This window comes from Alcanivorax sp. REN37 (genome assembly GCF_041102775.1).
GTDB lineage: Bacteria > Pseudomonadota > Gammaproteobacteria > Pseudomonadales > Alcanivoracaceae > Isoalcanivorax > Isoalcanivorax beigongshangi.
In genome coordinates this window covers 1,492,918-1,549,317 of sequence record NZ_JBGCUO010000001.1, presented here as the reverse complement: position 1 = coordinate 1,549,317, position 56,400 = coordinate 1,492,918, and the positions used below count along the sequence as shown (strand labels likewise).

Annotated in this window: 53 protein-coding genes (2 of these 53 cut by a window edge); 21 read left to right on the top strand and 32 right to left on the bottom strand. The window is 63.5% G+C overall.

What is annotated here, in order from left to right:
- Positions 1–2,087 carry the 5' portion of a response regulator gene (locus tag AB5I84_RS06955; protein WP_369455136.1) on the bottom strand. It extends 190 nt beyond the left edge of the window, so the window shows 2,087 of its 2,277 coding nt (coding positions 1–2,087); the start codon lies at positions 2,085–2,087; the stop codon falls past the left edge of the window.
- 107 nt (positions 2,088–2,194) lie between these two features.
- Between AB5I84_RS06955 and AB5I84_RS06950 the strand changes: the two genes are divergently transcribed.
- The 6 genes from AB5I84_RS06950 to AB5I84_RS06925 are packed head-to-tail and all read left to right on the top strand — an operon-like array spanning position 2,195 to position 10,149.
- Positions 2,195–2,617, top strand: coding sequence for a MerR family transcriptional regulator (locus AB5I84_RS06950; protein WP_369455135.1), 423 nt, complete (start codon positions 2,195–2,197; stop codon positions 2,615–2,617).
- A gap of 23 nt (positions 2,618–2,640) precedes the next feature.
- Positions 2,641–3,804: an isovaleryl-CoA dehydrogenase gene (locus AB5I84_RS06945; RefSeq protein WP_369455134.1), complete on the top strand. Its 1,164-nt coding sequence runs from the start codon at positions 2,641–2,643 to the stop codon at positions 3,802–3,804.
- A 29-nt stretch (positions 3,805–3,833) separates the two neighbouring features.
- Positions 3,834–5,441, top strand: coding sequence for a carboxyl transferase domain-containing protein (locus tag AB5I84_RS06940; RefSeq protein ID WP_369455133.1), 1,608 nt, complete (start codon positions 3,834–3,836; stop codon positions 5,439–5,441).
- Positions 5,442–5,452: 11 nt separating this feature from the next.
- Positions 5,453–6,253 (top strand): enoyl-CoA hydratase-related protein, encoded by an 801-nt coding sequence (locus tag AB5I84_RS06935; RefSeq protein WP_369455132.1) that lies wholly within the window; start codon positions 5,453–5,455, stop codon positions 6,251–6,253.
- The gene (locus tag AB5I84_RS06930) at positions 6,250–8,202 is read left to right on the top strand and encodes an acetyl/propionyl/methylcrotonyl-CoA carboxylase subunit alpha (protein ID WP_369455131.1); all 1,953 of its coding nucleotides are present in this window, start codon (positions 6,250–6,252) and stop codon (positions 8,200–8,202) included. The genes AB5I84_RS06935 and AB5I84_RS06930 overlap by 4 nt, the downstream gene beginning before the upstream one ends.
- A gap of 12 nt (positions 8,203–8,214) precedes the next feature.
- A complete protein-coding gene (locus AB5I84_RS06925; RefSeq protein ID WP_369455130.1) occupies positions 8,215–10,149 on the top strand; it encodes an acetoacetate--CoA ligase in 1,935 nt (644 codons plus the stop codon).
- Positions 10,150–10,715: 566 nt separating this feature from the next.
- Here AB5I84_RS06925 and AB5I84_RS06920 read toward each other — a convergent pair.
- The 4 genes from AB5I84_RS06920 to AB5I84_RS06905 form a co-directional block, all read right to left on the bottom strand.
- Positions 10,716–11,639, bottom strand: a complete 924-nt coding sequence (locus AB5I84_RS06920; RefSeq protein ID WP_369455129.1) for an SPFH domain-containing protein — start codon at positions 11,637–11,639, stop codon at positions 10,716–10,718.
- Between the two features lie 34 nt (positions 11,640–11,673).
- Positions 11,674–12,141, bottom strand: a complete 468-nt coding sequence (locus tag AB5I84_RS06915) for an NfeD family protein (RefSeq protein ID WP_369455128.1) — start codon at positions 12,139–12,141, stop codon at positions 11,674–11,676.
- 120 nt (positions 12,142–12,261) lie between these two features.
- A complete protein-coding gene (locus tag AB5I84_RS06910; protein ID WP_369455127.1) occupies positions 12,262–13,191 on the bottom strand; it encodes an electron transfer flavoprotein subunit alpha/FixB family protein in 930 nt (309 codons plus the stop codon).
- Positions 13,191–13,940 carry an electron transfer flavoprotein subunit beta/FixA family protein gene (locus tag AB5I84_RS06905; RefSeq protein ID WP_369455126.1) on the bottom strand — a complete coding sequence of 250 codons (750 nt, stop codon included), beginning with the start codon at positions 13,938–13,940 and terminating at the stop codon, positions 13,191–13,193. The genes AB5I84_RS06910 and AB5I84_RS06905 overlap by 1 nt, the downstream gene beginning before the upstream one ends.
- A gap of 425 nt (positions 13,941–14,365) precedes the next feature.
- Between AB5I84_RS06905 and AB5I84_RS06900 the strand changes: the two genes are divergently transcribed.
- Positions 14,366–16,018, top strand: coding sequence for an electron transfer flavoprotein-ubiquinone oxidoreductase (locus tag AB5I84_RS06900; RefSeq protein WP_369455125.1), 1,653 nt, complete (start codon positions 14,366–14,368; stop codon positions 16,016–16,018).
- Positions 16,019–16,086: 68 nt separating this feature from the next.
- Here the strand turns inward: AB5I84_RS06900 and AB5I84_RS06895 are convergent, their stop codons facing one another.
- Entirely contained in the window at positions 16,087–16,527 is a 441-nt protein-coding gene (locus tag AB5I84_RS06895) for a YtoQ family protein (protein WP_369455124.1), read from the bottom strand.
- A 74-nt stretch (positions 16,528–16,601) separates the two neighbouring features.
- Positions 16,602–17,420, bottom strand: a complete 819-nt coding sequence (murI, locus tag AB5I84_RS06890) for a glutamate racemase (RefSeq protein ID WP_369455123.1) — start codon at positions 17,418–17,420, stop codon at positions 16,602–16,604.
- A 160-nt stretch (positions 17,421–17,580) separates the two neighbouring features.
- On the opposite strand from murI, the gene AB5I84_RS06885 reads away from it, so the two are divergent.
- Both AB5I84_RS06885 and zapE read left to right on the top strand, forming a co-directional pair.
- On the top strand, positions 17,581–18,600 hold the full coding sequence (locus AB5I84_RS06885; protein ID WP_369455122.1) for a helix-turn-helix transcriptional regulator: 1,020 nt from the start codon (positions 17,581–17,583) through the stop codon (positions 18,598–18,600).
- On the top strand, positions 18,600–19,691 hold the full coding sequence (gene zapE / locus AB5I84_RS06880) for a cell division protein ZapE (RefSeq protein ID WP_369455121.1): 1,092 nt from the start codon (positions 18,600–18,602) through the stop codon (positions 19,689–19,691). Before AB5I84_RS06885 ends, zapE begins: the two co-directional genes overlap by 1 nt.
- Here zapE and AB5I84_RS06875 read toward each other — a convergent pair.
- The 3 genes from AB5I84_RS06875 to AB5I84_RS06865 are packed head-to-tail and all read right to left on the bottom strand — an operon-like array spanning position 19,679 to position 22,239.
- Positions 19,679–20,314 (bottom strand): transglutaminase domain-containing protein, encoded by a 636-nt coding sequence (locus tag AB5I84_RS06875; protein ID WP_369455120.1) that lies wholly within the window; start codon positions 20,312–20,314, stop codon positions 19,679–19,681. The two genes, zapE and AB5I84_RS06875, sit on opposite strands and share 13 nt — an antisense overlap.
- Positions 20,304–21,848, bottom strand: a complete 1,545-nt coding sequence (locus AB5I84_RS06870) for a GNAT family N-acetyltransferase (RefSeq protein ID WP_369455119.1) — start codon at positions 21,846–21,848, stop codon at positions 20,304–20,306. The genes AB5I84_RS06875 and AB5I84_RS06870 overlap by 11 nt, the downstream gene beginning before the upstream one ends.
- Before the next feature lie 16 nt (positions 21,849–21,864).
- Complete coding sequence (locus AB5I84_RS06865; RefSeq protein ID WP_369455118.1) at positions 21,865–22,239, bottom strand: hypothetical protein; 375 nt, start codon at positions 22,237–22,239, stop codon at positions 21,865–21,867.
- A gap of 29 nt (positions 22,240–22,268) precedes the next feature.
- Here AB5I84_RS06865 and cobB point away from each other — a divergent pair, with 29 nt between their 5' ends.
- Together cobB and AB5I84_RS06855 are read left to right on the top strand one after the other, a co-directional pair.
- Positions 22,269–22,991 (top strand): Sir2 family NAD+-dependent deacetylase, encoded by a 723-nt coding sequence (gene cobB, locus AB5I84_RS06860; protein ID WP_369455117.1) that lies wholly within the window; start codon positions 22,269–22,271, stop codon positions 22,989–22,991.
- 81 nt (positions 22,992–23,072) lie between these two features.
- A complete protein-coding gene (locus AB5I84_RS06855; protein WP_369455116.1) occupies positions 23,073–24,155 on the top strand; it encodes a 3-deoxy-7-phosphoheptulonate synthase in 1,083 nt (360 codons plus the stop codon).
- A gap of 34 nt (positions 24,156–24,189) precedes the next feature.
- Here the strand turns inward: AB5I84_RS06855 and AB5I84_RS06850 are convergent, their stop codons facing one another.
- Positions 24,190–25,578, bottom strand: coding sequence for an aminotransferase-like domain-containing protein (locus AB5I84_RS06850; protein ID WP_369455115.1), 1,389 nt, complete (start codon positions 25,576–25,578; stop codon positions 24,190–24,192).
- A 115-nt stretch (positions 25,579–25,693) separates the two neighbouring features.
- On the opposite strand from AB5I84_RS06850, the gene AB5I84_RS06845 reads away from it, so the two are divergent.
- The gene (locus tag AB5I84_RS06845; RefSeq protein ID WP_369455114.1) at positions 25,694–26,566 is read left to right on the top strand and encodes a DMT family transporter; all 873 of its coding nucleotides are present in this window, start codon (positions 25,694–25,696) and stop codon (positions 26,564–26,566) included.
- 144 nt (positions 26,567–26,710) lie between these two features.
- Here the strand turns inward: AB5I84_RS06845 and AB5I84_RS06840 are convergent, their stop codons facing one another.
- Both AB5I84_RS06840 and AB5I84_RS06835 read right to left on the bottom strand, forming a co-directional pair.
- Positions 26,711–27,271 carry a DUF1285 domain-containing protein gene (locus AB5I84_RS06840; protein WP_369455113.1) on the bottom strand — a complete coding sequence of 187 codons (561 nt, stop codon included), beginning with the start codon at positions 27,269–27,271 and terminating at the stop codon, positions 26,711–26,713.
- Complete coding sequence (locus tag AB5I84_RS06835) at positions 27,264–27,905, bottom strand: TetR/AcrR family transcriptional regulator (RefSeq protein WP_369455112.1); 642 nt, start codon at positions 27,903–27,905, stop codon at positions 27,264–27,266. Before AB5I84_RS06835 ends, AB5I84_RS06840 begins: the two co-directional genes overlap by 8 nt.
- A 149-nt stretch (positions 27,906–28,054) precedes the next feature.
- Between AB5I84_RS06835 and AB5I84_RS06830 the strand changes: the two genes are divergently transcribed.
- Positions 28,055–29,167, top strand: a complete 1,113-nt coding sequence (locus AB5I84_RS06830; protein ID WP_369455111.1) for an aminotransferase class V-fold PLP-dependent enzyme — start codon at positions 28,055–28,057, stop codon at positions 29,165–29,167.
- Between the two features lie 5 nt (positions 29,168–29,172).
- A complete protein-coding gene (locus AB5I84_RS06825; protein WP_369455110.1) occupies positions 29,173–30,012 on the top strand; it encodes a hypothetical protein in 840 nt (279 codons plus the stop codon).
- On the opposite strand, the gene AB5I84_RS06820 is transcribed toward AB5I84_RS06825, so the two are convergent.
- The 14 genes from AB5I84_RS06820 to AB5I84_RS06755 all read right to left on the bottom strand — a co-directional run bounded on the left by AB5I84_RS06820 (position 29,997) and on the right by AB5I84_RS06755 (position 40,741).
- Positions 29,997–30,860, bottom strand: a complete 864-nt coding sequence (locus AB5I84_RS06820) for a TatD family hydrolase (protein ID WP_369455109.1) — start codon at positions 30,858–30,860, stop codon at positions 29,997–29,999. The two genes, AB5I84_RS06825 and AB5I84_RS06820, sit on opposite strands and share 16 nt — an antisense overlap.
- Before the next feature lie 17 nt (positions 30,861–30,877).
- On the bottom strand, positions 30,878–31,225 hold the full coding sequence (locus tag AB5I84_RS06815) for a PilZ domain-containing protein (RefSeq protein ID WP_369455108.1): 348 nt from the start codon (positions 31,223–31,225) through the stop codon (positions 30,878–30,880).
- 97 nt (positions 31,226–31,322) lie between these two features.
- On the bottom strand, positions 31,323–32,321 hold the full coding sequence (locus AB5I84_RS06810) for a DNA polymerase III subunit delta' (RefSeq protein ID WP_369455107.1): 999 nt from the start codon (positions 32,319–32,321) through the stop codon (positions 31,323–31,325).
- Entirely contained in the window at positions 32,318–32,953 is a 636-nt protein-coding gene (tmk, locus tag AB5I84_RS06805; protein WP_369455106.1) for a dTMP kinase, read from the bottom strand. Before tmk ends, AB5I84_RS06810 begins: the two co-directional genes overlap by 4 nt.
- Positions 32,950–34,020, bottom strand: coding sequence for an endolytic transglycosylase MltG (gene mltG / locus AB5I84_RS06800; protein WP_369455105.1), 1,071 nt, complete (start codon positions 34,018–34,020; stop codon positions 32,950–32,952). The genes tmk and mltG overlap by 4 nt, the downstream gene beginning before the upstream one ends.
- Positions 34,017–34,820: an aminodeoxychorismate lyase gene (pabC, locus tag AB5I84_RS06795; protein WP_369455104.1), complete on the bottom strand. Its 804-nt coding sequence runs from the start codon at positions 34,818–34,820 to the stop codon at positions 34,017–34,019. Before pabC ends, mltG begins: the two co-directional genes overlap by 4 nt.
- The gene (fabF, locus tag AB5I84_RS06790) at positions 34,821–36,059 is read right to left on the bottom strand and encodes a beta-ketoacyl-ACP synthase II (protein WP_369455103.1); all 1,239 of its coding nucleotides are present in this window, start codon (positions 36,057–36,059) and stop codon (positions 34,821–34,823) included. It abuts the gene before it with no gap.
- 175 nt (positions 36,060–36,234) lie between these two features.
- Entirely contained in the window at positions 36,235–36,471 is a 237-nt protein-coding gene (acpP, locus tag AB5I84_RS06785) for an acyl carrier protein (RefSeq protein ID WP_369455102.1), read from the bottom strand.
- A 170-nt stretch (positions 36,472–36,641) separates the two neighbouring features.
- Complete coding sequence (gene fabG / locus AB5I84_RS06780; protein WP_369455101.1) at positions 36,642–37,391, bottom strand: 3-oxoacyl-ACP reductase FabG; 750 nt, start codon at positions 37,389–37,391, stop codon at positions 36,642–36,644.
- Between the two features lie 21 nt (positions 37,392–37,412).
- Complete coding sequence (gene fabD / locus AB5I84_RS06775) at positions 37,413–38,342, bottom strand: ACP S-malonyltransferase (protein WP_369455100.1); 930 nt, start codon at positions 38,340–38,342, stop codon at positions 37,413–37,415.
- Positions 38,343–38,424: 82 nt separating this feature from the next.
- The gene (gene plsX, locus AB5I84_RS06770) at positions 38,425–39,444 is read right to left on the bottom strand and encodes a phosphate acyltransferase PlsX (protein WP_369455099.1); all 1,020 of its coding nucleotides are present in this window, start codon (positions 39,442–39,444) and stop codon (positions 38,425–38,427) included.
- A 9-nt stretch (positions 39,445–39,453) separates the two neighbouring features.
- On the bottom strand, positions 39,454–39,867 hold the full coding sequence (locus AB5I84_RS06765; protein WP_369455098.1) for a hypothetical protein: 414 nt from the start codon (positions 39,865–39,867) through the stop codon (positions 39,454–39,456).
- Positions 39,868–40,000: 133 nt separating this feature from the next.
- On the bottom strand, positions 40,001–40,189 hold the full coding sequence (gene rpmF / locus AB5I84_RS06760; protein WP_369455097.1) for a 50S ribosomal protein L32: 189 nt from the start codon (positions 40,187–40,189) through the stop codon (positions 40,001–40,003).
- An 18-nt stretch (positions 40,190–40,207) separates the two neighbouring features.
- Positions 40,208–40,741, bottom strand: coding sequence for a YceD family protein (locus AB5I84_RS06755; protein ID WP_369455096.1), 534 nt, complete (start codon positions 40,739–40,741; stop codon positions 40,208–40,210).
- A gap of 146 nt (positions 40,742–40,887) precedes the next feature.
- Here AB5I84_RS06755 and AB5I84_RS06750 point away from each other — a divergent pair, with 146 nt between their 5' ends.
- On the top strand, positions 40,888–41,481 hold the full coding sequence (locus AB5I84_RS06750; RefSeq protein ID WP_369455095.1) for a Maf family protein: 594 nt from the start codon (positions 40,888–40,890) through the stop codon (positions 41,479–41,481).
- A gap of 3 nt (positions 41,482–41,484) precedes the next feature.
- On the opposite strand, the gene AB5I84_RS06745 is transcribed toward AB5I84_RS06750, so the two are convergent.
- From AB5I84_RS06745 to AB5I84_RS06730, 4 genes are read right to left on the bottom strand one after another with little or no spacing between them, the layout of a single operon-like run.
- Positions 41,485–42,396 carry an N-acetylmuramoyl-L-alanine amidase gene (locus tag AB5I84_RS06745; protein ID WP_369455094.1) on the bottom strand — a complete coding sequence of 304 codons (912 nt, stop codon included), beginning with the start codon at positions 42,394–42,396 and terminating at the stop codon, positions 41,485–41,487.
- A gap of 2 nt (positions 42,397–42,398) precedes the next feature.
- Entirely contained in the window at positions 42,399–43,382 is a 984-nt protein-coding gene (locus tag AB5I84_RS06740) for a S49 family peptidase (RefSeq protein ID WP_369455093.1), read from the bottom strand.
- On the bottom strand, positions 43,366–44,058 hold the full coding sequence (locus AB5I84_RS06735) for an HAD family hydrolase (protein WP_369455092.1): 693 nt from the start codon (positions 44,056–44,058) through the stop codon (positions 43,366–43,368). The genes AB5I84_RS06740 and AB5I84_RS06735 overlap by 17 nt, the downstream gene beginning before the upstream one ends.
- Before the next feature lie 21 nt (positions 44,059–44,079).
- Positions 44,080–45,054 (bottom strand): RluA family pseudouridine synthase, encoded by a 975-nt coding sequence (locus tag AB5I84_RS06730; RefSeq protein ID WP_369455091.1) that lies wholly within the window; start codon positions 45,052–45,054, stop codon positions 44,080–44,082.
- Between the two features lie 687 nt (positions 45,055–45,741).
- On the opposite strand from AB5I84_RS06730, the gene rne reads away from it, so the two are divergent.
- The 6 genes from rne (at position 45,742) to AB5I84_RS06700 (ending at position 55,580) form a co-directional block, all read left to right on the top strand.
- A complete protein-coding gene (rne, locus tag AB5I84_RS06725) occupies positions 45,742–48,750 on the top strand; it encodes a ribonuclease E (protein WP_369455090.1) in 3,009 nt (1,002 codons plus the stop codon).
- Positions 48,751–48,995: 245 nt separating this feature from the next.
- On the top strand, positions 48,996–49,847 hold the full coding sequence (locus AB5I84_RS06720; RefSeq protein WP_369455089.1) for a metal-dependent hydrolase: 852 nt from the start codon (positions 48,996–48,998) through the stop codon (positions 49,845–49,847).
- A gap of 13 nt (positions 49,848–49,860) precedes the next feature.
- A complete protein-coding gene (locus tag AB5I84_RS06715) occupies positions 49,861–50,835 on the top strand; it encodes an alpha/beta fold hydrolase (protein ID WP_369455088.1) in 975 nt (324 codons plus the stop codon).
- 733 nt (positions 50,836–51,568) lie between these two features.
- Positions 51,569–53,770 carry a YgiQ family radical SAM protein gene (locus tag AB5I84_RS06710; RefSeq protein WP_369455087.1) on the top strand — a complete coding sequence of 734 codons (2,202 nt, stop codon included), beginning with the start codon at positions 51,569–51,571 and terminating at the stop codon, positions 53,768–53,770.
- 55 nt (positions 53,771–53,825) lie between these two features.
- Positions 53,826–54,704 carry a MerR family transcriptional regulator gene (locus tag AB5I84_RS06705; protein ID WP_369455086.1) on the top strand — a complete coding sequence of 293 codons (879 nt, stop codon included), beginning with the start codon at positions 53,826–53,828 and terminating at the stop codon, positions 54,702–54,704.
- Positions 54,705–55,193: 489 nt separating this feature from the next.
- A complete protein-coding gene (locus AB5I84_RS06700) occupies positions 55,194–55,580 on the top strand; it encodes a nuclear transport factor 2 family protein (RefSeq protein ID WP_369455085.1) in 387 nt (128 codons plus the stop codon).
- A gap of 82 nt (positions 55,581–55,662) precedes the next feature.
- On the opposite strand, the gene AB5I84_RS06695 is transcribed toward AB5I84_RS06700, so the two are convergent.
- Positions 55,663–56,400, bottom strand: the 3' portion of a protein-coding gene (locus AB5I84_RS06695) for a thioesterase family protein (RefSeq protein ID WP_369455084.1). It continues 33 nt past the right edge of the window; the window shows 738 of its 771 coding nt (coding positions 34–771); the start codon falls outside the window, past its right edge; its stop codon occupies positions 55,663–55,665.

Below are 56,400 nucleotides of genomic sequence, written 5' to 3'. Positions count from 1 at the left end.
GGCATCGACACCGGCGTGGCAGCTTGGCGCTGCGCCCATTGCTCGCGCTCCCAAGCGCGGATGCGGCGGGTCAGCTCAAAGCCGTCCATGCCCGGCAGCACGCAATCCATCAGCACCAAGTCGAAATGTTCGTCGGCCAGCAGCGCTAGAGCTGATTCAGCGTCCGGCGCGGCTTTGGCTTGGTAACCGAGATGGTCAAGGAACAATGACGCCACCTGCTGGTTGACGGCGTTGTCCTCGACGATCAGCAGCCGATAGCGGCGCCGCCGGGCACGGTCTTCGTCGGTTTCCTGATATTGGAAGTCATCCACCACCGGCGTATCGAGCCCATAAATGGCGGCCAAGGTGGTGCGGATGGCGGTACGGTACAGCGGCTTGGTGACCACCAGCATGTCGCTCTGCTGCACCAACTGCTGCAAGCCGGGATTGGCACGCTCATCGATGTCAGCCGCCAGCAGCAATCGGGATGCCGCCAGGTTTTCATCCGCCTGCACCGCGCGGCACAGATTCAGCGCACTCTCCCGGCGACCGTAGGTGTCGATGATGACCAAGCTGTAATCGCGATGCTCGCGATGGGCATCGCGCATACGCGACAACGCGTCCTCGTAGCCCTCCACCGCATCCACATGGGCGTCGAAGAAGCCAAGCTCCTCCTGCAGCACCGCCGCGGTGCCCGAAGCGCTGCCCACCACCAGTACCGGCTCATCGCGCAGCGCGCGGCGCAAATCGCCACGTTCGCCGAGGTCTGGCTGGGCGTCCAGCGGCACCTCGAACCAGAAACGACTGCCGGCACCGAGCTGGGACTCAACGCCAATGCGACCGTTCATACGCTCCACCAACCCTTTGCACACCAGCAGCCCAAACCCGCCCTTGCGCACTGCAAAGGGGTCGGCATCTGGGCCCAACAGTTCGTCCTCGAACAGGGTCGCCAAGGTGGACTCCGACATCCCCACGCCTTGGTCGCTGACGCTGCACAGCAGCGTGCCGCCGCGTTCGCTGCGCATGTCGAAACTGACATCCAGACGGATCTCACCGGACGTGGAAAACTTGATGGCATTGCTGAGCAGGTTGTTCAGCACCTGCATCAGCCGTTCGCGGTCACCGCGCACCCGGCGCGGCAGATCGCGGGCCAGGGCGCCGGTCAATTCCACATCGTGGTCTTGGGCGATGTTGCCGTAGGCATCCAGCGACTGTTCCAGCGCAGCGCGCAGGTCAAAGAAATCCGGATTCAGCACCAGCCGGCCGGTGAGGATGCGGCTGTAATCGAGCACATCGTCAATCAAGGACAGCAGCAGGCGACCCGATTGATCGGCCACCAGCTGGTACTCCTGCTGCTCGTCGGTGAGTTCGGTTTCGCGGATCAGCGTCAGCATGCCGAGCATGCTGTTCAGTGGCGTGCGCAGCTCATGGGCCAACCGGTGTACCACGCCCAACTGCACCGCGGCGCTCTGGCGCTGCGGGGCCGGCGCCTCCTCCTCATCACGCTGCGGACGGCGTTCGCGCGCCAGCGCGTGCCAGAAGGTGTCATGCAGCTGGCCGAACATGCGGTACAGGAAAATCAGGAACACACCGAGCAAACCTGCCAGCAGCAGCGCCTGCGGCTCACGCAGCCACATCAGCGCGGCGATACCGGGCACCAGCATGATCAGCAGGTACAGTTGGCGCACCGCCAAACCAGACATCCAGGCGCTGGACAGCGCGGTGCTGACGCCGACGTTGTAGAGCGCCACCGCGAAGAAATTGAAGCTGACACCGTAGTGGATGGTGACCACGCACAGCAGCGTGCCCCATACCGCCGCGTGCGCCAGCAGACCGAGACCGAACAGTTTGCGCCAGCGCGCCGGGCCAGACGCATGCAAGCTGTCAAAGCGGGCGGCGATCAGCAGCCGGTAGGCGGTCACCACCAACAGCAGTACGCCCAACGCCAGTGTCATGCCTTCAAAATCGGCATACAAATGGCCGGAATACGCCACCAATGCATACACCAGCACGGCGGCCAACTGGCCGACCAGGGAAGCACGCGCGGCGCCCAGATCAATTCGCCGAAGAACTTTGCGGTCCTTGCTGACCGCGGCAGGACGGCCCATGCCACATCTCCCTGTTTGCGAGGCGGCAAATTATCACTGTTCGACGGCAACGACGCCACCGCACTACCACTTTACGTTAACGTAAACTTCTACTAGCATCCGCTTCCATGAGCACATCACTGCAATCCGACAAACGCACGGCGGGTAAGACTTACAGCATCGGTGAATTGGCCCGCGAGCTGGACGTCACCACCCGCACCATCCGGTTCTACGAGGACATGGGGCTGCTGATGCCGCAGCGCCGCGGCCAGACGCGCATCTACAGCCCCGCCGACCGGGTCAAGCTGAAGCTGATCCTGCGCGGCAAGCGGCTCGGCTTCTCGCTTAACGAAAGCCGCGAATTGATCGAGCTGTACAACCCGAGCACCGACAACAACGTCAAGCAGCTGCAAGCACTGCTGGACAAAATCGACGAAAAACGCGCGCAGCTGCGTCAGCAACTGCACGACATTGAAGTAATGCAACTGGAGCTGGATGAAGCCGAGCGCCGCTGTAAAGCGAGCATGAAAGACATCCGCGCCGCTGAATAACAACGACACCCACGGAGACCTCCATGACGTTCCCGAGCCTCAAATTCGATTTCGATGACACTTTGACTGCGCTGCAGGACATGGTGCGCCAGTTCGCCGCCAAGGAAATCGCCCCGCTGGCAGCCGATATCGATCGCGACAACCAGTTTCCGATGCACCTGTGGCCGCGTCTCGGCGAACTGGGCCTGCTCGGCATCACCGTGAGCGAGGAATACGGCGGCTCTAACCTGGGCTACTTGGCTCACACCTTGGTGATGGAAGAAATCTCCCGTGCCTCGGCCTCGGTCGGCCTGTCTTACGGCGCTCACTCCAACCTGTGCGTCAACCAGATTTCCCTCAACGGTACTGCTGAGCAGAAAGCCAAATACCTGCCCAAGCTGGTCAGCGGCGAGCACGTCGGCGCGTTGGCGATGAGTGAGCCGGGAGCCGGTTCCGACGTGGTCAGCATGACCTTGCGTGCCGACAAGCGCGGCGACCACTATGTGCTCAACGGCAACAAGATGTGGATCACCAACGGCCCCGACGCCAGCACCTATGTGATCTACGCCAAGACCGCTCCCGATGCCGGCCCGCGCGGCATTACCGCATTCATTGTTGAGCGCGACTTCCCTGGTTTTTCCCGTGCCCAGAAGCTCGACAAGCTCGGCATGCGCGGCTCCAACACCTGTGAATTGGTGTTCGAGGACTGCGCGGTGCCGGAAGCCAACATCCTCGGCCGCCTCAATGAAGGCGTGAAAGTGCTGATGAGCGGCCTCGATTACGAGCGCACCGTGCTGGCTGGCGGCTGCACCGGCCTGATGCAGGCGGCCATGGATGTGGTGGTGCCCTATGTGCACGAGCGCAAGCAATTTGGCCAAGCGATCGGCGAATTCCAGCTAATGCAAGGCAAGCTGGCCGACATGTACGTGACCATGAACGCCAGCCGCGCCTACCTCTACGCGGTGGCGCGTGCCTGCGATCGCGGCGAAACCAGCCGCAAAGACGCCGCCGGCGCCATCCTGTTCTGCGCCGAAAACGCCACCCAGCTGGCGCTGGACGCGATCCAGTGCTTGGGCGGCAACGGCTACATCAACGAATACCCCACCGGCCGTCTGCTGCGTGACGCCAAGCTCTACGAGATCGGCGCCGGCACCAGCGAGATCCGCCGCATGCTGATCGGCCGCGAACTGTTCAAAGAAACCGCCTGAGGCGCCCGCCCATCACCCGGTGAATGACCATGACCAAGATTGTTTCTTCGGTGTCGGTGAACGGGCCTGAGTTTCAGGCCAACCGCACCCATAACCTGGCGCTGCGCGACGACCTGCTGGCGCGGCTCGCCACTATCGCTGACGGCGGCGGTGCTGCCGCCCAAGAACGCCTGCGCCAACGCGGCAAACTGCCGGTGCGCGAGCGTATCGAGCGGCTGCTGGACAGCGGCAGTCCGTTCCTGGAAGTGGGCGCTTTTGCCGCCCACGAGGTGTACGACGAAGCGGTGCCGGCTGCCGGCGTGGTGGCCGGCATCGGGCGCGTGCAAGGCATCGAGTGCATGATCGTCGCCAACGATCCCACCGTAAAAGGCGGCAGCTACTACCCGCTGACGGTGAAAAAACACCTGCGTGCACAAACCATCGCCGCCGAGAACCGCCTGCCCTGCATCTATTTGGTGGACTCCGGCGGCGCCAACCTGCCGCGCCAAGACGAAGTGTTCCCCGATCGTGAGCACTTCGGTCGCATCTTCTTCAACCAAGCCAACATGTCCGCCCGTGGCATCCCGCAAATCGCGGTGGTGATGGGCAGCTGCACCGCCGGCGGCGCCTATGTGCCGGCGATGGCCGACGAAACCATCATGGTGAAGAACCAGGGCACCATTTTTCTCGCTGGCCCGCCGCTGGTGAAAGCGGCCACCGGTGAGGACGTGACCGCTGAAGAACTCGGTGGCGCCGCGCTGCACTGCGAGCAATCCGGCGTGGCGGACCACATGGCCGACGACGAGCTGCATGCGCTGTCGCTGGCACGCCAAGCCGTGGCGCGGCTGAACCGCATCAAGCGCGTGGAGCAAGACCTGCGTGAGCCGGTCGCACCGGCCTACGACGTCAACGAACTCTACGGCCTGATACCGGCCAACCCGCGTCAGCCGATGCCGGCGCGCGAATTGATCGCGCGTATCGTCGACAACTCCGAACTGGACGAATTCAAGGCCCGTTACGGCACCACGCTGGTGACCGGCTTTGCCCGGATCCATGGCATGCCAGTGGGCATCATTGCCAACGACGGCGTGCTGTTCTCGGAAGCGGCGCAAAAAGGCGCCCACTTCGTGGAACTGTGCTGCCAGCGCAACATCCCGCTGGTGTTCCTGCAGAACATCACCGGCTTCATGGTCGGCAAGAAATACGAAGCCGAAGGCATTGCCAAGCACGGCGCCAAAATGGTGACCGCGGTGTCCTGCGCCCAGGTGCCGAAATTCACCGTGGTGGTGGGCGGCAGCTTCGGCGCCGGCAACTACGGCATGTGCGGCCGCGCCTACGATCCGCGCTTCATGTTCATGTGGCCCAACGCCCGCATCGGTGTGATGGGTGGCGAGCAGGCGGCCAGTGTGCTGACCCAAATCAAAGCGGCCTCGCTGGAAAAACAGGGCAAGCAATGGGATGCCGACGAATCCGCTGCTTTCCAGCAAGACATGGTCGGCCTCTACGAGCGCATGGCGCACCCCTATTACGCCAGCGCACGGCTGTGGGACGACGGCATCATCGATCCGGCCAGCACCCGTGATGTGCTCGGCCTGGCGCTGTCGGCCAGCCTCAACGCCCCGATCGAACCGACGCGCTTCGGCGTGTTCCGCATGTGAAGGAGAACACCATGAGTGTTGCAGTCTCCATTAAGGGCGCCATTACCCGCATCACGCTGGACCGCCCGGACAAGCTCAATGCGTTCGACGAAACCGTGATCGCTGATCTGATCCAAGCGCTGCAGGACAGTGCCGATCACCCCACTCGGGTGATCGTCATTGCCGGCGCCGGCAAGCATTTCTGCGCCGGCGGCGACCTCGGCTGGATGCGGCGCATGGCCGACAAAAACTGGGACGAAAACCGTGCCGACGCACGCCAGCTGGCGGCGCTGATGGCAGCGGTAGACCAAGCCCCGAAACCAGTCATCGCCCGCGTGCAGGGCGCCGCCTACGGCGGTGCCACCGGCTTGGTATGTGCCGCCGACATCGCCGTGGCCGCCGACAACGCACGGCTGTGCCTCAGCGAAGTGCGCATCGGCCTGCTGCCGGCCGCCATTGGTCCCTATGTGGTACGCGCCATCGGCGCTCGCCAAGCGCGCCGCTACTTCATGACCGCCGAGGAAATCAACGCCCCGCGCGCACTGGCGCTGGGCATGGTTCACGAAGTCGTCCCGGAAGCAGAGCTGGATGCCTGCATCGACCGCATCATCGCCGCCCTGCTCACCGGCGCCCCGGGTGCCCAAAACAAAGTGCGGGAGGCGGTGGCACGCATGGACGCACCGATCGACGACGATCTGATCGAATACACCGCCGAGCTGATTGCCGGCCTGCGCATGGGTGAGGAAGGCAAGGAAGGCCTCAACGCCTTCCTCGAAAAACGCCTGCCCGCCTGGCGCACCGATAACCACAACAACCAAGGAGCACGGACATGATCCGTCGAGTGCTGATTGCCAACCGTGGCGAAATTGCCTGCCGGGTGATGCGCACCTGCCGGGCGCTGGCGATTGAAACCGTCGCCGTCTACTCCGAAGCCGATGCCGACCTGCCCCACGTGCGGCTGGCCGATCAAGCGGTCTGCGTCGGCCCGGCGCCGGCACGCGAAAGCTATCTGGACATCGAGCGCATCCTGGCCGCGGCGCGTGCTACCGGCGCCGATGCGGTCCATCCCGGTTACGGCTTCCTGTCCGAGAACGCTGCCTTCGCCGAAGCCTGCGAAGCGGCCGGGCTGGTCTTCATCGGCCCCACCGGCCATGCCATCCGGGTGATGGGCGACAAGGCCGCCGCACGCCAGCTGATGGCCGAGAGCGGCGTGCCGGTGCTGCCCGGTTTCGACCGCGAAGGCGCCAGCGACGATGAGCTGCGCGCCGCCGCCGAAAACGTCGGCTACCCGCTGTTGATCAAGGCGGTGGCCGGCGGTGGCGGCAAAGGCATGCGTATCGTTGAAAAAGCAGCGGCGTTTGACGAAGCGCTTGCCGCCGCGCGCCGCGAAGCACGCGCCGCGTTCAATGATGACCGCGTGCTACTGGAGCGCTACCTGGCCCGTGCCCGCCACGTGGAAGTGCAGGTGTTCGCTGACACCCTCGGCAACACCGTGCACCTGTTCGAGCGCGACTGCTCAGTGCAGCGTCGCCACCAGAAAATCATTGAAGAAGCGCCGGCTCCCGGTGTCAGCGACGCACTGCGCGCCGCGCTCGGCGCCGCCGCGGTGAAAGCCGCCGAGGCGATCAACTACCGCGGCGCCGGCACAGTGGAATTTCTGCTCGCCGAAGACCAGCAGTTCTACTTCATGGAAATGAACACCCGACTGCAGGTAGAGCACCCGGTCACCGAACTGATCACCGGCGAAGACCTAGTGGCCTGGCAGCTCACCGTGGCGCAGGGACAGCCGTTGCCGAAGCGTCAGGAGCAACTGCAGTTGAGCGGCCACGCCATGGAAATCCGTTTCTATGCCGAAGACCCTGACAACCAGTTCCTGCCCTCTTCCGGTCTGCTCAGCCATGTGCGCTGGCCGCAACGCCCCGGCGTGCGCGTCGACACCGGCTTTGAAGCCGGCAACCGGGTCAGTGATTTCTACGACCCGATGCTGGCCAAGGTGATTGCGGTCGGTGCTGACCGCAACCAAGCGCGACTGCAATTGGCGCAGGCGCTGCGGGAAACCGAAGTCGCCGGCATTCAGCACAACCTTGGTTTCCTGGCACGGGTACTGGAGCATCCGACGTTCGCGGCCGGCGAGCTGTCCACCCGCTTCCTCGACGACCACGCCATCACCACCGGCCTCGACCCGGCCCAGCACCACTTGCGCCTGCTGGCGGCCGCCTGTCACGCACTGGCGGCGCCGTCCGACAGCGCCGATCCGTGGGCACGCTTGCAGGGCTGGCGCCCGCAGGGTCATCGCCAGGACCTGGTGGTGTTGGTGGACCAGGAACAGGAATACAGCGTCCGTTTGCGCCAAGACGACAACGGTCTGGCGCTGTCGGTAGACGGCGGCGACTGGCTGCTGGCCCGCGCCGACACCGACCGTGGCGCCTTCCAATTGGGTGACCAGAGCGGTCAGTTCAGCGCCGCCCGTGACGGGGAGCAGTTGTATCTGTTCGACCAAGGCTTCGTGCTGCGCTGGTTGGTCAACCCGGTGCGCACCGGTGAACAGGGCCAGGCTGGCCGTGGTTTTGCCGCGCCGATGAACGGCACCTTGGTGGCCAATCACGTGGCCCCGGGCAGCCATGTCAAAGCCGGCGATGCGGTGGTGACCATGGAAGCCATGAAGATGGAGCACACGCTGCGCGCACCGACTGACGGCCAGGTGCTGGAGCTGCCCTTCAGCGCCGGCGATGCTGTGTCTGAAGGCGCCCTGCTGGCCACCTTCGTTGCTGACGGCGAATAACGGAGCCACGCCATGACCGAACTCCTGTGGACCCCGGCGGCAGAGGCTGCCGCCAATACCCTGCTCGGCCGCTTCTGGGACGAAGCGCGCCGCCGCAGCGGGCTACCGCTGGCCGACTACCGCGCCCTGCACCACTGGTCAGTGGCCGACAGCGGCGCGTTCTGGACCCAGCTGTGGCACAGCACCGGCATGGTCGGCGACGGCGCGCTGACGCCGGCCTGCGAGCCGGCGGCACACCCGATCGACAGCCGCTGGTTCCCCAACCTGCGCCTGAACTACGCGGAAAACCTGCTGCGTCATGCTAGCGAACGCCCGGACGCCGTAGCCTTGGTGGCAGTGGATGAAGCCGGCCACCGCAATAGCCTGACCTGGGCCGAGCTGCAGCAACGCACGGGTCGCGTGGCCGCGGCGTTGGCCGCGCGCGGGGTCAGCGCCGGTGACCGGGTCGCGGGCTGGCTGCCCAACGGCGCTGAAGCGGTGATTGCCGCCCTCGCCACCAGTTGGCTGGGCGCAGTGTGGTCGTCCTGCTCACCGGACTTCGGCCCCGAAGCGGTGCTCGACCGCTTCGGCCAGATCGAACCCAAACTGCTGTTGGTGGCCGAGGGGGTGCAGTACAACGGCAAATGGCTGGACCTGACACCGCGTTTGGACAAACTCGCGACCGGCCTGCCCGGCACCGAACTGGTGGTGCTGCGCCAAGATACCGCCGCCTGCCCGTTCCACGCTTGGCAGCACAGCGAAACAGCATTGCCGTCCTACCAGCGCCAGCAGTTCGACGCGCCGCTGTACGTGATGTACTCCTCCGGCACCACCGGCAAGCCCAAATGCATTGTCCACGGCGTCGGCGGCACCTTGCTGCAACATGCCAAGGAACACTGGCTGCACGGCGACCTGCATGCTGAAGACCGCTTCTTCTACTACACCACCTGCGGCTGGATGATGTGGAACTGGTTGGTGGGCGGGCTGCAAACCGGCGCGACCGTGGTGCTGTACGACGGCAACCCGGCGTGGCCAGACAGCAGCCGACTGTTCGAACTGCTGGAGGCGGAGCGCATCACCCACTTCGGCACCAGCGCCAAGTTCATCCAGGCGGTGGAGAAATCAGGCTTGGTGCCGCAGGAGCGCTTCGACCTGTCGACGCTACGGGTGCTCTATTCCACCGGTTCGCCGCTGCTGGATGCCAGCTTCGACTTCGTTTATCGCGCCATCTCGCCGACGGTACAGCTGAGTTCGATCTCCGGCGGCACCGACATCATTTCCTGCTTTGCGCTCGGTAACCCGCTGCTACCGGTGTACCGCGGCGAGCTGCAGTGCGTGGGGCTGGGCCTAGATGTAGCGGTGGTGGACGAGCACGGTCAGGCACTGACCGATGGCAAAGGCGAACTGGTGTGCCGCAATGCCTTCCCGTCGATGCCCGTGGGGTTCTGGAACGATCAAGACCGCAGCGCCTACCGCAAGGCGTATTTCAGTCGCTTCGACGGCATCTGGGCGCACGGCGATTACGCCGCCCTGCACCCCCATGCCGGCCACGATGGCATCACCATTCATGGCCGCAGCGATGCCGTGCTCAACCCCGGCGGCGTCCGCATCGGCACCGCTGAGATCTACCGGCAAGTGGAAACACTGCCGGAAATCCGTGAAAGCGTGGTGATCGGCCAAGAGTGGGACGGTGATGTGCGGGTGGTGCTGTTTGTGGTACTGCAACCGGGCGCGCAGCTCGATGACGCGTTACAGCAGCAACTGCGCCAACGTATCCGTCAGGGCGCCAGCCCACGCCATGTTCCAGCAGTGATCCTCGCGGTGCCAGAAATTCCACGCACCGTGTCCGGCAAGATCGTCGAGCTGGCGGTGCGCGATGTGGTGCACGGCCGCCCGGTGGGTAACCGCTCGGCGCTGGCCAACCCGGACGCGTTGGAGCATTTCGCCAACCGACCGGAACTGACCTGAGCGATGGCACCGGACCTGCCCGGCCAGTGCCGGGCAGGTCGATCTCGTTGGCCAGGCGCTGTGTTCCGACCATCGCGCTGACTGCGTTGCTCCGGCCCGGTGAGGGCTGTCACATCCGCCTCAAAGCCCCGCTCCACAGCGCCTAGTAGCACAAGCACCAAACCAAGACGCGCACCGGGACATCCAGTGATCGGGCCCGCAACCGCCAAGCTTGCCTACCCCGAACCCACTGAGTACTTACGCCCCCACCCTGCTTAGTGCCGTTCTGATTGCCTGGTGCCCTGTCTCCGCCCAGACGCCCGTGCCCTTAATAATGCGCGGCTTCTGGCAACCACGCGGCCTATCAGAACAACCTCAGCCAGCAGCTGGTGCAGCCACCAGCACTGGCATGCGATCGTCCGCTACGCCGCTAAAGTCCGCGCCCGGCGTTGCGCAGCTCCCCTCCAAGCACTTTGCCCGACTCACGGCCCCCAGCGATGCTGCGAGCCGCCCACCGCGCCCCCACCACCGAGAACCAAAAAGCCCGGCAATCGCCGGGCTTTTTGGTATCCGCCAGAACACTCAAATCAAGCGTTCTTGCCGACTTCCAAGGTCTTGGTCAGCGCTGCCACTGCGGCGCCCACGTTGCCCAGCTCGGCCGGCAGAATCATGGTGTTAGTGGCTTTTGCCAACTTGCCAAACTCGGTGACGTACTGCTCCGCCACCCGCAGCGCCATGGCGTCCTTGCCGCCGGCCTCCGCCAGCGCCGCCGCCACTCGCTCCAGACCACGCGCAGTCGCTTGGGCAATCAGTTCGATTTCCTGCGCCTTACCTTCTGCTTCGTTGATCTGGCGGGTCTTCTCGGCCTCAGACAGGTTGATCATTTCCTGCTTCATACCTTCCGAAACGTTGATCTTGGACTGGCGCTCACCTTCTGACTGCGCCACCACAGCACGACGCTCACGCTCGGCGCGCATCTGCTTTTCCAGTGCATCAAGGATGGTGGCCGGCAATTGAATGTCTGCGATTTCATAACGCAGCACCTTCACGCCCCACGGCTGTGCCGCTTCGTCCAGCGCTTTCACCACCTGCGAGTTGATGGTCTCGCGCTCTTCAAAGGTCTTGTCGAGATCGATTTTACCGATCACCGAACGCAGCGTGGTTTGTGCCAACTGAGTGGCCGCGAAAATGTAGTTGCTGATGCCGTAGCTGGCCATCTTTGGGTCGATCACCTGCAGGTAAATCACCCCGTTGACCACCACCTGGATGTTGTCCTTGGTGACGCAGGACTGCTGCGGCACGTCGATGGCTTCTTCTTTCAGGGTGTGCTTGTAAGCCACCTTGTCGACAAACGGGATCAGGATGTGGAAGCCAGCTTCCAACGTGGTGGCGTACTTGCCCAGGCGCTCCACCACGAACGCCGAGCGCTGCGGTACCACGCGCGCGGTCTTGGCAATCGCCACCACCACAAACATCAGCGCCAACAGCGCCAGAATTGTTCCCAACTGCATGTTCAACTCTCCTATTGGGCCATCGCCCTATGCTTCAATTCGGCGCCTGGCGCGCCACTTTCAACACGATCCCGTGGTTGCCGCACACCCAAGCGCTGTCACCGGCCACCAAAGCATCTTCACTTTCCGCGTCCCAACGGGCGCCATGCAGTTGCACCACACCACGGCCATTGTCGAAGTCGGTCATCACCGCCACCCGCTGGCCGTAGGTGTCGCTGTGCATATCGCCGCCTTGGCCGCGATCAATGACATTGCCTTTCAGCCAGCGCTTGAAGCGCCGCCGCAGGCCGAACAGGATCACTATGCTGGCCAGCGCGAAGGTCCACACCTGCATATCGAAGCTGTTCAACACCCCGGCCCACACCAACACCCCCACCAACAAGGCGCCGAAGCCAAAGAACACTGCGATGACGCCCGGAATCACGAACTCCGAGATCACCAGCAGGAAGCCGAAAATGAACCACCAGCCGTAGACCGGGATCATCCATTCTATTTCTTGCATTGTGTTTGCCTCCCTCACTGCCACACCCGCGGCAGCCGCCGGTCATATTACCTCGCCTGCCGTGATGACGGGCACAAAAAAGCCCGGCAAGCCGGGCTTTTTTGTGATCGAGCGCGCGTCTCAGAGCTTGGCTTCAAGCGCCGGTACGGCTTCGAACAGGTCTGCCACCAGGCCGTAGTCTGCCACCTGGAAGATCGGGGCTTCTTCGTCCTTGTTGATGGCCACAATGACCTTGGAGTCTTTCATGCCGGCCAAGTGCTGGATGGCACCGGAGATACCGACTGCGATGTACAGATCCGGGGCAACCACTTTACCGGTCTGGCCCACCTGCATGTCGTTCGGTACGAAACCAGCGTCCACAGCGGCGCGGGAAGCACCGACAGCAGCACCCAGTTTGTCGGCCAAGCTGTACAGCATGGCGAAGTTGTCGCCGTTCTGCATGCCACGACCACCGGATACCACAACCTTGGCTGCGGTCAGTTCCGGACGGTCGGACTTGGCCAGCTCTTCGCCGATGAACGCGGACTTGCCAGCGTCCTTGGCCACGTCCAGGTTCTCAACGGCAGCCGCGCCGCCTTCGGCCGCAGCGGCGTCGAAGGAGGTGCCACGCACGGTGATGACCTTGATCGCGTCGCCGCTCTGTACGGTGGCAATGGCGTTACCAGCGTAGATCGGGCGCTTAAAGGTATCGGCGGACTCTACGCCGCTGATCTCAGAGATCATGCCGACGTCCAGCAGCGCGGCAACGCGCGGCAGGAAGTTTTTGCCGTTGGTGGTGGCCGGCGCCAGGATGTGGCCGTAGTCTTTGCCGACTTCGGCAACCAGGTCACCGACGTTCTCGGCCAGTTGGTTGGCATACGCCGCGTTGTCAGCCAGCAGCACCTTGCTAACGCCGTCGATTTTGGCAGCTTCTTCCGCCACCGCAGCGCAGCCTTGACCGGCAACCAGGACAGTGATGTCGCCGCCGATGGCCTTGGCAGCGCTGATGACGTTCAGGGTGACCGATTTCAGCGCAGCGTTATCGTGCTCTGCATAAACCAGAATGCTCATTAGATCACCTTCGCTTCGTTCTTCAGTTTTTCCACCAGCTCATCTACGGAGCCGACCTTGATACCGGCAGAGCGCTCAGCAGGCGGCTCTACTTTCAGGGTCTTCACGCGCGGGGTCAGATCCACGCCCAGATCCGCCGGAGACAGCGTATCCAGTTGCTTCTTCTTCGCTTTCATGATGTTCGGCAGCGATGCGTAGCGCGGTTCGTTCAGGCGCAGGTCGGTGGTCACCACCGCCGGCAGCGACAGCTCAACGGTCTGCAGGCCGCCGTCGATCTCACGGGTCACCTTGACCTTGCCGGACTCCACGTTCACTTCGGACGCGAAGGTGCCTTGCGGCATGCCGGTCAGCGCAGCCAGCATCTGGCCGGTCTGGTTGTTGTCGTCATCAATGGCTTGCTTGCCGAGGATGACCAGTTCCGGGGATTCCTTCTCGACCACTGCTTTGAGCGCTTTGGCAATGCCCAGCGGCTGAACAGCGTCTTCGGTCTCGATCAGAATGGCGCGGTCGGCACCCAGAGCCATCGCGGTGCGCAGTTGTTCCTGAGCGGCTTTGCTGCCCACGGTTACGACCACGATCTCGGTGACAACGCCTTTTTCCTTCAGGCGAACCGCCTCTTCCACTGCGATCTCGCAGAACGGGTTCATGGCCATTTTGACGTTGGCCAGGTCCACACCGCTTTGGTCCGCCTTCACGCGTACCTTCACGTTGTAGTCCACGACCCGCTTGATCGGTACAAGAACCTTCATAGGATCCTCGGATTTAGTTGCTTGGAGTGACTGGACAAGGGGCCCCGCCGCAGCACAAAAGGCGCGCCCCCGCGTTAACGAGGGCCGTATGGTGACGCCAGCCTGTGGCCTCGTCAATAGCCGGAGCATTGGCATTTTTCACCAAAGCCTTTGATTTTTCAGCAAATACACGCCCTCAGAAGGGGCTTTATGTGTGCAAAAAATCGCCAAACCCTGTGCTGACCGGCTGGATTTGTCGCGCAATTTCAAACATTTGTTTCATTTAAAGACGTCAAATTGGCCGTTTGGTACCGTCTACAACGGGTTTTCGGTCATGGCGGGCTGTGGCGATGCCGGTTTTCGGTCTATATACTGCGCGCCACCCCGAATTTGCCCGTCCCGACGGGCAGTAGCTTTTCAAACTGCTGACATTTAGGAGACAGGCTGTGGAACGCGAAGCTATGGAAGTCGACGTTGTCATCGTCGGCGCAGGCCCCTCCGGCCTTGCCACTGCGTGCCGTCTGGGCCAGATCGCTCAAGAGACCGGCCAAGAACTGAGTATCGTTGTGGTGGAAAAAGGCTCCGAGGTCGGCGCCCACATCCTTTCCGGTGCCGTGCTCGAACCACGCGCCATGAACGAGTTGTTCCCCAATTGGAAAGAACTCGGTGCTCCGCTCAACACCCCGGTGAAAGACGACGAGATCTTCTTCTTTACCGGCGCCCAGAAAGGCACCCGTGTGCCGAACTTGTTCGTACCGAAGACGATGCACAACGAGGGCAACTATATTGTCTCCCTCGGCAACGTCTGCCGCTGGCTGGGTGAGCAAGCCGAAGCGCTGGGTGTGGAAATCTTCCCCGGCTTCGCTGCCACCGAGGTGCTGTACAACGAAGACGGCTCTATTAAAGGTATCGCCACCGGCGACTTCGGCATCGACCACAACGGCGAGCAGAAGTCCGGCTATACCCCGGGCATGGAGCTGCACGCCAAGTACACCGTGTTCTCCGAAGGCTGCCGTGGCCAGCTGGGTAAGCAGCTGATCAACAAGTTCAACCTTGATGACGGCAAAGATCCGCAGCACTACGGCATCGGTATCAAAGAACTGTGGGACATCGATCCGGCCAAACACCGTCCGGGCTTGGTGGTGCACACCGCCGGCTGGCCGCTGAGCGAATCCGGCTCGCCGGGTGGCGGTTTCCTGTACCACCTGGAAAACGGCCAAGTGGCGCTGGGTCTGATCGTCGACCTGTCCTACTCCAACCCGCACGTTTCGCCGTTCGACGAGATGCAGCGTTGGAAGACTAATCCGGAAATCAGCCAGTACCTAGAAGGCGGCAAGCGCGTAGTGTACGGCGCCCGTGCCATCACCAAGGGCGGCCTGCAATCACTGCCGAAAATGAGCCTGCCGGGCGCGTTGCTGGTCGGCTGTGACGCTGGCACCTTGAACTTCGCCAAGATCAAAGGCAGCCACACCGCGATGAAATCCGGCATGATCGCTGCGGAAGTGATCGCTAAAGCGCTGGCTGCAGGCCGTCAGAGCGACGAGCTGGTGGAGTACAAAGACGCCTTCGAAAAGAGCTGGGTATTTGAAGAACTGTACGCCCAGCGCAACTTCGGCCCGGCGCAGCACAAGTTCGGTAACTTGGTGGGCTCCGCCTACGCCTTTATCGACATCAACCTGTTCAACGGCAAGCTACCGTGGACCATGCACGATACGGTACCGGACTACGCCACGCTGAAGCTGGCCTCAGAGTCGAAGAAAATCGACTACCCGAAGCCGGACGGCAAACTGACCTTCAACAAACTGGACTCGGTGTTCCTGTCCAACACCAACCACGAAGAAGATCAGCCCTGCCACCTGCGTTTGACCGACCCGTCGATCCCGATCAACGTCAACTTGCCGAAGTGGGACGAGCCGGCACAGCGTTATTGCCCGGCCGGTGTGTACGAAGTGGTCGCCAACGACGACGGCTCCAAGCGGTTCCAGATCAACGCGCAGAACTGCGTGCACTGTAAAACCTGTGACATCAAGGACCCCAGCCAGAACATCACCTGGGTGGCCCCTGAAGGCACCGGCGGCCCGAACTACCCGAACATGTAATGTCCGGTGGTGTCCGCCCATAAAAAAGCCCGGCTGAAGCCGGGCTTTTTTATGGCGTAAAAGCAGCGTCAGTCGCGCAGCACATAGGCAAGGATCTCCACCACCTGCTCGGTGGTCTGCGCCCACGCCAAGGCGGCAGCATCCACTTCTTTGAGCGGATGCACGATGTCTTCCGCGTGCAGCGTGATGTACGGCTTGTTCAACGCCGCGCAGAAACCCGCGTCAAACGCCGCGTTCCACTGTTTGTATTTATCGCCAAAACGCACCACCACCAAATCAGCCTGCTCAATCAGCGTCTTGGTGCGGATGGCGTTGACCTTGGCCGATTTGTGGTCGCGCCAGAATGGCACGGATTCGGCACCCAAACCGTCGCCGGCGGCGTCGCTGGCATCGTGGTCGGTGACGGCGGAGGTGAAGCGTACAGCCAGACCGCGCGCTGCTGCACCTTGGATGATCTGATCGCGCCAGTCGGTGTGGATCTCACCGGACAGGTAAACGGTAAAGGACATCGTTGCTCCCACTGTGTCGAGAAAAACGGGCCCGCCGGGGCCGCAAAACGATGGGCGATGGTAGCACGCCGGCGTTAATCCTGCCGGACGATGGCGGTGTCCAGGCGGGTCAGCCCGAAGCCCTGCAACACCCGCTGCAACGCCGGATCAACAACGCCGGAGGTCAGTAGCACGCGGTCTTCGCCGGCCGCTGCATCACGCTGTGGCAGCAGCGACCGGGTGCGGCGGGCGATGGCTTCCGCGGGATCAAGCCAGTCCACCGGCCACGGCGCCACCGCACGCAGGGTATTGAGCAAGAACGGATAGTGGGTGCAGGCCAGCACCACAATGTCGGTGCGCTGACCCTCCTGTTCGACAAAGCAGGGCGCGATCAATTCACGCAGTCGCTGCTCGTCCACCGCATCGCCACGCAGCTGCTGTTCAGCCATGGCCGCGAGGCCGGCAGCGCCCACCAACGTCACCCGGCAACTGGCGGCAAACTCATCGATCAGTTCGCGCGTATAGGCACGCTGCACGGTGCCCGGCGTGGCCAGCACCGACACCTGGCCCGAGCGGGTGCGCGCCGCCGCCGGCTTAATCGCCGGCACCGTCCCAACAAACACCACCGCTGGGTACGCCGCGCGCAGATCCGCCAACGCCAGTGTCGACGCCGTATTGCAGGCAATCACCACCACTTGCGGCGCATAACGCACCAGCAGGGTCCCGAACAGCGCCACCAGACGTTCGCGTAGCGCGCCTTCCTGCCAATCGCCGTAAGGAAAGCCGGCATCGTCGGCGACGTAAACGAACGGATAATCACGCACCTGCGCGCGCAACTCACGCAGCACCGACAAGCCACCCAGCCCGCTGTCGAACACCAATACCGGTGCTGCCGCCCTCTCCTGCCCGTCCATGCCCTGCCTCGGTTCTGTGTTTGACGGCGGCCATGCTACCGTTGTCCCACTGTGCTTGGTAAGCCTCATCGCATCGCCCCCACCTTTGGGCGCGCCGGCGATGGACAGCCGCCGGGCACTGTTGATCATCTTGCAGCTGGACCAACCACCGAGTTTCTCCATGAACCGCGCCACCATTCACCGCGACACCCTGCAGGCTAACCAGGCCGGCTTCCTGCGCTATCTGCAGCAGCGCGACAAGCTGGCGCTGCTGCCGCAGGTGCTGGCGCTAGCCGCCGAGCAACTGCCGCAGCACCAGGAGCGCATCCCGCTGTTGCAGCTGCGGCGGTTCTACGACCAGGTTGCCGCCCTAACTGGCGATCCGTTATTCGGCATGGAAAATACCCGCTGCATCGAACTCGATCAGCTGCCGATGCTGACCACGCTGCGCTTGGCGCTGGACCAGGCCGGCATCCAGCGGCCGCCGCTGGCGTTGACGTTGCGGCTGCTGGCGCGCTATCTGCAGATCATCACCGAAGTGGTGCGCTGCACGGTGATTCCCGGCAACGCCAGCCTGCGTCTGCAGCTGCACCCGTTCCACCCGGATGCTGTGAGCCTGCACCAAATCGAAGGCACCACGACCGGCATTCTACGGATCGTCGAGGCCTTCAATGACGTGCAACCGCGCGCCATTTACTTGCCGCATGCTCGCGATGCCGAGCAAAGCGCCTATCTCGCCAGCATTTGGGGCGCCCCGGTGCATGCCGGCAGCGACCGCTGCGAGCTGTACTTCCAGCTGCCGCCGGCGACCCCATCCGCGCCACTGGAAACGCTGCTGCCACCGCTGCAGAAACTGCTCGACGAAAGCTTCCCCGAGCGCTCGTTGCTGGAGCGCTGCCAGCACCTGCTGGCCACCTCGCTCGGGCTTGGCGAACCGCGCCGCGACACCCTCGCGGCAGCATTAGGCATCAGTGTCAGCACCTTGCAGCGCCGCCTCAGCGAGGCCGGCACCAGTTTCGGTGTCGAGTTGGAGCAGGTGCGCAAACAGCAGGCGCAGCTACTGCTGCAGCGCAACTCGCTGTCCACCCGCGACGCCGCGTTTTTGCTCGGCTTCCAATCCAGCAGCCAGTTCTTCAAGGCGTTCAAGCAGTGGTTTGACCAGACTCCGGCGGAATACCGCGCCCGCCGCCAGCCATCGTGATGCCATCGCCGGCCGTGGCCTATCGCAGCGCCCTCGCCGCAGGCTTCCAGCCTGATCCCGGCCAGGCCGCTGCAGTCAACGCATTGGAGCAGTGCTACCAAGCTTTGCAGCAAGGAAAGTCGCCTCGCGGACTGTATCTGTGGGGGCCGGTAGGTCGTGGTAAAACGTGGCTGATGGACCTGTTCCACCACAATCTGCCGGTGCCAGCCCGCCGCCAGCACTTCCACCATTTCATGCGCTGGATCCACCAGCGCCTGCATCAACTGCACCGCCAGCCGAACCCGCTGCAGCAGTTAGCGGCAGAGCTGGCCGCGTCGGTGCGGGTGTTATGCCTGGATGAGCTTTACGTGTCCGACATCGGTGACGCGATGCTGCTCGGCGGCCTGTTCCAAGCACTGTTTGAGCAGCCGCTAACGCTGGTGGTGACCTCCAACCAGCCGCCGTCAGCCTTGTATGCTGGCGGCTTCAATTACGACCGCTTCGCCCCGGCCGTCGCCGCTTTGCAGCAGCACCTGCAACTGGTCGCCGTGGACGGAGACGCCGATCACCGGCTGCATCCGGCAGCACGGCTCCAGCGTTACTGGGTCGACGACGAAGCCGGTTTCATCGAGGCGTTCCGCCAGCGTGGCGGTACACCCGCCGCGCCGACCGCGCTGACACTGGGCGGCCGCCAGCTACCGGTGCAGCAATGCCGGGGCGATCAGCTGTGGTGTGATTTCAATGCGCTGTGCGAAGCGCCCTGGGCCGCACAGGATTACATCCAACTGTGCGACGACTGGGCCGGCATCTGGCTCAGCGCCCTGCCTCCCCTCGGCGGCACGCCCCAGCCAATGCGCATTGCACGCGGCACCGAAGACGGCGCCCAGCGGGTGGCGGCCGGCGATCGGCAGCTGCCGGCATTGGCGCCCCGTGACGACAGCGTGCGCCGTTTCATTGCGCTGGTGGATGAGTGCTATGACCGCGGCCGGCCGCTGTATCTGAGTGCGTCGGTACCGCTGCCGCAGCTGTACAACGACGGTCACCTGACCTTTGCCTTCCGCCGCACCCTCAGCCGCTTGCTGGCGATGCAGCGCGCCGACTACGGGGAGTGACGCCAGTCCGGCTGGCCGGCGGCCAGTGCCACTGCCTGCGGCAACCGATCCGGCAATACTTCCAACGCTTGCTGCCAGTCTTGCTGGCTTTCCAACACCGCTATCACCTCCGGCCACGGCTCGGCCCAGATCCCAGGGAAGTCATGCTCGCCCGGCTGCTGCAGCGCGAACGCCAACTGCTCTTTAGGCGGCACAAAAGCAGCATCGACGCCGGGCTTATTACCTCGCGCGTCAATGCGATACCAGCCATGGCGCGGCAGATACACCGCATTCAGCCCGTGCAGGCAAAACTGGTCGCGGCCAGGCGCCAACCGCAAACGCTGGTAGCACAGCCCCGCTGGCAATCCAGCCGCGCGCAGTAACGCCGCCAGCAGATGGCTCTTGGCGTAGCAGTAACCGACCCGCTCCGCCAGCACTTCGCTGGCGGTACAGGTCACCGGATTACGGCGCACGTCGACGCAATGATCGATCTGGTCGCGCACAAACAGAAAGCACTGCTCGGCGGTGGCCCGTGCATCGCCCGCCACCCGCAGCGCCTCGGCCTGGGCACGAATGGCCGGATGCGCCACCTCGATCACCCGGCAGCCCGCCAAATAGGGCGGCAACGCCGGATCAGGTTTCATTGTGTTTGTGGCGCCACTTCAAGCGGTACACGTCGTGGCGGCGGTCACGCAGGTTGGTCACTGAGCCTTCTTTGTTGAGCAGCTTAAGGGTTTCCAGGTCCACATCGGCAAATACCAGCATTTCAGTGTTGGCCACCGCCTCAGAAATGATGGCGTCGTGGGGGAAGTAGAAATCGCTCGGTGAAAACACCGCCGACTGCGCGTACTGGATATCGACGTTGTCGACCCCGGGCAACACTCCGCAGCTACCGGAAATCGCCACGTAGCATTCGTTCTCGATGGCGCGTGCTTGGGCACAGTGGCGCACGCGCAAGTAACCGTTTTTAGTGTCGGTCCAGAACGGCACGAACAGGATTTCCATGTCTTGCTCGGCAAGGATCCGGCCCAACTCGGGGAACTCTACGTCGTAGCAAATCAGAATGCCGACCCGGCCGGCGTCAGTTTCGAACACTTGCAGCTCGTCACCGCCCTCAATGCCCCAGTCGCGGCGTTCGCCCGGCGTGATGTGGATCTTGCGCTGCTCTTCCACGGTGCCATCCCGGCGGCACAAGTAGGCAATGTTGTAGACGTTGCCTTCTTCGATCAGCGGCATGGAGCCGGCAATGATGTTGATGTTGTAGCTCACCGCCATGTCCGACAGCGCGTCACGAATCTGGTCGGTGAAGCCGGCCAGGAAACGGATCGCTTCAATCGACGGCAAATCACGGTCAAGCCCCATCAACGGCGCGCTGAAGAATTCCGGCAGTAACGCGAAGTCGGCGCGGTACTCGGCCATGGCATCAACAAAGAACTCCACTTGGCTGAGCAGGTCCTCCACCGAATGCACGGTACGCATGCGACGCTGCACCACACCGAGCCGCACCAGTGTCTTGCTCACATAGCCTTCGTCGTCGTCCGGCTCCGGCATGTAGAGAATGTTGTCCCATTCCAGCAGCGTGGCGTAACCGCGTGAATCTTCGTCTTCCGGCAGGTAGCGTTTCAGCAGTCGCTTGACGTCGAAGTCGTTGGCCAACTGGAACGACAAAATGGGGTCGTATATTTTCTGGCGCTGCACCTGCTCGATGTATTCCAACGCGGACATCTGATCCGCGTGGCGGCCGTAGCCCGGCAACCGACCACCGGCAAGAATGGCCCGCAGGTTTTCCTCACGGCACAGCTCCTTGCGCGCCTCATACAACCGCCGACCGAGGCGGTAACCACGGAATTCCGGGTGCACAAATACATCCAGTCCATACAGCGCATCGCCGTCGTCATCGTGGGAGTGCACTTGGCTGTCAGTGATCAGGTCTTCGTAGCGGTGCGGGTTGGAGAAACGGTCGTATTTCACCTTGATGGTCAGCGCTGCCGCCACCAATTCGTCGTTATCGACAATGCCGAGCTGGCCGTCCGGGAACAGCTCGATCAGTTCCTTCACCGTGTCCATCGACCAAGCGCCGCCGATATCGGCGTAGACAATGTCCATCAACGCCGCAAGGTCCGGGTAGTCCGCCGCAGTCAGCGGCCGCAGGCGCAGCTTTACGCTATCTTCAGCCATGGCATCCTCGGTTTATTCAGTGGGGGGAGTGAAAGGCAATCAGCCAGTGGCGATGGCGCTCGTGCAGCGCATCCACCGGGCTGGGGTACAATGCCACGCCATCGGGACGCAGAAACAACGTCGCGCCGCCGTTCAATTGCACGCAACCGGCCAGCTGCCGCGCTACGTAGCCCTGCGCTGGCAACCAGGTTGGCGCCAATGCCGGCGGAAAAGCAGCGTGCCCGATCACACCATTGCCGAGCGGATCATCCACATAGTCGGCGGCGCGGTACAGCACCACCGCCGCGGCATCGATCACCAGCGCTTTATGGTCGTGGAAGAGAAGCAGGTTGGCGGGACCGCGGCCGGGCCGTTCGATCAGCCGAGTTAGGCGGATGACGCTGTCAGACATGGCGGCATGATACCGGGACAGAATTGAACATGGTTGCAAAGATCCGTAAACAGCAGTGGGTCATCCTCACCGGCGCTGGCATTTCTGCCGAGTCCGGCATCGGCACTTTCCGTGACAGCGGCGGCCTCTGGGAACGCCATCGTATTGAAGATGTGGCCACCCCGGAAGCCTTCCTGCGTGCGCCCAGTCGGGTCCATGATTTCTACAACGCGCGCCGCGCCCAGCTGGACGACCCGGCCATTGCCCCCAACGCGGCTCACTGGGCGCTGGCACGGCTGGAAGCGGCCCTGCCAGACCAGGTGCTGCTGGTCACCCAGAACGTGGACGACCTGCACGAACGCGCCGGCAGCCGCAATCTGATTCATATGCACGGTGCGCTGCGCAGTGGCCTCTGCCGCTGGTGCGACCATCGCTTTGCGGTGGCGGACAGGCTCAGCGTCGACCATCAGTGCGGCGCCTGCCAACGTAGCGCCGGCCTGCGACCGGACATCGTCTGGTTTGGCGAGATGCCCTATGAGATGGACCGCATCCATGCCGCCCTCGCCCGCTGCACTCAGTTCGTCAGTATCGGCACCTCCGGCCATGTGTACCCGGCCGCCGGCTTTGTCGATGTGGCACGCGACGCAGGCGCCGACACGCTGGAATTGAATTTGGAACGGTCCGAGATCGGCAACCGTTTCCATCACCACATCGCCGGACCCGCGAGCAAGACGGTGCCAGCCTGGGTGGATCGAGTTCTGCAATCGCAGTGACAGCCGGGGCTCGGTTTCACGCCCCTGCCCTTTGGGCTATATTCCCTACCCTCCCCGAACGGCAAGGAACCTTTGATCGCCATGGCGCAAGAACAAGTGGATGACCTGAACATCGAATCACAAACGCTGCTGATCACGCCGCGGGAATTGAAGGCCAAGCTGCCGCTGACCGACAGCGCACGCAACACCGTGGCCGCCGGTCGCAATGCGGTGCGCGACATCCTCGACCACAAGGATCACCGCCTGTTCGTAGTGATCGGCCCGTGCTCGATCCACGACGTCAAAGCGGCCCACGAATACGCCGACCGCCTGAAAGCGTTGGCCGACGAAGTCAGTGACACGCTGCTGCTGGTACTGCGCGTGTACTTCGAAAAGCCGCGCACCACGGTGGGCTGGAAGGGGCTCATCAACGACCCCTATATGAACGACACCTTCAAGATCGAAGACGGCCTGCACATTGCCCGCCAGCTGTTGGTGGACATGGCTGAGAAAGGCCTGCCGACGGCCACCGAAGCGCTGGATCCGATCACTCCGCAGTACTTGCAAGACCTGATCACCTGGTCCGCCATCGGCGCGCGCACCACCGAGTCACAGACACACCGGGAAATGTCCTCCGGCCTGTCCAGCCCGGTGGGCTTCAAAAACGGCACCGACGGCAGCCTGGAAGTGGCCATCAACGCCATGCTCAGCGTGCGCAGCCAGCACCGCTTCCTCGGCATCGACATTGATGGCAAGACCGCCATCACCGTCACTCGCGGCAACCCCTACGGCCACGTAGTGCTGCGTGGCGGCGGCGGCAAGCCGAACTACGATTCAGTGTCGGTGGCGCTGGCCGAACAGGCGCTGGAGAAAGCTAAGGTGTCTACCAACATCATGGTTGACTGCAGCCACGCCAACTCCAACAAGGACCCGGCACTACAAACGCTGGTGCTGGAAAACATCACCAACCAGATCCTTGAGGGCAACCGCTCCATCGTCGGCCTGATGGTGGAATCCAACCTGCGCCACGGCAACCAAAGCATTCCGGCGGACTTGTCACAGCTGGAGTACGGCGTGTCGGTCACCGACGGCTGCATCGGCTGGGACGACACCGAGCAGTCGCTGCGCACCATGGCCGAGCGTCTGCGCCACGTGCTGCCGCAGCGCATGGCCGCGCAAGACTGAGTATCCAGTTCAGGGCTTCACCCTTGCGGGCGCCTCAGGGCGCCCGCAATGCGTTGCGCAACACCGCAAACACTCGCTCATCGTCACATTGGCTGACATTGAAGCGCATGAACTCCGCCGCCCGCAGTGCCGGACTAAAGGCATTGCCCGGCGCCAACACCACGCCCTGCTCCAGACTGCGACGCGCCACCGCTGCCGCATCACGGCCGTGTGGCAACCGGCACCACAAAAACATGCCCGCATCCGGCCGCAACCATGGCGTGATGCCAAGCGCCGCCAGCCGCACCAGACACTGCTCCCGCCGCTGCGCCAAACGCTGGCGCACCTGCTCCATGTGCCGCGCGTAACCGCCATCCGTGATCGCCGCCAGCACCAGAGCGGCCGCCAACCGATTACCCCCGAAGCCGGTGGCAATGTGCACCTCCAGCAGTTGCTGCAACCATTCCGGCCGCGCTGCGATGTAGCCGCACCGCACCGAGGCCGACAGCGTTTTCGAAAAACTGCCGGTCTGAATCACGCGCTGCAGACCATCGTAGGCCGCCAGCCGTGGCGCCGGGCTGAGTTCGAAATCGTGGAAAATATCGTCTTCCACAATCACCAGCCCTGCCTGCTCCGCCAGCAGCAACACCCGGTGCGCCACTGCCGGCGACCAGCGCGCACCGGTGGGATTATGCAAGCCGGAATTGGTCAGATAGAGCTTCGGTTGGTGGGCCTGCAACGCCGCTTCAAACGCTGGGAGATCGGGCCCCTGCGGAGTGAAGGGCACCCCTATCAGGGTCACGCGGTGGGCACTGAGCAGGGTATGGAAGTTGAAGTAACAAGGGTCGTCCACCAACACCACATCCCCGGGCGACAGAAACACCCGCGCGATGAGGTCCAGTGCATGGGTGCCGGAGTCGGTCAACAACAACTGCTCAGCCGCCGCCTCGACACCACTGTGGGCCAAGCGCCGAACCAATACTTGGCGCAGTGCGGCACTGCCTTGTGGCGGCGCGTAATCGGCCAGTTCCGCGCCATTGCCGCGGGCCAGACCACGCAACGCACGGCGCACACCGATTTGGTACAGCCAGTCCGGCGGCAGCCACCCGCAGCCCGGCTTGAGTAAAGCGGGATCCGCTTCCAGCGCTTGGCGCGATAACCACAGCGGGTCTAGGTCCGGCGCTCGCGGCGGTCCTTGCGGCGCCAGTTTCAGTGGCGCCACCGCCGTGGCGGCCACGTAGAAGCCGGCGCCCGGCCGAGACACCAAGCGCCCCTGCGCAACCAGGCGCGCGTACGCCTCCACTACCGTCGATGCTGATACCGCCAAGGCCTTGGCCTGGGCGCGCACCGACGGCAGACGGCTACCTGGTGGTGCAGTACGGCAAGCAATACGGGATTCAATATCGTCGATCACGCGCTGCACGCGCGGGCTGTTACCTGACATGGCCTCATCACCGTACTGGTTAGTTATCCAAACAGTTCGGCAAAAGTGTATGGCTCCGTATCTGGGACCACCAGCGTCGTTGTTCTTCAATGGCAGCTCCCAACAGGAGCGCCCCATGTCCCCAAACCAACTTGGCTGGCTGCAAGGCAGCCTCGGCATGCTGATCTTTGCCGGGTCACTGCCGGCCACTCGCATCGCGGTACTCGATCTAGCGCCGATGTTGCTGACCAGCGCCCGGGCGGTGATTGCCGGCCTGTTGGCGCTACTGTTGTTGGCGGTGCTGCGACCACCGCGCCCGCGGCGCAGCGAATGGCCGGCAGTGGCACTCACCGCCGTGGGGGGTGTGATCGGCTTTCCGTTACTCACCGCTCTGGCACTGGAAACCATCAGCGCCACCCGCGCGCTGGTATTTGTCGGACTGCTGCCACTATGCACCGCACTGTGGGGCCAATGGCGCAGCGGCGAGCGGCCGGGCACGGCATTTTGGCTATGCGCCGTGATCGGCAGCGCCTGCGTCAGTGGCTACGCCCTGGCCAGCGGCGAACCCGGCCACCGGCTCGGCGACGGCCTGATGGTGGCCAGTATTTTGCTCTGTGGCATGGGTTACGCGGAAGGCGCCAGTCTGACGCGCCGGCTAGGCGGCTGGCAGGTCATTAGCTGGGCGCTGGTAGGCGCCTTGCCACTGATGGCGCTGTGGCTGCTGCTGAGCTGGCCCACACAACCGCTGGCGTGGTCAGCGGGCGCGATCTGGAGTCTGCTCTATGTGTCGGTGTTCAGCATGTTGGTAGGTTTCATCTTCTGGTACCGGGGGCTGGCACTGGGCGGCATCGCTGCCGTGGGTCAGCTGCAGCTGTTGCAGCCCTTCATTGGCATGGCGCTGGCAGCGCTGTTGCTCGATGAATCGATCAGTGCCGGCATGCTCGCCGCCGCCGCGGCCGCCGCCGTGTGCGTCGGCGCCGCCAAGCATATGGCAGCACGGCAGCGCTGACACGGCATCGGCTTACGGGTGATGTCAGGAAGGTTCAATAGGGAAAACACCGCGCGGAGCAATTCCGGTGAGACCGCCGCCACATGAAGGCCCGGCTAACAGCCCAACCGTGACAATCACTGCGCGATGCGAGTTAAGCGAGGGTCAGAAGGTACCCAATAAAAATGACGCGCCGTCGCTTTCCACCCACAGCGACGTTTCGTCGTCTTGCTCGCGCGGCTGCGCCCATTCCACCAACTGGTAGAACACATTGCGGTGCAGCCGCGCGTTGAGGCCGCCACGCACATGCAGGTAAGGACGCGGCTCGCCGTCTTCGGTCAGCTCCACCCACAGCCGGTGCTCCGGCCCGGCAATCACGGCATCGCCACTGAGGGTGGTGAACAGCAGACGCGGACCTTGCTCGCCCGTCAGTTGCTCCACCGTCACCGCCATGAACGGCGCGTCGTCCACCTCGATCAGCAGCCGCTCGGCCGGGGTCACCAGCACAATGCCGTCGTCGTCGCGGCGCAGAATCGAAGAGAACACCCGCACCAAGGCGTCGCGGCGAATCGGTTCCCCTTCGTGGTACCAAGTGCCATCCACCGCGATGCGGATGTCGATGCGGCCGTTATGCGCCGGGTGCCAGCGGTCCACCGGCGGCAAACCGCTGCCGCCCTGCTCCGCTTGTGCCACCAGCGCGGCCAGCCGCGCCTCGCGCTCAGTCATCACGACGTCCACGCTGACCCTTGTTGCCCATGCGGATGCCGACATTGATGAGGAAGTCAGTGAAGTCCTCTTTGTCATCGATGTACTTCTGGTAGAACGGCGACTCCATCAGCCCCACCGCGCCGTGGGCCAGCGCCCACGCCAAGGCGATGTGGTAGTACGGCGGCACCGGTTCCAGCGTATCCGCCTTCATGCCTTGCTCGATGGTGCGCACCAGGCTGTCCAGGTTCTTGGCTCGGATGGTGTGCAGCTTGTCCACCAGTTCCGGTACCGCTTGCTCTTTAATCACCTTGTTCTCGAGGCGATCGAACAGCTGGTAACGGCGTGGCTGCTGAATGCGGAAGCTGAAGTATTCGCGCGGCAACCGCTCACGGTCGTCCTCTCCGTCGATGCTACGGAACAGCTCGGCCAGGTCTTCCTCATAGCGGATCATCAGCAGCAGGTAGATTTCGTTCTTGGTCTCGAAGTGCTTGTAGATGGTGCCTTTGCCAATGCCCACCTGGTCAGCGATCATCTCCACGGTGACACGGTCCTCACCGTGCTCCAGGAACAGTGCCAACGCCGCGTCAAGGATTTCCCGTTCCCGCTGGCGAAACTCTTGAGCCTTGCGCGCTGCCTTTTCCAAGTCACCCATGTGACACCTTCTCCTTGTACCGTCTGTGCTTCCCCGCGGAACAGAAAACGGGGCGGTCACTAGGGTAAGGCGTTTGAAATTCAAAGAAAATGGCTGTTGCGACCAGCTGTCTGCTGCAGCCGGGTGCGAGGCCGCCAAGGAGTGCCGCCATGACCGACCATCGCCATGAATTTCCGCAACATCCGCAGTTGCTGTACCTGAACCACGCGGCGGTATCGCCATGGCCGGCACGCACCGCCCGCGCGGTGGCGGAGTTCGCCGAGCAGAACCTACTGCAAGGCGCCGCTGATTATCCGCAGTGGCTGCAGGTAGAGCAGCGCCTGCGCCAGCAACTGGCGCAGTTAATCAATATCGACTCTCCCAATGACATCGCGCTGGTGAAGAACACCTCTGAGGGCCTGTCGATGATTGCCATGGGCCTCGACTGGCGCGACGGCGACGAGGTGGTGATCAGCGACGAGGAGTTCCCGTCCAACCGCATTCCCTGGGAAGCGCTGGCTGCGCGCGGCGTATTTACCCGTGTGGTCGCGCTCGGCGGCGCCGATCCGGAAGCCGAACTGATTGCCGCACTGGGTCCACGCACCCGTCTGCTGTCGATCAGCTCGGTGCAGTTTGCCAGCGGCCGCCGGCTCGATCTCGAGCGTCTCGGTGACGCCTGCCGCCGCCATGGGGTGCTGTTCTGCGTCGATGCGATCCAAAGCCTCGGCGCCCAGCCGTTTGACGCGCAGGCCTGCGGGGCAGATTTCGTAGTCGCTGATGGGCACAAGTGGATGCTCGGCCCGGAGGGACTGGGCCTGTTCTACAGCCGCCCGGCGGCCCGCGATCAACTGGCGCTGACGCAGTACGGTTGGCACATGGTGGAAGATGCCGGCAATTATGACCGCACCGACTGGCAACCGGCCGCCAGTGCGCGCCGGTTCGAATGCGGCAGCCCGAACATGCTCGGCATCCATGCGCTATCGGCCAGTCTGTCGTTACTGCTGGAGGTGGGGTTGGAGCACGTGGCGATGCACATCGAATCACACGTGCAAGCATTACAAGACGGTCTCGCAGGCCACGGCCAATTGTGCTCCCCGAGCGATCCGGCACGCCGCGCAGGCATTTTGGTATGGCGGCCGGACGGTGATCTACTCGCCGCCCACCAGCGCGTCACCGCCGCCGGTCTGATCTGCGCTCGACGCGGCGGCGGCCTGCGGTTGTCTCCGCATTTCTATCACGACCCATCAGTCATCGACCGCGTGCTGCGCATCCTGCTAGCATAGCCACCATGAGCGCACCGCATTCCTCCCCCAGTACTTTCTCCGAGTGGCTTGATGCCCAGCATCCGCACCATGGCCCCCGGTTGTCCGACTTCGACCGCGTCCGCGAACTGGTGCGGCCTGGAGACGTGTTGCTGATCGACGGCCGCAGCCGGTTGGATGCGCGCCTGCGCCGCATCCTGCAGACGCGCTGGACGCAAGCCGCGCTGTACTTGGGGCGGCTAAAGGATCTGCGTGATCCGTCGCTGCGCGCCACGGTCACCGAATACCTGCCCTGTGAACCCGACACACAGTTGATCCTGCGTGCCCTGCCCCATGGCGGCATCCAGTTGCAGGTGTTGCCGGAGTTGCAGGGTGAGCATCTGCGCCTGTGCCGGCCCCGCGGCCTGGGTGAAGAGGATGCCCAGACCGTGATCCGCTATGGTCTCAGCCGACTCGGTGTGGTCAGCCGACTGCGCTGGCCAGAGGCGCTGTTCCTGATGTTGCCGTGGGGATTACTGCCGGAACGCTGGCGGCGCCCACTGCTGATGCGTTACGCCGGCCGCATGCTGCGGGCACTGAACGGCAGCACCATTGGCGAAGCGTTTTCGTTCATCCAGTTCCCGGTGCTGCCTCTCGTGAAGCGCACCGATACTGACATTTCTCGGTTGTACCGCCGCCACCCGCGGTTGTTCCTCGCCAGTGACTTCGATCACTCGCCCTACTTCGACGTGGTGAAGTACCCGTTTGTCGACCAGACCGACGAGCGCCAGATGCGGCTGTTGCCGTGGAAAGGCAGCCTCGGCGTACTGGATGACGCCCGTCGCCAGACCGACGCCCCCCAGTTCAGCGATCAGCCGTCCGAGTGACACGGGCGCCGCTTGGCGGCGGCGCAGTGATCGGCCTGCCATTCGCACGCCTTGATGAACAAGCGGAAGAAGTTCTTGCGGGTCGCGCTGGCCAGCTCTGCCGGGCTGATACCTTGCAGCGCCGCCACCGCCTGCGCCACTTCGCTGACAAAACGCGGCTCGTTCTGCTTGCCGCGGTAAGGCACCGGCGCCAACCACGGCGAGTCGGTCTCGATCAGCAGCCGCTCCAGCGGCAGTGCCCGCACCACGTCACGCAGCGCGTCGGCATTGCGGAACGTGACGATGCCGGAAATAGAAATGTAGAAGCCAAGCTTGATCGCCGCCTCAGCGGTGGCTAGATCCTCGGTGAAGCAGTGCAGTACGCCGCGCACCTTGCCGCCACCGTACTCGCGCAACATGGCCAGCGTGTCCTCCCGGGCGCCCCGGGTGTGCACGATCAGCGGCAAGCCAGTTTCACGGGCCGCCAAGATGTGCGTGGCAAAGCGCTGCTGCTGCTCCTTCGCATCCACCGGGTCGTCGAGATAGTCGAGCCCAGTCTCGCCGATGGCGACCACCTTGGGATGCGCCGACAGCGTTTTCAATTCCATCAGCGTAGCGGCTTCGGCATTGCGGTACAGCGGATGCACGCCGACGCTGGCGAACACCTGCGGCCAGCATTCGGCCAACTGCCGTACCTGCGGGAAACTGGCCAAGTCGACGCCGATGCACAGCATGTGCGACACGCCCGCCGCAGCGGTGGCGGCCATCAACGCATCGAAATCGCCGCCATAGGCATCCAGTTTCAAGCGATCAAGATGGCAATGTGAATCGACCAATCCCGTCAGGGACGGCGATGGCACAGCAGTCATGGTCTCTGTCCGTTCAGCTACATGGTGTGGGTCGGCCGATCTGACTCCAAGGAGCCCGCCAGACAAGCCTCGATAGTACGCTGCGCGGTATCGTCCTGATCGGAAAATTGCACGCCGATGCCGGCGCTCCGTTGCCCTTGCGCACCCTTCGGGGTGATCCAGACCACCCGTCCAGCGACCGGAATTTTTTCCGGCTCATCCATCAGCGTCAACAGCAGGAAGATTTCCTCACCGAGCTGATAGTCGCGGGTGGTTGGCACAAACAACCCGCCGTGTTTCAGATACGGCATATAGGCCGCGTACAGCACCGCCTTGTCCTTGATGTTCAGTGACAGGATGCCACTGCGGCCACCGGGCATTTTCATCACTCTTCCCCTTACGTCAATGTGGTGCGTCCGTGCCCCCGCACGGCGCCCCTTATCCACCCCTGCCGCCGATCCCCATCGACCGCAGCGGCGTGATTCACAGCTGCGCCACCTGTTCGATGCCGGCCAACACCAACATCAACTGTTCGAGCAGCAGATCCTTGTTCGGGTTGGCGCCAGAAGCATGCAGCCGGCGCGCCCGCACCAACGCCTCGGCAAACGCCAGCAGTCGCGCCTGTGGCACCTGTGCCAACGCCGCCAGTGGCCCACGCAGTTGCGGGTCATCGACGCCCGGCAGACCGTTGGCTTGACGCAGTGCTTGGTGGACCCAGCCGTGGCACGACGCCAGCCAGTCAGCCACGTCGCTCGGATTAAGCTGGCGCGCCGCGCTGACGGCACTGATTTCGCCCAGTGCAACGCGGTGCAGTACCGCAACCGCTTTACCACGAGCGGCAAACCCATCGCTCTGTTCCAGCGCTAACGCTTTGATCGGTGCCCCACCCGCAGCGGTCAGCAGCGCCTGCGCCGGCGTCATACCGCCCACTTGCGGGGCCAGCCATTCCAGCGCCAATGCCTCATCCGGGGTACCCAGCCGGCGCATCTGGCAGCGACTGAGCACGGTAGGCAGCAACGCGCTAGTGCGGTAACTGACCAACAGCAGCAGCGTCTGCGCGCCCGGCTCTTCCAGCGTCTTCAGCAGCGCGTTCTGAGACGCCCGATTCATGGCTTCCGCCGGCTCCAGCAGCACCACCCGGTAACCGCTGTATTGTGCCGTGCGGGCGCTAAATTCCACCACTTCGCGCACCTGGTCGATGCGGATCGCCTTACCGGTTTCCGCTGGCGCTACCCGCAGCAAGTCTGGATGGGTGCCGGAGGTGCTCAGATGACAACCTTGGCACTCACCGCAGGCCAACCCGCCGCGCGGCCGCTCACACAACAGCCATTGCACCAACGACTGCGCCAACTGCAAGGCGCCAGTGCCGGCGGCGGCGCTGAGCAGTAACGCATGGGGCAGACGCCCTTCCTGCTGCTGGGCCTGCATCTGCGCCAGCGCCTCGCGGTGCCACGGGTTCGGAGCTTGAATCGCGGCACTCATTGCGGCCCCCAGCGGCGCAGAGCTTCGGCCAGCAACTCTTGCACCTGCTGCTGCACTTGTTTCAGCGGCGCGGCGGCCTGCACGGTACGGAAGCGTTCCGGTTCCGCCGCAGCACGGGCCACATAAGTGGCGCGCACCCGCTCGAAGAAATCCTGTTGCTCTTGCTCAATACGATCCAGCGCCGCGCGTTGACGGGCGCGGGCCAAGCCGTCCGCCACCGGCAAATCAAACAGCAACGTCAAGTGCGGCCGCAGCCCGCCGAGCACGGTCTGCTCCAGTGCGCCGATCAGCGCCGACGACAACCCGCGGCCACCGCCTTGATAGGCATAAGTGGCATCGGTAAAACGGTCACACAGCACCCACTTCCCGGCGGCCAAGGCCGGCTCAATGACCTGCGCTACATGCTGGGCGCGAGCGGCGAACACCAAACACAGCTCAGTGGCCGGTGCCAGCGGTTCATCGCCAGCGTGCACAAACAGGGTGCGAATCTGCTCTGCCAGCGGCGTGCCGCCAGGCTCACGAGTACAGACCACCTCGACGCCCTGCCCGCGCAGCCACTCCGCAGCCCAGAGCAGGTTGCTGCTTTTGCCAGCCCCCTCGCCACCTTCGAAGGTGATGAAACGGCCGCTCATGGGCTCACCTCCGCCGGCGCCGGGCTGGAGCGGTAATCGTCACGGCGATTGAGCTGGAAGCGCCGCACTGCCTGTTCGTGATCGCGCAGGCTGTTGGTGAATTCGTGGGAGCCGTCGCCGCGGGCAACGAAATACAAAGCTTTGCGGTCGCTAGGATTCAGGGTCGCCACGATCGCTGCCGCACCGGGCATAGCGATCGGCGTCGGCGGCAAGCCGGCGATCTGGTAGGTGTTGTAGGGGGTGAACTCACGCAAGTCGGCACGGCGAATGCGGCCATCGTACCGCTCGCCCATGCCGTAGATGACGGTGGGGTCGGTCTGCAAACGCATACCGCGCTGCAAGCGGCGCACAAACACCGCAGCGATGTCAGCCCGCTCGCTGGGTACACCGGTTTCACGCTCAACGATGGAGGCCATGATCAGCGCCTCATACGGCGACGCATAGGGCAGCCCCTCTGCGCGACTCGCCCAGGCGTTGTCCAGCAGCTGCTGCTGGCGTGCCAGTGCGCGACGCAGCAGCGCCAAATCGCTGTCACCACGGGTATAAAAATAGGTATCCGGTGCAAACCAGCCTTCCGGGTGCTGCCCGGGGCGCTCCAGCGCTGCCATCAGCTCGGCGTCACTGAGCGCGGCACTGTCCTGCCGCAGGCCATCTGCCGACGCCAACTGCCGGCGCCAGTCGCGGAACGTGCTGCCTTCTACAAAGGTCAGCGCACGCTGCACCACATCACCCCGGTTCAGCGCCGCGATCAGCTGTTGCAACGACATGCCCGGTGTCAGCCGGTATTCGCCGGCGTGAATGCGGGCGGCGTCAGGTTGCTGTTTCAGGTACAGCCGCAGCGCCCAACGTACCCGGCGCTGGTGCAGGCCGTCGCCGAGCAGACCGTCGGCGGCCAGCCGGTTGACCACCGCTGACAGATGGCTGCCGCGCGGCACTTCCAACGGACGTTGCTCGGCCAGCGGCAACGGCGTACGCAGTGCCTCGCCCAACCAGCCAGCACCGAGCGGCAGTGCTGCCAGCGTCAGCACCACCAGTGCGCCGAGCAGCACAAGCAGGGTTTTCTTCATTGAAAAAGCTGTTCCAGTTCAGACTGAAGTGCCCGGGTGGTGGTGCCCACCGGCCAGGACCAGCCTGCCAGTGTACGGACCGGCATGATTCCAGCAACACTGTTGCACACCAACACTTCATCGGCGGTCGCGAAAACCGATAGATCACGGGGATCCTGCGCCACCTCACCGAGCTGCTCCAGCAGCCAGCTGCGGGCCACACCGGCCACCCCAGCCTGGTCCAGCGACGGTGTCCACCACTGCTCGCCGTGGCGCACGAACAAATTCATGGCGCTGCACTCGACCACCCAACCGGCGCTATCGCAGAGTACGCCTTCATCCCAACCCGCCGCGGACACTTCCGCGCGTGCCAAGACCTGTTCCAGACGGTTGAGATGCTTGAGGCCGGCCAGCGCCGGTTGGCGCGCCAGTTGCAGCGAACACAGGCCGAGCTTCACGCCCTGCTCGCGCAGCGCGACGGCAGGCGGTTGCAATGGATGCAGTCGCGCCCACAGCTGTGGCTGCAAAGACGCGGGGCGGGCGTAGCCGCGCCCACCCTCGCCGGCGCTGAGGATCAGTTTCAGCACCGCTGGGCGGTCGCAGCGCGCCAGCGCTTGTTCCAGTGCCTGGTCCAACCGTTGCGCCATCAGCGGCAGTCCGAGCCGCTGGGCGCCGGCCAGTAGCCGAGCCCGATGAAAACGCCACAGCGGCGCGCCACTCGGCTGCAGCCTGAGCGTCTCGAACAGGCCATCGCCATAGGCCAGCGCCCGGTCACGGTCACTGGGTGTTGGTGTCCAGATCACCGCGTCGGCGGAGTCCACTCAGACCTTGCGCAGCAGCAGTGAGCTGTTGGTGCCGCCGAATCCGAACGAGTTAGACAGCGCATACTCGATCGGCTTCTGCTGGGCGGTGTGGGCGACGAAGTTCAGGTCGCAGCCCTCATCCGGATTGTCGAGGTTGATGGTCGGTGGCAGCACACCATCACGCAGCGCCAGCATGGTGAAGATGGCTTCTGCGGCGCCCGCAGCCCCAAGCATATGGCCGGTCATCGACTTGGTGGAACTCATGGCCAACTGATTGGCCTGTTCGCCAAATACCTGGCGTACCGCTGCCAGCTCGGCCAGGTCGCCAATCTTGGTCGAGGTGCCGTGGGCGTTGATGTAGCCCACTTGGTCGGTATTGAGCGCGGCGTCACGCAGCGCGTTGCGCATGGCCAGCGCCGCGCCGGCACCGTCCGGCGGCGTGCCGGTGATGTGGTAGGCGTCACCGCTCATGCCAAAGCCGACCAGCTCCGCATAGATCTGCGCGCCACGGGCGCGAGCGTGCTCGTATTCCTCCAGCACCACCACGCCGGCACCGTCAGCCAGTACGAAACCATCGCGATCGCGGTCCCACGGGCGGCTGGCACGGCCCGGTTCATCGTTGCGGGTGGACAGCGCTCTGGCCGCAGCAAAACCGGACATCCCCAACGGGCTGGAGGCTTTCTCGGCACCGCCGGCCACCATCACTTCGGCGTTGCCGTACATGATCTGCTGGGCCGCGATACCGATGCTGTGGGCGCCGGTGGTGCAGGCGGTGACCAGTGCGAAGTTGGGGCCGGTGAAGCCGTACTGGATCGACAGGTTGCCGGAAATCATATTGATGATGTTGCCGGGCACGAAGAACGGCGATACCCGGCGCGGACCACCTTCCAGCATTTTGCGGTGGTTTTCTTCGATACCGGTGAGGCCACCAATGCCGGAACCCACCGCCACGCCAATGCGGCTCGGATCGATGCCGGCATCCGCAATGCCAGCGTCGCGGATCGCCTGAATACCGGCCACCATGCCGTACTGGATGAACACATCCATCTTGCGTGCTTCCTTGGAGGAGAAGTACGCATCCAGATCAAACTGCGGTACCAGCCCAGCAATCTGGGTGGACAAGCCAGCGGTATCGAAATGGTCAATGGTGCCGATGCCGCTCTCGCCCGCCACCAGACGCTGCCAGGTGCTGGCCACATCTGTTCCAAGCGGACTCAACAGCCCGATTCCGGTCACCACAACACGACGTCTGCTCACTGCCTTTCCTCCGAGGATGGATCTTGCCTGGCGCGCGAGTATACGCAAAAAGCGTCCCGCCCCCGCCGCGACTTTGTGTCAATTGATGAGCGCCGGCGCCCGCGCCGGACAAAAAAAACCGCAGGCCCACGCTGGTGAGCCTGCGGTTTTTCGTTGATCTGGCAGAAGGGCCGGATCAGGAAGCGTGTTGCTTCACGTAGTCGATGGCAGCCTGCACGGTGCTGATCTTCTCGGCTTCCTCGTCAGGAATTTCGGTTTCGAATTCCTCTTCGAGAGCCATCACCAGCTCCACGGTGTCCAGCGAGTCGGCGCCCAGGTCTTCCACGAAGGATGCTTCTGCCTTGACGTCTTCCGGCTTCACACCCAGCTGTTCGATGATGATCTTGGCGACTCTTTCTTCAATGCTGCTCATGATCCTGACTCTCTCCTGTTTTGGTGTCAGTGCACCTCAGGCGGCTATTCTAGGGGAACGCTGTTTGACCATGCAAGCAATCCCCCCAGCCCCTGAACGTGCGTTTGTTGCGAATTATTCGCCTTGCATTTCAAAGACCTGGAACCACAGCTTTGCTGTAGTCAAAAAGCTCAACCGGTAAACATGCCGCCATTGACGTGCACCGTGGTGCCGGTGACGTAGGCGGCGCCGTCCGAGGCGAGCCAAGCTACCGCGCTGGCCACCTCGCTGGCCTCACCTAAACGCGCCAGCGGAATACTGCCCAACAGCACTTCACGCTGGGCTTCTGGCAGCGCATCGGTCATGTCGGTGCGGATGAAACCCGGCGCCACGGTGTTAACGGTGATCGCCCGAGAACCCAACTCACGCGCCACGGCCCGGCTAAACCCTTCCACCCCACCCTTGGCAGCGGCGTAGTTGGCCTGGCCCGGGTTACCCATCACGCCCACCACCGAGCTGATGTTGATGACACGGCCCCAGCGCGCCCGGGTCATGCCTTTCAGGCAAGCGCGGGTGACACGGAACAGGGCGCTGAGGTTGGTGTTGATCACCTCATCCCACTCCTCGTCTTTCATGCGCAGCATGATGTTGTCGCGGGTGATGCCGGCATTGTTGACCAGCACCAGTGGCGTACCGAAGCGTTGCTGGATCTCAGCCAAGGCAGCGGTGACCGAATCGGCATCCGCTACGTTCATCACCACGCCGCCGCCGGCATTGCCGGCCGCTGCCAGCGTTTCACCGATACGCGCGGCACCGGCCTCGGTGGTGGCGGTGCCGACCACTACGAAACCCGCGTCGGCCAACGCCGCAGCAATTGCCTGGCCAATACCACGTGACGCACCAGTGACCAGGGCCACACGGGCCGTGCTTTGCTCAGTCATGCCATCTCCTCAATCGACCGCTCAGCCGTTGGGCGTTTCCGCCATCAGCGTATCGCGGTTTTCCAGGGCCACCACTTCGACAGCCCGATCAATGCGTTTCACCAGTCCGCCCAGTACTTTGCCCGGACCGCACTCATAACCGCGGGTGACACCTTCAGCGGCCAGCTTCTGCACCACTTCCACCCAACGCACCGGCGCGTACAACTGACGCACCAGTGCATCTTTGATGCGTGCGGGATCGGTTTCCACCGCCACATCGACATTGTTCACCACCGGTATTTCCGGAGCATGAAGACGGATACCCTCCAACACCTGCGCCAACTGCTCGGCAGCCGGATGCATTAGCGCACAGTGAGACGGCACGCTGACTGACAGCGGCATGGCGCGTTTAGCACCGGCCGCTTTGCACGCGTCCACCGCGCGAGCGACCGCCGCCGCACTGCCGGCAATCACTACCTGGCCCGGCGCGTTGAAGTTGACGGCCTCGACCACGTCGCCGTCAGCCGCGGCAGCACAGGCAGCGCGCACGGCATCATCATCCAGACCGAGAATCGCGGCCATGCTGCCCTGCCCTTCGGCCACCGCGGCCTGCATCAGTTGTCCGCGCCGCTCCACCAGTCGCACCGCGTCACCAAGGCTCAGCGCACCGGCACAGCACAGCGCGGTGTATTCGCCCAGGCTATGCCCCGCCAGCCATTGCGGGCGGTGACCCCCACGGTGCAGCCACAGTCGCCACAGTGCCACACCGGCGGTCAACAGCGCCGGCTGGGTGCGGTCGGTGCGACCGAGATCGGCCTCCGGCCCATTCTGCACCAGCGCCCAGAGGTCGTACTCCAAGGCCCCGGAGGCTTCATTGAAAGTGTGCTGCAACACCGCTTCGTCCGCGAAGTCGGCCAGCATGCCCACGGACTGCGAACCTTGGCCGGGGAACAGGAATGCACTCTTGGTCATCGAAATCTACTCCGTCACTGCAGGGCGCGGCGCATTATGCAATGACTCTCCAGTCTGCGCCTGCGCCGGTTGCAACAAATTCTTATGGGGTTTCCGGCGATGACGCCGCCAAGGCAGACTGGATCAGCGCCGGCACGTTGCGCTCAGCCTCCTGCAGCGCCACCCGCAGGGCAAACAGGAAGCCTTTTTCGCCGGCGCCGCCGTGGCTCTTCACCACCACGCCATTGAGGCCCACCAGCGAGGCGCCATTGTAGCGTTCCGGATCGAGCCGCTGCTTGAGGCCATTGAGGATCGGCAGTGACGCCAACCCGCTCAACTTGCGCCACCAGCTCTGATTGATTTGCTCACGGATCACATGGGAGAACATGCCGGCCACGCCTTCCATGGTTTTCAACGCCACGTTGCCGACAAAGCCGTCACACACCACCACATCCGCCTCGCCGGCAAAGATGCCGTTACCTTCAATGAAGCCGGTGTAATGCAGTTGCGGATGGGCCTGCAACTGGCGAGCGGCGTCTTTGATCAGCTCGTTGCCCTTGATGTCTTCCTCGCCGATGTTGAGCAGTGCCACCCGCGGCTGCGGCTGCCCCAACGCTCGCGCCAGGGCCGAACCCATCAGAGCGAACTGCAGCAGATGCTCCGCCTCGGAATCGACGTTGGCGCCCAGATCAAGCATGTGGCAATGGCCGGTTTGGGTAGGAATTGCGGTGCAGATCGCCGGGCGTTCAATGCCCGGCAGCGTTTTCAGCACAAAGCGGCTGACCGCCATCAGTGCACCGGTGTTGCCGGCGCTGACCATGGCTTGAGCACGGCCTTCTTTTACCTGGTTCACCGCCACCCGCAGCGAGGAGTCTTTCTTGACCCGCATCGCGACCGCCACCGGGTCGTCCATCAACACCACATCATTGGCCGGCACCACCTGCAGGCGCGGGTGGTCGCTGAGCTGGTGCTGGGCCAGGGCTTCGGCCAGCGGTTCAGGCTGGCCCACCATCAATATCCGTACACCGGCATGTTCGGCCAGCAGCGCCTTCACCGCCGGCACTGTCACCGGCAGGCCGGCGTCGCCGCCCATTGCGTCTACGGCCAAAGTCAGATCGGCCATGGAGTCTCCTCAGTGCGCCTTCGCATCGCTATTCCCGCTGTCGACGGGCGGCCAGTACAGCCGCGCCGGTTCGGCACCGGGATCAAATACCACCAGCCCATGATCGGCCGCCAACGCACACAGCCGCTGGCGCGCCGCCTCGGCGCAGGACCAAGCAAAACCCAAAACGGCTGCGTCGCTGTCGACACAGTAGTCGGTCAATCGTTCTTCTTCCTGTGCCGCACACAGCATGGCGGCAATACCGGCATCGAAATGCGGACCTGCAATCGGCGGATACAGCCGGCGCAGCCTGGCCAACAAGGCGGCCAAGGCGGGCACCGGCTCGCCGCCATCCTGCACCGCAGCCATACGCTGGTGCCAGCTCGGATCAGTGGCCGGCCGCCGCTCGGACGGCGGCAACAGCACCATCAGGGGATAACTCATGGAGTGGGTTTCTCCCGCGCCGCTCAGGGTGGGCTAAAGGTAGGAGCTTGGGGACAGACTGACAACGAAAAACGGGAGCCGCAGCTCCCGTTTTTCGTAACCTGGCGTGACCGCCGGATTACCTGCGGTCGACTTATTCCTCGTCGGCGTCGGCCGGCTTGATCACCTGACGGCCGCGGTACATGCCTTCCGGTGAAATGTGGTGACGACGGTGCACTTCGCCGGTCTGGGTGTCTTCGGTCAGGGTCGGGGCCGAAAGAGCGTCGTGCGAGCGACGCATGTCACGCTTGGAACGTGTTTTCCGATTCTGTTGAACTGCCATGGTGCGCTCCTGTGGGGCTTATTCGTGACCGCGCCCGTTTTTCAGGCTGGCCAAGATTGCAAAAGGGTTTTCCGCTTTCGTTGCCGCCGGCGCCTCATCTTCGGTGACCAGCACGTCCGGGAGGTCCGTCGGGCATTGCTCATGCATGGCAACAAGCGGCAGTGCCAGCAGCAATTCTTCTTCCAGCAGCGGCACCGGCGACATACGTTCATCGGTGATCAGCCACGGATCGTAGCGCTCCGGCAAGGCCGGGATGTCATCTTCGCTGAACACCAGCGCCAGACATACCCGCGCCTGCACCGGGTAAGCCACCGCATCAAGGCAACGCTGGCAAGTCATCGACAGCGTTGCAGTGATAGTGCCTTCCACGATACGCAGGCTTTCCTCGTCCTGACGGGCGAAACGTAGGTCGTAACGAACCGGCTCACCCGGACTCAGCGTAATTCCGTTGAGTCGGGGAAGCTCCGATACCGTGGTCTCGCCACTCAAGCTCCCGCCTTGATCAGCCAGCTTGCGCGGCTCGATGTAGTGCGGCAATTGCCCTGAAAACATAAGCGCGCAATTCTAGGGCGCGCCTGCCCTGCTGTCAAAGGCTGTCAAAAAAGCCAACACATTGAGAAACAAGGCTATTTTGATGCCGGCTGAAAACTGTCGCGTTACACTTGCGTTTTTTCGACGCCGACCTGCCGGAGTTGCCCATGCGCGCGTTGCACTTGCCCTTGATTCTTGGCTCTTCCTCACCGTTTCGCCGCGAGCTGCTGGAGCGGCTGCAGCTGACCTTCCAATGCCACAGCCCCGACATTGACGAGCAGCGCTTGGCGGATGAGTCAGCCGATGCACTGGTGCTGCGCCTTGCCAGCGGCAAGGCGGATGCGGTGGCGGAGCAATTTCCGCCGGCTTTCGTCATTGGCTCGGACCAAGTGGCAGTGACCGCCGCCGGCACCATCCTCGGCAAGCCCGGCGATGCGACCACCGCCGTGGCGCAACTGATGGCATCCAGCGGTACTACGGTGACGTTTCACACCGGACTGTGCCTACTCAACAGCGATAGCGGTCGGCGCCAGACAGTCGTAGAACACTTCAGCGTGCGCTTCCGTGCCTTTACCGAGCACGAAGCCCGCCGCTACGTGGCCGCCGAGCAGCCCCTCAACTGCGCGGGCAGTTTCAAATCCGAAGGTCTCGGCATCACCTTGTTCGACGCCATGGAAGGCCGCGACCCCAACAGCCTGATCGGACTGCCGCTGATCGCCTTATGCGACATGCTGCGAGCCGAGGGCGTGGCGCTACCGTGACGCTCAACCGCTTGGCGGCGTGACCACCACCGGGCAAGCCGGCAACACCGTCAAAGCCTGACCGATATCCCACTGCCCATTACGGGCGGCCAACAACGCCGGCCGATACTCGGCCAGCAACGCCCACAGCCGCGCCAGCGTTTCGGTGTCTGGCTGACCGCTGATGTGCTCAGGATGAAAGTGCATCTGGAACGCACGCAGGGTGTCGCAGGTGGCGCGGTCCGCCACGCCGGACACCGGCAGCGGATAACCGTAATCGCGCAGCGCCTGCTGCAGTGCCGTGACACTGGGCCAGCGCTGTTCGAACCGCTCTCGATAATGAGCCAGATGCTCATCGTCCGGCCACGCCGCCAACCCCTGCTCCCCCAACCACTGCCACGGGAACGCCGGCCCGGGATCCAGCTTGCGCGACGGCGCCACATCCGCATGGGCCAGCACTTGTTCCGGCGGAATCTCGTAGCGCGCCATCAGGTCACGTACTAGCGCCGCCACCGCCGCCATCTGACCGGCGCCATAGGCTTCCCACACCCGCCCTTGCGGTGTGTCCAGCGGACCGATGTTAACAATCTCGATGCCAATCGAGGTGTCATTGAGATGCTCACGCCCGGCCCAGCCACTGCTGCCGGCGTGCCACGCACGCTCGCTTTCCGGCAGCAACTGATAAACCCGCGGCGCGCCGTCATCAGCCTGGCGCGGCACCACATAATGAGCACTGACCTGAGGGCCAGTGAGCGTGCGCAATGCCCGCTCGGTGTCGGACCGGGTGTAATGCAGGATGATGAAGCGCACGCGGCGATCGAACCCGGTCGCCGCGTGGCGATGATCGACCCGGTAGCCGTCACGCTGCTCCAACGGCGGACTTTGGCAGCCCACTGACAATATAAGAAGCAGCAGGACGACAGCGGCACGTCGCATGATCAGCGCAGACCTGGCCCCTGCAGACCGAGCGCCTGGCCCAAGCCCTGACCGACAGACACACCGAAGCCGCCAAGCAGGCGCTCAAACGGATTCGGGGTGACAGTGTAGTCCACCACTTCTTCAACACCGACCACATCGCGGGCAACACTGCCGGCGCTGCCGAAGCCATCGGCTAGCCCCAACTCCACCGCTTTAGCGCCCGACCACACCAGCCCGGAGAACAGCTCCGGATGGCCGTCGCTCTGCAGCCGCTCACCGCGCCCCTGCTTCACCGCGTCGATGAACTGACCGTGCACCTCATCGAGCATCAGCTGGAAGTGCTCGCGGTCACCCTCTTGCACCGGCTGGAACGGATCCAGCAATGCCTTACTCTCGCCAGCGGTCTGCACCCGGCGCTCGATGCCAAGTTTGTCCATCGCCTCGGTGAAGCCGAACCCGGCCATGATGACGCCGATGGAGCCGACGATAGAGGCTGGATCGACGTAAATTTCATCGGCCGCCGCCGCGATATAGTAGGCGCCTGACGCCCCCAGATCGGTAATCACTGCGTACAACTTTTTATCCGGATGCTTATCACGCAGACGCTGAATCTCGCGGTAAACATAGCCGGACTGCACCGGCGAACCGCCCGGACTGTTAATGCGCAGCAACACCGCCTTGGAATGCTCCGCCTCGAACGCCCGGCGCAGCCCGCCGGTCAGTGCATCGGCATTGGCCTCAGCCCCCGGCGCGATCATGCCGGACAGATCCACCAACGCCACGTGCGGCGTCAGCGTCGGCGCGGCCGCGCCGCTGAAGCCCAGCCGCAGCGGCAGGAACAACACCAGCATCAACAGCAAATAGCCGAGGGTGGCAAAGCGGAAGAAGATGCTCCAACGGCGCTGCTTGCGCTGCTCGTCCTGCATCGTCAGCACCAGCTTTTCGATCAGGCGCCACTCTTTTTGTGATTCCGGCGGGGTGGAACGGTTAGCGTGCGGGTCCATCCAAGGCCTCCAACGACTGCGCTGCGGGAAGTGAAATCAGCTCGAGCATCTGCTCCAAACGGTCAATGAGCGCCAGCGGGCGGTGCTGGCGCAACATCTCGGCACTGTGAGCGCCATACAACACTCCGACCCGGTCGATACCCGCGCGTTCGGCCATTTCCAGGTCAAAGGTGGTATCGCCCACCATCAGGGCCTGCTCCGGCGCTACCCCGAACTGCTCCAGCAATTGGTACAGCATGGTCGGGTCCGGCTTGGAGCGGGTTTCGTCGGCGCAGCGGGAGCCGGCAAACCAGTGGCCAAGCCCGGTGGCAGACCACACCCGGTCCAGCCCGCGCCGGCTCTTGCCGGTCGCCACCGCCATGGTAACGCCGCCATCCCGCAGCGCGGCAAGGGTGTCCGCCACCGTCGGGAACAACGGATTGGGTACCTTCTCGGCCACCACGAAGTGATCGGCATAGTGATCGCGCATGGCCACCACCTGCTGCATCGATTCGTTCGGGTACAACGCCTGGATCGCCTCGATCAGGCCGAGCCCGATGATGCTGCGGTAGGCGTCATCCGCCAACCGCGGCAAGCCGGTATCCTGCGCCGCCGCCGCCAAGCAGCGGACGATGCGCTCGGTGGAGTCCATCAAAGTACCGTCCCAGTCAAAAATCACCAGTTGGTAAGCTTTCATCGGTTTTGCAATGTCCTGTGGTCAGGCGCCGGGGCGGCGCAATTGTTCCAAGGCGGCCTCGAACGGCTCATCCAACGGCGCTTCCACTTTCAGCGGCTGGCCGGTTTCCGGATGCCGCAGTGCCAGTAGGCGCGCATGCAGGAACAGCCGGTTGCTGCCGAGGCGAGCGCCCCACTGCTGGTTGATGTCGTCGCGACCGTATTTATTGTCACCCAGCAGCGGGAAACCGCCGTACTGGGCGTGCACGCGAATCTGGTGAGTGCGGCCAGTGATCAGCTCCGCCTCCACCAGCGCCAACTCACCGAAGCGCTCAATCAGCCGGAATTCAGTGCGTGAAGGCTTGCCTTCGCGCGACACCTTCACCACCCGTTCATTGCCATGGGCCAGCTTCAGCAGCGGCGCCTCAATGGTTTTCCGGGTGCCGGTGAAACCGTGGCACAGCAGCCAATAGCGTTTTTCGATACCACCGTCCTTCATCTGCCGCTGTACCCGGCGCAGAAACCCACGATGGCGCGCCACCATAATGGCGCCGGAGGTATCACGATCGAGCCGGTGCACCAGTTCCAACGAAGCACGCTGCTCAGGATGCAGCGCACGCAGCGTTTCGATCAGCCCGAGGCTAATACCCGAGCCACCATGCACTGCCAAACCTGCCGGCTTGTTATAGACGTACAACCATTCGTCTTCGAACAAGCGGCTGCGCGACAGTCGCTCAGCTAATCCGGCGCCCACCGGCGCCGGGGCGCCCTCTTCGGCTACCCGGATTGGCGGCACTCGCACTTCGTCACCGGCTTCCAACCGCAATACCTGCTTGGCGCGCTTGCCGTTCACGCGCACTTGGCCGTCGCGGATGATCCGGTAGATGCGGGATTTCGGCACCCCCTTGAGCAGCGCCATGAGGAAGTTGTCGAGCCGCTGGCCGGCACGGTCGTCCTGCACCCGGTGGTAAGTGACGCTGGGCACCGCAGCGCCGGCGGAAGTACGAGAGTCAGACATGGCACACATCACGGAAAATGGGCGCAAAGTGTATCACTTGCACAGGGCGCTGGCGGCCTTCCCAGCGACGCCTGTATCTGATTGATGTGTCAGTTATTTTGCTGCTATAGTCGGCCGTCGGTCCGCTCCGGCCCACGGCGACGCGATGCGAACATTCGCCGGACCCCGGGAACCGCTCTGTGCAGCATTATTGCGCGGGCGTGACCTTCCCGGCGGGCATAACGAAAGGTCCCGACACGCACCGAATCAAGGCCCGACTGCCTGCGGTGCGACACGCAGTCCAGACAGGTGTCACACCGCAACAGTCCGTTTAGTACGATGGCACCCGCGCGCCGCCTTCCGCGCCGCGGGTGATGTGATAACTCGGTGGCCCTGCAGTAACGCCTGCGAAAGGCGACAGATCGACAGTAGAAAGATGCCGTTCGGCGGCCCCATGCCGGCGAGCGCCAATGGCTTCCGATGCGCACCGTCCCCCTGACCCGGGCACGCCGCAGCGGAGCCCACGCGACTTTCCACCATCAACGAGGAAGTCAGCGGTGTGACAATGAGCGAGCCCCGACCCGGGCTCCTACCATCCGGTGCACGGCCACACGCCGCGCACCGGACCCGACGTGGTTGTCCGCCCTGCCCTCAATCTGCCGCATCCAGGCGCGCTTCTGCCCGGCGACCCTTGAATGTGGTACGACCATGAAACGCATGTTGATCAACGCAACGCACCCTGAAGAGGTCCGCGTTGCTCTGGTGGACGGCCAGCGTCTTTACGATCTGGATATCGAACACCGCACCCGTGAACAGAAAAAAGCCAACATCTACAAAGGCAAGATCACCCGCGTCGAGCCGTCGCTGGAAGCGGCGTTTGTCGACTTCGGCGCCGAACGCCACGGCTTCCTGCCGCTGAAAGAAATCTCCCGCCAATACTTCAGCAAAGACCCCAAGGACATCCAGGGCCGCATCAACATCAAAGATGTGATCCGCGAAGGCCAAGAGGTCATCGTGCAGGTGGATAAGGAAGAGCGCGGCAACAAGGGCGCAGCACTGTCCACCTTTATCAGTCTTGCTGGCCGCTATTTGGTACTGATGCCTAACAACCCCCGCGCCGGCGGCATCTCGCGCCGCATCGAGGGTGAAGAGCGTCAGGAACTGAAAGAAGCGCTCGGGGCACTGAAGATTCCCGACGACATGGGCGTGATTGTGCGCACCGCCGGGCTCGGCCGCTCCGCCGAAGAACTGCAGTGGGATCTGGATTACCTGCTCAAGCTGTGGACCTCCATCAGCGAAGCCTCCACCGGCCGCAACGCGCCGTTCTTGGTGTACCAAGAATCCAACGTCATCATCCGTGCGATCCGCGATTACCTGCGTAAGGATATCGGCGAGGTATTGATCGACTCTGAGGACACCTACGCCGAAGCGTCCGGGTTCGTGAACCAGCTGATGAGCGACTTCGCGCACAAGATCAAGCTGTACAAAGACGAAACCCCACTGTTCTCGCGCTACCAGATCGAGTCACAGATCGAGACTGCGTTCCGCCGCGAAGTGAAACTACCGTCCGGCGGCTCCATCGTTATCGACCCCACCGAAGCGTTGGTGTCCATCGACATCAACTCCTCGCGCGCTACCAAGGGTGCCGACATCGAGGAAACCGCGCTGCAGACCAACCTGGAAGCGGCCGACGAAATTGCCCGTCAGCTGCGTCTGCGCGATATCGGCGGCCTGATCGTGGTCGACTTCATCGACATGGGCCCGGCGCGCAACCAGCGCGACGTGGAAACCCGCCTGCGTGAAGCACTGGAGGCTGACCGCGCCCGTGTACAGGTGGGCCGCATCTCCCGCTTCGGTTTGATGGAACTGTCGCGCCAGCGGCTGCGTCCGTCACTGGGCGAGACCTCCTCCATCGTCTGCCCGCGTTGCCACGGCCAAGGCCACATCCGTGATGTGAAGTCGCTGGCCCTGTCGCTGCTGCGGCTGATCGAAGAAGAAGTAATGAAGGAACGCACCGGCGAGATCCACGCCCAAGTGCCGGTGGCGGTGGGCACCTTCATGCTCAACGAAAAACGCCAGGCGCTGCGCGATATCGAAGACCACTACAAGGTGCGGGTGATTGTGATCCCGAACCCGAACTTGGACACGCCGCACTTCGAAGTACAGCGGGTGCGTGATGACCAAGTAGAAGGCACGCTGGTCAGCCACGAAATGCCGCTGTTGGAAGGCGAGCAGGATCCGACGCTGGTGTTGTCCGCACAGGAAACCGTCATTAAACGCCAAGAAGCTGCGGTGAAGCTGGTCGCGCCGGACACGGCACCCCCGCCGCCGAAAGCGGAGCCGGTACCGACCCCGGGCTTCTGGGCACGCCTAATGGCCTTCTTCGCCCAGCTGTTCGCCAGTCAAGCTGCCGAAACAGACACCCCGGCACCGCGCCAGCGCGGCCGCAACAACAACGCCCGCAACGGTGGCCGCAACGCCCAAAACCGCCGTGGCAGCCAGGACGGCGGCCGTAGCCGTCGTAACGGCAAGGCCGAAGAAGAGCGCAGCGCCGGTGGTCGCCAACAAGGCGAACGTGGTGGCCGCAACAACAACGCCAGCCAGCGTGACGACAAGGAAAAGGAGCGCAACGGCAACCGCGACGAACAAGCGCGTGGTAACCGTCAGACCGAGCGCAAAGAAAAGGACGAACGTCGTCCGGCCCGTGAGCAAAACCGCCAAGACGCGGCCAAACCGGACGCTCCGAAGCCTGATAACGCCAAGCAGGAAGCACCCGCTGCCCGTACTGAACGTGCTCCGCAGCAGGACGCGCAAGGCGAGGACGGTGCTGAGCGCAGCGGCCGTCGCCGCCGTCGCAGCCGTGGTGGCCGCGGTGGCCAGAACAGCGATGCTGCCCGCCAGGACGGCGACACCACCGCGCCGGACCTGGATCAGGACGAACAGGAGCAAGCCGCTGCTGAAAAGCCGCAGCAACTGGACCGTGCTGACCGCGCCGACCGGCGCCCGTCTGGCAAAGACGAGCGCCCGATGCGCCAGCGTCGCGAGCCGGCCCAGCGCACTCCGGCCGCTGCACAACCGGAACCAGCTTCCCCTGCCGCACTGTCCCCGTCAGAAGCTGCCGCAGTCGCCGCCGCCGCGGTGATCGCCAGTGAAACCGAGCAGGAGCGCCAAGCTGCTGCAGTGCAGAACCAAGCCGTTACCGAAACCGCTGATATCGCAGTGGAGGCAACGACTGAAGTGGTGGCACCCGTTGTCGATACGCCGGTGGCGACCACTCCAGTAGCAGACAACGACACCGCCGCGGCAGAACAAAGCGCTGCAGCTGACGTCGTGACCGCTACTGAGCCAGCGGTGGCAGAAGCTGCCCCGGCCACGGAGCCGTCAGCAGCGGCAACCACCCCGGTCGCAGAGGCGGTAACCGCTGAAGCGCCGGCAGCTGCGCCCGAAGCGACGGCCCCGGCCGCCGCCGAAGACACCGCAGCGGTTGCCGACGCTACTGAGCAGCCGGCCGCTGCCGATGCCGAAGTGACCGAACCGCTCACCGTTGAGGAGCCAGAGGTCAAGACGGAGGTCGCCGCTGAGCTGGAGCAGAGCGCGCCAACCGTCGAATCCGACAACGTAGCGGCGGACGGTAGCTCACCGTCACGGGCCTCTAATGACCCACGGGTACTGCGGCGCCAGCAGCTGGCGGCGCAACAATCCGACAGCAACGCCTGATCCACCCGAACCCCCGGCCTCGCGCCGGGGGTTTTGGTTCCGCCCTGCCCTCATATCCCCCGCGTTTTTCTTGTCCCGCCGACAATGGCTCCAGCGCCTTCGCGACGGCAGTTCCAAGCCAATTCCCCGCCCCAACAGACTCTTAATATCGAGCCAAAGTGACACCGATCAATGTCACATTCTGATGAGCATTTTCTGCTCCGCCACAATAATGACGCTGCCACCGAGGCAGTCCGGAGGTTTCCATGGCCCGCCATCAGGCACCGGCTGACCTGCCGCCCATCGTTCCCCAGCGGATGGATTTCCCATTTGCTGATGTGCCGAAACATTGGTTCGACAAGGACCCCGTGTTGACCCATTTCCTCAACGCGCTATCGCTGACCTTCCCGGATGGCGAGCGGTTCTTTGTGGACTCAGTGCGCCACTTCCGTGACCACGCCAAGGATGCGCAGCAACAAGCCGACATTTCCGGCTTCATCGGCCAGGAAGCGATGCACTCGCTGGAGCACCAGACCTTTAACCGCATGCTCGCCGAACAGGGTTACCGGGAAGAAGCCGAAGGAGGCACCGCGCTGGCCAAGCAGCTGATCGGCCTTGGCCGCAAGCGGTTGTCTGCGAAGCAACAGCTGGCCGCCACCGCGGCGCTGGAGCACATCACAGCACTGCTCGCCAACCGTCTGCTGAAAGACCCGGAGCTGCTGGAAAGCATCGATCCCAGCGTGCGCGCGCTCTGGATGTGGCACGCGATCGAGGAGATCGAGCACAAGGCCGTGGCCTATGACCTCTACCAGCAGGTCAGCGGCAGCTACCTGTTGCGGGTGCGCACCATGCTCGCTGCCACCACCGCGCTGGCGACCTATACCGGCCGTTATACCTTCGCGTTCCTGCGTAAAGACGGCCTCAATCGCCGTCCACGCACGTTGTTCCGCGGCGCTTGGCGGCTGTTCGGCCCGAGCGGCTTTTTGACCCGCGCGGTACCGGATTACCTGCAATTCTTCCGCCCCGATTTCCATCCGTGGCTGGAAGACAACACCCACTTGATCGAGCAATGGCGCGGCGTATTGGATCAGCTCTACCCCACCGCCGAAGCCGCCTGACCCGGAGACCGCCATGCACGCTGAGCGCAGCACCCAGTCCATGCTCGACACCGTGGCCACGCCTTACCTGCAGAAAAGCAGCCACGGCACCGACCTTGCTGAACTGAAAGCCTGGCAGCCGCGCCGCACCTTGTGGAATTACGTGCGCCGCGGCCAAACCATGTTGTCTGGTTTGCAACGCAAACACCTGTGGCAGGACCAGCACCGCATCACCTACTTGGAGGGCGGTCAGCGCCAAGGCGAACCGCTGCTGTTGCTGCACGGCTTCGGTGCCAACAAGGAAAACTGGTTGTTTCTCGCCGCCCTGCTGGGCAGCCAGTATCGACTGATCATTCCTGACCTGCCGGGGTTCGGCGAAAGCCACTTCATTGCCACTTCCGACTACCGGCTGGCCACCCAGGCTGATCGCGTAGCGCGCCTGATGGCACAACTGGAACTGCCGGCTGCGCACCTGGTCGGCAACTCCATGGGCGGCGCGATCGCCGGCATCGTGGCAGCCCGCTACCCGCAGCAGGTAGCTTCGCTGACGCTGATGAATGCCGCCGGTCTTGCTGGCGCCAATCCAAGCCGGTTTGAAGCGGCGCTGCGAGACGGCCGTAATCCGTTGATCCCGCGCAACCTGCTGGATGTGATCGCGCTGTTCCGCATCACCACCCACCGCAACCGCCAGGCGCTCACTAGTGTGCTGTCGCCGGTGCTGGCGCCGGACATGACCCATCGCTACCCGGTCAACCACCGCATTTTCCGCGACATGCTGGCAGTGGATGAAGACCCATTGGCACTGTTTTCCTCCATCAACTGCCCCACGCTGATTATGTGGGGCGACCAAGATCAGGTGCTGGATGTGTCCGCAGCAGACAGCTTCAAGCAGCTGATCCCGCACGCGCAGATGAAGATCTTCAAGGAGGTCGGCCATCTGCCGATGCTGGAAGTGCCATTGCCCACCGCACGCGCGCTGAAGCGCTTCTGGCACGGCCTGAAACACTGAGCCTAGGCCCCCGCGTAGCGGGGGCCTACTGCTCTCAGCCGTGCCTCACAGCTCCAAGCGGAGCCAGATTGCGATACTCACAACCTACCGCGCCAACCGGACGCGCACTCTTGAGCAGTAGATAAGCGGCGGCAGGTGGTATCTGTTCGGCTTACGTGGCTGTTCACTCGCGTGACGCCGGAATACCTTTACCCCATCCGCCGTAACCTCCCGTCTTAGCAGCAAAGCAGTTAGCGGATCGAAATATGGCGGGTCTAAGCCGCCAACTGCGCAACGGGAATACAGATGCCGGCCACTACCCGCCTCATTGCTGTACTCAGTGCGGCTGCCCGTGGCCGGGTCACTCAATGAGTAAGCCGCATCAGGCACTCATTCAACTTCCAGTGACAACACGCCTCCCAGGGCTTAAGCGCTGCTCCCGCTGCGCGCCAACAGCGGTAAAAAAACGCTGCGGCACTGCTTACGACTCCTCCTAGGCACACCAGCACCGCCTGCACTGCGCCCGTTGTGGTGCGCGAAATGGCCACCCTCTGACTCTCCCACCGTTAAGAAAATGGCACTGTGGGAGCCGGTCGATCACTACGAAGCCTGACACGTCCAACCCTCTGTCGCGCCGCTGCCATGACCAGCACTCGCCAGTCACCATCGGCGCCACAGCCGCCGGGCACCCTCCTGCGCCCCCACCGGGTTTCAGGTACACTGGCGCCCCTTTTCCCCGTTGGAACCCAGGCTGATGTCGTCCCCCGCTGCGTCGATGCCCCGCGCCCGCCAGGCGCTGTTCGAATACCCGCTGTATTGGGCGGAGTGTTTCGGCACTGCGCCGTTTCTGCCGATGTCGCGGGCGGAGATGGACCAGCTCGGCTGGGATTCCTGCGACATCATCATCGTGACCGGCGATGCCTATGTGGACCATCCGTCGTTCGGCATGGCGATTATCGGCCGTTTACTGGAAGCACAAGGCTTCCGGGTCGGCATCATTGCGCAGCCAGACTGGCACAGTGCGGACGCCTTCATGGCACTGGGCAAGCCGAACCTGTTCTTCGGTGTTGCCGCCGGCAACATGGATTCCATGATCAACCGCTACACCGCCGACCGTAAGCTGCGTTCCGATGACGCTTACACCCCCGGTGGTGAAGCCGGCAAGCGCCCGGATCGCTGCTCGCTGGTGTACAGCCACCGCTGCCGTGAAGCCTATCCGGATGTACCGATCATCCTCGGCGGCATCGAAGCCTCACTGCGCCGCATTGCCCATTACGATTACTGGCAGGACGGTATCCGCCGCTCGATCCTGCTCGACTCCGGTGCCGACCTGCTGCTGTACGGCAACGCCGAGCGTGCGGTGGTGGACGTCGCGCACCGCTTGTCACGGGGCGAGTCGGTGGACACCATCACCGACCTGCGCGGCACTGCGTTCCTGCGCCGCGACACCCCAGCCGGCTGGCTGGAATGGGACTCCACGCGCATCGATCGCCCGGGCCGCATTGACCGTATCATCAACCCCTACGTGAACACTCAGGACTTGGACGAGTGCGAACTGGAGCAGCGCAACGCGCGCCAATTGGGCCAGCCCGACACTCAGGTGGTACAGCTGCAATGGCACCCGCGCCACGACCGTGACCGCACCGTGATCCGGTTGCCCAGCTTCGAAAAAGTGCGTGCCGATGCCGCGCTCTACGCCCACGCCAACCGCGTGCTGCACTTGGAGACCAACCCTGGCAATGCCCGCGCGCTGGTGCAGTCCCACGCAGACCAGGATGTGTGGATCAACCCGCCGCCGATTCCGCTGTCCACCGAAGAAATGGACTACGTATTCGGGCTGCCCTACGCGCGCGTGCCGCACCCGGCCTACGGCGATGCCAAGGTGCCGGCCTACGACATGATTCGGTTCTCCGTGAACATCATGCGCGGCTGCTTCGGCGGCTGTACCTTCTGCTCTATCACCGAGCACGAAGGCCGCATCATCCAGAACCGTTCGCAAGAGTCGATCCTGCGCGAAATCGAAGATATCCGCGACAAGGTGCCCGGCTTCACCGGCATCATCTCTGATCTTGGCGGCCCCACCGCCAACATGTACCGCATCGCCTGCAAGTCGCGAGAAATCGAGGCCGCCTGCCGGCGTCCGAGCTGTGTCTATCCCGGCATTTGCGAGAACCTCAACACCGACCATTCGGCACTGACCGCGCTCTACCGCTCAGCACGCGAACTGCCGGGTGTGAAGAAAATCCTGATCGCGTCCGGATTGCGTTACGACCTCGCCGTGCAGGACCCGGAATATGTGCGCGAACTGGTGACACACCACGTCGGTGGTTATCTGAAAATTGCGCCAGAGCACACCGAAGACGGGCCGCTGTCGAAAATGATGAAGCCCGGCATTGGCAGCTATGATCGGTTCCGTGAATTGTTCGAGAAATTCTCGCGCGAAGCAGGCAAAAAGCAGTACCTGATTCCTTACTTCATCGCCGCCCACCCCGGCACTCGCGATGAGGACATGATGAACCTGGCCCTGTGGCTGAAGCACAACGGCTTCCGCGCTGACCAAGTGCAGGCGTTCTATCCGTCGCCGATGGCAACGGCCACCGCCATGTACCATTCTGGCCGCAACCCGCTGCAGAAAATCAGCTACAAGAGCGAAGGTGTGACGGTGGTCAAGGACCCGGCGCAGCGACGCCTGCATAAAGCCTTCCTGCGCTGGCATGATCCGGTGAATTGGCCACTGCTGCGCGAAGCGCTGACGCGCATGGGCCGCGCCGACTTGATCGGCGACGGCGAACACCAGTTGATCCCGCGCGAACAGCCGAGCCAGGCGCAGGATTACCGCTCACCGCGCCGCAAAAACTCCCAGCGCAGCCCGGGCTCCGGCCCGGGCACGGTGCTGACCCAGCACACCGGACTGCCACCGCGCAACAACGGTGGCCGCAAGCCTCGCCGCAGCTGACGCGGCAACAAGGATGTCGCCGCACCGACTGTCGGTGCGGTGGTGGAAGTCTGACTTGAGCGATATCATCGGGCCCATGAAACCAACACCTCTTACACCCAGTGCCCTGCTGCAAACGCTGCGCAAATACATCCGCCAGCCGTCTGCCGCACCGGCCGCCGAGCCCCAGCGCAAAGAGTTCACCATCGATGTGCTCGCCCGCGAAGCCGACACCACGGTACGTAACGTGCGTGCCTACCAGGACCGTGGCCTGCTGCCGCCGCCGGAAAAGCGCGGCCGCACCGGCATCTATACCGACGTGCACCTGGCGCGGCTGCGCATCATCGGCCAACTGCTGCAACGCGGCTTCACGCTGGCCAATATCCGTGACCTGCTCACCGCCTGGGAGCAGGGCCGCGACCTGAACGACATCCTCGGCCTCGAAGTCGTGGTGACCAGCCCGTGGAGTGACGAGGCGCCCTCTTACCTGAGTTACGAGGAGCTGCTGGAAGCGTTCGGCGACCACCTCACCCAAGAGGTGCTGCTGAAAGCCGTGAAGCTCGACTACATTGAGCCGGAAGGCACCCGCTTGCGTATTCCCAGCCCGCGCATTCTGAACGCCGCCAAGGAACTGGTGCAGGCCGGTATTCCGCTGGAAGCATTGCTGGACGAAGTAGACAAAGTGCGCTTCCAAGTCGACCAGATTGCGGAAGGTTTTGTACGCCTGATCACCACCCACCTGATCGACAGCAAGTACACCGAAACCGAATTGCCGCGTGGCGAGGATGTGCCCGAGCTGGCCAACTTCATCGTGCGGGTGCGGCCGATTGCGGAAATGGTGGTCAGTGCCGAGCTGGCGCGGATCCTCGATCGGGCCATCAACCAAGTGCTGGTGGACCGGCTCGCCAACGTGCTCACGCACATGGAAAATCAGGGCAATCCGCCACAGGATTGATCCCGCTGAACAACGGCCCTTCGGGGCCGTTTTTCATTGCTGTTTTGAACGACATACGGCGGCGGTGGCCGCTATTAGCGAACGGAGTCAGCCGGTGCTTCGCGGCCCTCGCGCGGACTCAAGTTCACCAGCACTGCCCTGTCTCTGGGCAGTCCCCCTCATAGTCGCTGCCGGGTACCGAGCACAGTTCGCACTACTGCGATCGCTCCCGATGATCGAAAGCCGGCAGCGGCCTTGCTGCCCTGTCCCCTACCCTTTGCCGTCTTCCCCCTGAAAAGCCAAAGCCAAAGCCAAAGCCAAAGCCAAAGCCAAAGCCAAAGCCAAAGCCAAAGCCAAAGCCAAAGCTCTTCAGTCTAAGTTCACAGCCCATGCATTTTGGCTCAGCGCGCCACACCCATGATCCCGGCATTTTTTTGCGCTGTAGCGTGCCATCATGTACGCCTTAACCCAGCAGCGGCGATTCTGCGCCGCACCTCCCGGAGCTCGCCCATGACACCCTCCGACAGCATCCAGCGCGGTCACGCGGTTCTTGATTGGAACCGTCGTCATCTGCACCACGAAAGCCAGCTCAGCGAGGCCATCATCGGGGAATGCTTTGCCGAGCAGTTCGTGGTGGCGCCCAACGGTCGCCATTACCAAGCCGACCGAGCGCTGTACTTGGACTTTCTCAATGGCATGAAAAGCACGCTGGAACGCATCGACTACCAAGTGCAGCACACGGTGGCGGATGAGCGCTCAGTGGTGTTCTCGATGCGGGCGCTGCTGTACCGGCCCGGTGGCGTGGAAGAGTCATTCGAAGCGATGCTGATGATGGCGTTCGACGCCGAAGGCAAAGTCACGCTATGGCGGGAGGTGTACCTGCCCAGTCCCCGCTGAGGCCGGGCCGGCGCAGCGCCGGCCGAGTCTGAAAACCGACAGCCGTTCGAGCGTACAGCCATTGGCCTACACCCGAACGGCGTTACACGAAGATGGTCACCACTTGGCGGCTGATGGCCACCAGATCACCCTCGCCATCCCAGAAGCGGGCTTCAATGTTGCAGTAGCCATCGGCGGCGGCGTCGGTGGTGGCTTGGTACTGCCACCATTCGCTGTCCACCACTGGCTTACGAAACTCCACTGACCAGGTCAGCGAGCTGCTCGGTCCCGGGCGCGAGTACATCGGCATCACCGCCGGTGGCCAAGCGTCGATCAGCGCCAGAACGCCCTCTTCGTCCTGCTGCGCACGCGGGGTATGGAAGCGGATCCAGCCACCGATTTCACCGCGCTGGCTGCGGCTGTACGGCACATCGCCGTGCGCCCAGTGCACATCGAAGTTGAGCGTAAAATCTGGCACCAAGCCTTTCACGCGCGGCATTGGGAACGTGTCTGCCGGCGCTTTCATGGCTGGCGCTGGCGGCGGCACCACACTGACGTCTGATTCGCGCGGCAGTCCGAAGCTAACCAGCATCACCGCTTGGGTCGCGCCATCCTGTTCCAGCCGGCACATCGCCTGCGTCACCGATTTGCCTGACCGCAGCACTTCTGCCGACAGCGTTGCGGGCCCCGGTGCCACCGGGCCGACGAACGACACCATCACGTTGCGCACCGGCCGGTCCGGCACCGCTTGGCGCAGGCGCCGGTACAGGATCGCACCGACCAAACCGCCGAAGCAGGCGCGGCCCTGCCCCCATCCATCGGGAATCATCACGGCGTCATC

Excerpts from the sequence above, each read along its gene's own strand:
- AB5I84_RS06950 (WP_369455135.1), top strand. The coding sequence starts at position 2,195 with ATGAGCACATCACTGCAATCCGACAAACGCACGGCGGGTAAGACTTAC.
- AB5I84_RS06945 (WP_369455134.1), top strand. The coding sequence starts at position 2,641 with ATGACGTTCCCGAGCCTCAAATTCGATTTCGATGACACTTTGACTGCG.
- AB5I84_RS06940 (WP_369455133.1), top strand. The coding sequence starts at position 3,834 with ATGACCAAGATTGTTTCTTCGGTGTCGGTGAACGGGCCTGAGTTTCAG.
- AB5I84_RS06935 (WP_369455132.1), top strand. The coding sequence starts at position 5,453 with ATGAGTGTTGCAGTCTCCATTAAGGGCGCCATTACCCGCATCACGCTG.
- AB5I84_RS06930 (WP_369455131.1), top strand. The coding sequence starts at position 6,250 with ATGATCCGTCGAGTGCTGATTGCCAACCGTGGCGAAATTGCCTGCCGG.
- AB5I84_RS06925 (WP_369455130.1), top strand. The coding sequence starts at position 8,215 with ATGACCGAACTCCTGTGGACCCCGGCGGCAGAGGCTGCCGCCAATACC.
- AB5I84_RS06920 (WP_369455129.1), bottom strand. The coding sequence starts at position 11,639 with ATGCAGTTGGGAACAATTCTGGCGCTGTTGGCGCTGATGTTTGTGGTG.
- AB5I84_RS06915 (WP_369455128.1), bottom strand. The coding sequence starts at position 12,141 with ATGCAAGAAATAGAATGGATGATCCCGGTCTACGGCTGGTGGTTCATT.
- AB5I84_RS06910 (WP_369455127.1), bottom strand. The coding sequence starts at position 13,191 with ATGAGCATTCTGGTTTATGCAGAGCACGATAACGCTGCGCTGAAATCG.
- AB5I84_RS06905 (WP_369455126.1), bottom strand. The coding sequence starts at position 13,940 with ATGAAGGTTCTTGTACCGATCAAGCGGGTCGTGGACTACAACGTGAAG.
- AB5I84_RS06895 (WP_369455124.1), bottom strand. The coding sequence starts at position 16,527 with ATGTCCTTTACCGTTTACCTGTCCGGTGAGATCCACACCGACTGGCGC.
- murI (WP_369455123.1), bottom strand. The coding sequence starts at position 17,420 with ATGGACGGGCAGGAGAGGGCGGCAGCACCGGTATTGGTGTTCGACAGC.
- AB5I84_RS06885 (WP_369455122.1), top strand. The coding sequence starts at position 17,581 with ATGAACCGCGCCACCATTCACCGCGACACCCTGCAGGCTAACCAGGCC.
- zapE (WP_369455121.1), top strand. The coding sequence starts at position 18,600 with ATGCCATCGCCGGCCGTGGCCTATCGCAGCGCCCTCGCCGCAGGCTTC.
- AB5I84_RS06875 (WP_369455120.1), bottom strand. The coding sequence starts at position 20,314 with ATGAAACCTGATCCGGCGTTGCCGCCCTATTTGGCGGGCTGCCGGGTG.
- AB5I84_RS06870 (WP_369455119.1), bottom strand. The coding sequence starts at position 21,848 with ATGGCTGAAGATAGCGTAAAGCTGCGCCTGCGGCCGCTGACTGCGGCG.
- AB5I84_RS06865 (WP_369455118.1), bottom strand. The coding sequence starts at position 22,239 with ATGTCTGACAGCGTCATCCGCCTAACTCGGCTGATCGAACGGCCCGGC.
- cobB (WP_369455117.1), top strand. The coding sequence starts at position 22,269 with ATGGTTGCAAAGATCCGTAAACAGCAGTGGGTCATCCTCACCGGCGCT.
- AB5I84_RS06855 (WP_369455116.1), top strand. The coding sequence starts at position 23,073 with ATGGCGCAAGAACAAGTGGATGACCTGAACATCGAATCACAAACGCTG.
- AB5I84_RS06850 (WP_369455115.1), bottom strand. The coding sequence starts at position 25,578 with ATGTCAGGTAACAGCCCGCGCGTGCAGCGCGTGATCGACGATATTGAA.
- AB5I84_RS06845 (WP_369455114.1), top strand. The coding sequence starts at position 25,694 with ATGTCCCCAAACCAACTTGGCTGGCTGCAAGGCAGCCTCGGCATGCTG.
- AB5I84_RS06840 (WP_369455113.1), bottom strand. The coding sequence starts at position 27,271 with ATGACTGAGCGCGAGGCGCGGCTGGCCGCGCTGGTGGCACAAGCGGAG.
- AB5I84_RS06835 (WP_369455112.1), bottom strand. The coding sequence starts at position 27,905 with ATGGGTGACTTGGAAAAGGCAGCGCGCAAGGCTCAAGAGTTTCGCCAG.
- AB5I84_RS06830 (WP_369455111.1), top strand. The coding sequence starts at position 28,055 with ATGACCGACCATCGCCATGAATTTCCGCAACATCCGCAGTTGCTGTAC.
- AB5I84_RS06825 (WP_369455110.1), top strand. The coding sequence starts at position 29,173 with ATGAGCGCACCGCATTCCTCCCCCAGTACTTTCTCCGAGTGGCTTGAT.
- AB5I84_RS06820 (WP_369455109.1), bottom strand. The coding sequence starts at position 30,860 with ATGACTGCTGTGCCATCGCCGTCCCTGACGGGATTGGTCGATTCACAT.
- AB5I84_RS06815 (WP_369455108.1), bottom strand. The coding sequence starts at position 31,225 with ATGAAAATGCCCGGTGGCCGCAGTGGCATCCTGTCACTGAACATCAAG.
- AB5I84_RS06810 (WP_369455107.1), bottom strand. The coding sequence starts at position 32,321 with ATGAGTGCCGCGATTCAAGCTCCGAACCCGTGGCACCGCGAGGCGCTG.
- tmk (WP_369455106.1), bottom strand. The coding sequence starts at position 32,953 with ATGAGCGGCCGTTTCATCACCTTCGAAGGTGGCGAGGGGGCTGGCAAA.
- mltG (WP_369455105.1), bottom strand. The coding sequence starts at position 34,020 with ATGAAGAAAACCCTGCTTGTGCTGCTCGGCGCACTGGTGGTGCTGACG.
- acpP (WP_369455102.1), bottom strand. The coding sequence starts at position 36,471 with ATGAGCAGCATTGAAGAAAGAGTCGCCAAGATCATCATCGAACAGCTG.
- fabG (WP_369455101.1), bottom strand. The coding sequence starts at position 37,391 with ATGACTGAGCAAAGCACGGCCCGTGTGGCCCTGGTCACTGGTGCGTCA.
- fabD (WP_369455100.1), bottom strand. The coding sequence starts at position 38,342 with ATGACCAAGAGTGCATTCCTGTTCCCCGGCCAAGGTTCGCAGTCCGTG.
- plsX (WP_369455099.1), bottom strand. The coding sequence starts at position 39,444 with ATGGCCGATCTGACTTTGGCCGTAGACGCAATGGGCGGCGACGCCGGC.
- AB5I84_RS06765 (WP_369455098.1), bottom strand. The coding sequence starts at position 39,867 with ATGAGTTATCCCCTGATGGTGCTGTTGCCGCCGTCCGAGCGGCGGCCG.
- rpmF (WP_369455097.1), bottom strand. The coding sequence starts at position 40,189 with ATGGCAGTTCAACAGAATCGGAAAACACGTTCCAAGCGTGACATGCGT.
- AB5I84_RS06755 (WP_369455096.1), bottom strand. The coding sequence starts at position 40,741 with ATGTTTTCAGGGCAATTGCCGCACTACATCGAGCCGCGCAAGCTGGCT.
- AB5I84_RS06750 (WP_369455095.1), top strand. The coding sequence starts at position 40,888 with ATGCGCGCGTTGCACTTGCCCTTGATTCTTGGCTCTTCCTCACCGTTT.
- AB5I84_RS06745 (WP_369455094.1), bottom strand. The coding sequence starts at position 42,396 with ATGCGACGTGCCGCTGTCGTCCTGCTGCTTCTTATATTGTCAGTGGGC.
- AB5I84_RS06740 (WP_369455093.1), bottom strand. The coding sequence starts at position 43,382 with ATGGACCCGCACGCTAACCGTTCCACCCCGCCGGAATCACAAAAAGAG.
- AB5I84_RS06735 (WP_369455092.1), bottom strand. The coding sequence starts at position 44,058 with ATGAAAGCTTACCAACTGGTGATTTTTGACTGGGACGGTACTTTGATG.
- AB5I84_RS06730 (WP_369455091.1), bottom strand. The coding sequence starts at position 45,054 with ATGTCTGACTCTCGTACTTCCGCCGGCGCTGCGGTGCCCAGCGTCACT.
- rne (WP_369455090.1), top strand. The coding sequence starts at position 45,742 with ATGAAACGCATGTTGATCAACGCAACGCACCCTGAAGAGGTCCGCGTT.
- AB5I84_RS06720 (WP_369455089.1), top strand. The coding sequence starts at position 48,996 with ATGGCCCGCCATCAGGCACCGGCTGACCTGCCGCCCATCGTTCCCCAG.
- AB5I84_RS06715 (WP_369455088.1), top strand. The coding sequence starts at position 49,861 with ATGCACGCTGAGCGCAGCACCCAGTCCATGCTCGACACCGTGGCCACG.
- AB5I84_RS06710 (WP_369455087.1), top strand. The coding sequence starts at position 51,569 with ATGTCGTCCCCCGCTGCGTCGATGCCCCGCGCCCGCCAGGCGCTGTTC.
- AB5I84_RS06700 (WP_369455085.1), top strand. The coding sequence starts at position 55,194 with ATGACACCCTCCGACAGCATCCAGCGCGGTCACGCGGTTCTTGATTGG.